Genomic DNA, 57,671 nt, shown 5'->3' with positions numbered 1-57,671 from the left:
TCCCGTCGAACGTCGGATACGCCGCGGCCGAACGGCATTTCACTGCTGCTCGGATGAACCCCGACCTGCTGCTCGTGGACGCGGGGCGGGACTTGCGCAACCCCGCCGACATGATCGTGCTGGACAAGATTGCCCGAGAGTTGATCCGGGTGCCCGGTGTGGCCCGCGTGCAGAGCATCACCCGGCCGCTGGGCCGGCCCATCGCGCACAGCTCGGTGCCGTTCCAGGTGAGCATGCAATCGGTGTCGATGACCGAGAACCTGCAGTTCCTGCGCGAACGCATGGGCGACATGAACACGCTCACCGATGATCTCGGCCGGATGATCGCGATCATGGAGAACATGCTGGGCTTGATGAACCGGATGACGGACATCACCCACGAGCTCACCGCGAGCATGAACGAGATGCAGGCCAGCACCAACGAAATGCGGGATCACATGGCTGATTTCGACGATTTCATGCGGCCGATGCGCAACTATCTGTACTGGGAACCGCACTGCTACGACATCCCGATGTGCCACTCCATGCGATCGCTGTTCGACGGGCTCGACGGCATCGACACCATGACCGAGACCCTCTCGGACTCGGTGAAGAACATGAACGAGATGGATCAGCTGATGCCACAGCTGGTGGCGCAGCTGCCACCGATGATCGCGATCTCGAAGTCCATGCAGGGCACCATGAAAACGATGTTCAGCACGTTCAACGGGCTGGTCGACCAAATCGGCAAGATGACCGATACCGCATCGGTGATGGGCCAGGCGTTCGACGATGCCCGCAACGACGACTCGTTCTACCTACCACCCGAGGCATTCGACAACCCCGACTTCAAACGCGGGCTGGATCTCATGGTGTCACCGGACGGGCAGGCCGCACAGTTCATCATCACCCATGACGTGGATCCGGCTACCACAGAAGGGATTTCGCACGTCGACCCGATCCTGAAGACGGCCCGGGAGGCAATCAAGACCACGCCGCTGGCCGACGCCAAGATCTATCTCGGCGGGACGGCGGCAACCTACAAGGACATTCAGGTCGGCGCCCAGTGGGACCTGCTGATCTCGGCCGTCGGCGCCATCACCCTGATCTTCATCGTGATGCTGGTGATCACCCGGGCGTTGATCGCCTCGTTCGTCATCGTCGGCACCGTGATCCTGTCGCTGGCCGCCTCATTCGGGCTGTCGGTGCTGGTGTGGCAGTATCTGCTGGGCATCGACCTGCACTGGATGACCTTGGCGTTCTCGGTGATCATCCTGCTGGCGGTCGGCTCAGACTACAACCTGCTGGTGGTCTCGCGGATGAAAGAAGAGATCGGCGCAGGCATCAACACCGGGATCATCCGGGCCATGGGCGCCACGGGCGGTGTGGTCACCGCCGCCGGCCTGGTCTTCGCCTTCACGATGGCGTCGATGGCCACCAGCGATCTGATCGCGATCGGGCAGGGCGGTACCACGATCGGCCTGGGCCTGCTGTTCGACACCCTGGTGGTGCGCTCGCTGATGACCCCGACGATCGCCGCGATCCTCGGCCGCTGGTTCTGGTGGCCACTGCCGGTGCGCCAGCGGCCCGCGCGCTTCCTGTCCGACCGGACCGCCCCGATACCGGTGGCCAGACGGTGATCGACGGTTCGCCGGGAGAACGCGTGGCTATCATCTGCGCATGAGCACAGGCGAGCTCTCGGCTACCCAGGCACGCACCCGTGGTGCGATCATCGAGGCCGCCGCAGCCGTTCTGGCCGACGATCGCACGGCAACCCTGCCTGACATAGCCAGGGCGGCCGGGGTCGGCCGCACCACGGTGCACCGCTACTTCCCCGATCGGGAGTGCCTGATCAACGAGACCATCGTCGATTCGGTACGGGTGGTGAGCGAGGCCGTCGCCGCGGCCGCACCCGAGGAGGGATGTCCGGTCGACGCGATGCGCCGGGTGATCAACGCGATGATCTCGGTCGGCAACCGGATTCTGTTCCTGTTCAACGATCCCGCGGTGACACGCGATATGCCACCGGAGGCGTTGCCGGACTCCAAGAGGCTGATCAGCCTGATCGAGCGTGGCCAGGCCGAGGGGGTGTTCGACCCGGAATCGAGTGCGTTGTGGATCGAGCACGCACTCTTCGGCCTGGTCAACTGGGCCTGTCAAGACTCCAAGGAAGGCCTGATGCCACGGCATGCGGCCGCCCCTGCGGTCATCCGGACGTTCGAGCGCGGCATACGGACCCGCGGCTGATCACCGCGTCGCGGCGAAGTCCTCGGCGAGAAACTCCAGCAGCACCCGGTTGAACTCGTCGGTATGACTCATCGGGATGCCGTGGGGTCCGCCTTCGATGACGTGGAGACGGCTGTCGCGCAGTGCGCCGTGGGTGCGCATCCCGGAACCGGCGAACGGCACGGTGGTATCCGCGTCACCGTGGATCACCAGACCGGGCACCGTCACCCGCGGCAGATCTTCGCGGAAGTCGGTGTTGCCGAATGCGGTCAGGCAGGCCAGCGCGGCGTTCTTACTGGCCTGCCGGCACATCGCCACCGCCTGCTGGCGTTGCTCCTCGCTGACCGCCAGTTGTCCGCCTGCGGAGAACACGTCGGTCATCATCTCGTCGTAGAACTCGTCCTGGTTCTTCGTCAGCGACAGTGCCATCTGAGCGGCCTGGGTTTTGCTCAGCGGCCCCTCGGGATTGTCCTTGGTGTGCAGCATGTACGGCGTGACCGACGACGCGAACACCACACTGCGCACGCGGGCGGTGCCTTTGCGTGCGCAGTAGCTGGCGACTTCACCGCCACCCATCGAGAATCCGACCAGCGTCGTATCGCGTAGGTCGAGTTCTTCCATCAGTGCCGACAAGTCGTCGGACAGGCTTTCGTACGTGTAACCCACCAGGGACGTGTCACTGCGCCCGAATCCGCGGCGGTCATAGGTGATGACGCGGTAGCCCGCCGATTGCAGGGCCTGGACTTGCGGAGACCAGGATTCCCCGGTCAGCGGCCAGCCGTGGATCAACACGACCGGCCGTCCCGGGCCGCCGGTGTCCTCGACGTGCAGGTCGATCGAACGAAGCAGACCGCGATAGGCGGTGACCGCCGTCATGAGCAGGATCTCCCTCCGGTCGGCTCAGTGAATGGCGCTGTCCGGATAGATAATTCAGCGGGTTGTGACGGCCGACCAGGGCAGTGCATTACCCGCACGCCGCGTGCCGAAACCTGCCGTCGGGTCGGGACCGGCGCTCATCCCGGGTCTGCCGCACCCGGGTTGTCGGTGTCGACCAGCGCACGATAGGCCGCGGTGAAGGCCGTGGCCCCGCGGAGGAGATCGTCGCGCTCGCTATGTCCGACGACGGCGGTGACCTCGCGAAACAGCGCGACTCGATGTTCGACCAGATCCTGCAAAACGGCTCTTCCCTCGTCGGTCAGGTCCAGGCGGGTGGCGCGCCGGTTCTGCGGGGAGACACCGCGGGTGATCAGTCCGGACTCGGTGAGCCGGTCTGCCAGCCTGCTGGCCGTCGACACCGCAACCTGTAAGGCCTGGGCCAGCTCGCTCACCAGGCAGGGTCCGGTGCGTCCCAGTGACTGCAGTGCCCGCAGGGACGACAGGCCGACGCGCTTCTCGAAATGCTCAAGGGCCATGACGTTGACGGCGAGCAGGCCGCGGGTGGCGCGTTCGAGCTGTACGGCGTACTCGTCGGCGTCGTCCGTCGTACCGCGGTCTGTCAGCAAACGTTCAGCTTTCACGATCCGGCCAGTTTAGTTGCAGTTCGCAAGTTGTGCATTCCGCAGAACTTCCCGGTTTGGACTAATTCTGCCGGGCAACCCTTGCGCTATCCATCCGGCAGATCGTCCGGCAGCACCGAGAACAGAGGGCAATGGCCAGAGTTGTTCGCGACGCGATCGAGGAACCGCATGTCTTGCGGGAGTATGCGCTGCTGGCCGACGGGCAGCGTGGGGCCCTGATCGGTCCGCGTGGCGACGTGTGCTGGATGTGCGTGCCGGGATGGGATGACGACGCGGTGTTCTCCTCCTTGATCGGCGGCCGAAGCGTTTACGCGATCACCCCGGCCGAGCAATTCGTCTGGGGCGGGCATTACGAAGAAGGCAGTCTGATCTGGCGCTCCCGGTGGGTCACCCGCGACAGCATCATCGAATGTCGCGAAGCCCTCGCCTATCCCGGTCACACCCGGCGGGCGGTTCTGCTACGTCGGCTCATGGCAGTCCGCGGGGACGCCCGGGTGGAGGCGGTGTTCTCCCCGGCGGCCGGCTTCGAACGGCGAACCATGACACATCTGGTCCGCGATCACGACGGTCGTTGGCATGCCATGGTCGGCGAATTGCAGATGCGGCTGTCCGGACTGTCGCACGCCACGGTGTCCCGGGACAGCGGTGTCGCACTGTGTGCCGAGCTGCAAGTGCCCGAGGGCGGCTCCCTCGACACCGTGGTCGAGTTTTCGCTGCCTGGTCCTGCCGAACCGCCTCCCGATCCCGATGCGTTGTGGCGGCGTACCGAAAACCGCTGGCGTGCCGACGTTCCCGCGTTCAGTACCAGCATCGCCGCCAGTGACGCGCGGCATTCGTACGCGGTACTCAAGGGCATGACCGCTGCCGGCGGCGGCACCGTGGCCGCGGCCACGATGAGCCTGCCCGAACGCGCCGACGCCGGACGCAATTACGACTACCGGTACGTGTGGATCCGCGATCAGTGCTACATCGGACAGGCCGCCGCTGTCGACGCCGCCCATCCTCTGCTCGACGATGCCGTCGACTTCGTGGTCCAACGGTTGTCCAGCGACGGGCCCGACCTCAAGCCGGTCTACACCGCCAACGGCGGGCCGGTGACCGACGAAAGCTCGTTACGGCTACCCGGATATCCCGGCGGTTCCGACATTCTCGGCAACCGGGCCCAGCACCAGTTCCAGCTCGACGTCTTCGGCGAGGCGCTGCTGTTGTTCGCGGCTTCGGCCCGCCACGGTCACATCGACGCCGAGCTACACCGTGCCGTCCAGACGGCCGTCGGCGCGATCGGATCGCGATGGCAACAGCCGGATGCCGGTGTCTGGGAGACCGAAACGCGGCGGTGGACCCATTCCCGGCTGACGTGCGTGGCCGGGCTACGGGCCATCGCACCGTTCATCCCGTCCCCCGAAGCCGCCGCCGCCGAGTCGCTGGCCGACACCATTCTTGCCAGCACTGCCGACTGTCGGCACCCGAGCGGCCGTTGGCAACGCGCGCCCGACGACCCGCGCGTCGACGCGGCGCTGCTGGTCGCCGCGATCCGCGGCGCCGTCCCTGCCGACGATCCGCTCAGCGTCGGCACCGTGGGCGCCGTCGGCGCCGAGCTCACCGACGACGGCTTCGTCTACCGCTTCCGCCACGACGACCGGCCGCTGGGGGCCGCCGAGGGCGCATTTGTGTTGTGCGGCTTCTGGTCTGCCCTGGCCAACCATCAGCTGGGCAACGAGGTGGCCGCCGTCCGCCACTTCGAGCGAAACCGCGCGGTCGGGGGGCCACCGGCGTTGTTGTGCGAGGAATTCGACGTGGTGGAACGTCAGCTTCGCGGCAACATCCCACAGGCATTCGCCCACGCACTTCTCATCGAAGCCTCACTACGGCTGGCCGACAGGCCGGCCACTCACCGAAAGGAGTCGCCGTGTCCACCAGATCATCTCGATCACCGCGCACCGTCGTAATCACGGGGGCCAGCGGCGGCATCGGACGCGCCGCAGCGCGGGCATTCGGGTCCCGCGGGGATCGTGTCGCACTGCTGGCGCGCGGCGCCGCAGGCCTGGCAGCCGCCGCCGAGGAAGTCCACAAGGCCGGCGGCCAAGCCATTCAGGTGATCACCGATGTCGCCGACCCGGATCAGGTCGACGCGGCCGCCACCGAAGTCGAAGAGACGTTCGGGCCCATCGACGTCTGGGTCAACGACGCGTTCTCTTCGGTGTTCGCGCCGTTCGCCACCATCACTCCCGAGGAGTTCCGGCGAGTCACCGAGGTGACCTACCTGGGTTTCGTATACGGCACCATGGCCGCGCTGGCTCGCATGCGTCCCCGCGACGCAGGCACCATCATTCAGGTCGGCTCGGCTCTGGGTGTTCGGTCGATTCCGCTACAGTCGGCATACTGCGGCGCCAAGCACGCCATCAACGGTTTCACCGAGTCGTTGCGTGTCGAGCTCCTGCACGAAGGCAGCAACGTCCACGTCACGGTGGTGCAGATGCCGGCCGTGAACACCCCGCAGTTCTCCTGGGTGCGCTCGCGACTGCCGCGCCGGCCACAACCGGTTCCGCCCATCTACCAACCCGAGATCGCAGCCAAGGCAATCACTTTCGCTGCCGATCACCCGACCCGGAAGGAGTACTGGGTCGGGCTCAGCACGGCGGCCACGATCCTGGGCCAGCGGTTGATGCCCTCGGTGCTGGACAGATATCTGGCCAGAACCGGTTACGACAGCCAACAGACCGACGAACCCGCCGACGACCAGCGACCGGACAACTTGTTCTCCCCACTGGACGGCGACGCCGGAACCGACCATGGCGCGCACGGAGTCTTCGACGACCGGTCACACCGCCACTCACCGCAACAGTGGCTCCGCCAGCACGCGGCCCCGGTCGGCGCCACGGCAGCCGGCGCGGTCGCGATGGCCGCGGCCGGCTGGAACCTCCGCCACGCCAACGAATCCCAAGATAAGGACCCGTCATGAATCCCGTCAGAGCCGCCGTGCGGGCGATCCGCACCGGACGCTTCGAACGAACGCTGTCGGCACTCACCGCCGCCGGTGCGGCCATCACCACCGCCGAGATCTACCTGTCCCACGATGCCGCCAGCTTCGGCAACCGGATGATGTACTGGCCGGTCGTCATCGTGCCGACCGCCGTTCCCGCCGGGGTGGCGTCGTTCCTCTCCGCCCGCGCCGCACACACCGTGCTCCCCGCCGCCAGTGTGCTGATCATCGCCAACGGCCTGCAGGGGACATATCTGCACCTGCGTGGTGTCCGGCAACGGCCGGGTGGGTTGACGAAATACAACATGGAGTCCGGTCCGCCGACGTTCGCTCCCCTGCTCGCCTCGCTGGTAGGTGGCATGGGCCTGCTGGCCGCGGTGCTGCGCCGCGAGCAATTCCCGGGCGAAGGTGGTTGAGGCTGATGTGGTTTCGTACGACGGAACACCAGGGCGTGACCCCGCAGGGTCGGGGCAGGTTCGCCGGATTCGATGTGTTGGCCCGGGCCGACGACTGGGATCAGGTGACGGCCGGAGCCGTGCTGTCCCGGCTGGCGCTGCCTGCGAGCCTGGCCTTCTTCACCCCGGCGGAGGTCGGGGTGGCCAAACCGATGTTGGATCTGCTGCTGGCCCAGGACGGTGAACCGCGGGTGCCGGTGCTGGCCATGATCGACGCGCGGCTGGCGACCGACGAAACCGACGGCTGGCACTACGACGACATGCCCGAGGACCGGCAGGCCTGGCGCGACAGCCTCGCCGGCCTCGACGCCGACGCCCACATGCGTTATCGGGCCGGTTTCGCCGAACTCGACGACCACCGCCAGGCCTGGCTGCTCCAGGACGTCCAAGATCTGGCCCACCGCGGTGAGACGTGGCACGGCACCTCCGCGGGCCATGTCTGGAGTTTGTGGACCCGATTCGCGTGCACGGCCTTCTACTCACATCCGTGGGCCTGGAACGAGATGGGCTTCCCCGGCCCGGCCTACCCGCGCGGTTATCTCAACCCCGGCATCAACGCCCGCGAACAATTCGAGGTGGGTGACCATCGGCCCGCCGATCCGGTGCCGTTCGCGGTGCGCGTCGAGCGGGCCCGCCGTCTCGACGACGACCTGCCCGACCGGAGTACCGATGGATAGCTTGGCGGCGGTGCGCCGCCGCAACGCCTCGGCGTGGCTGATTCCCAACGACGGGTCGCGCACCAACCACCGGTTGAGGGCCGATATGCGCCGCTACCAGGCGGACGACGAGGTCGATGTGGTGATCGTCGGCGCCGGGGCGGGTGGTGCGACGCTGGGTCAACGCCTGGCCCGCGCCGGATGGTCCGTGGTGCTCATCGACGCGGGCCCGTTCTGGAACCCCGATACCGACTGGGTCAGTGATGAACGCGGGTCGCACGGTCTGTATTGGACCGACCCGCGTCAGATCGGTGGCGCCGACCCGGTTCCGTTGGGATCGAACAACTCTGGCCGTGGCGTGGGTGGATCGATGGTGCACTACGCCGGTTACACGCCCCGGTTCCACCCGTCCGACTTCCACACCCACAGTCTTGACGGAGTCGGCGCCGACTGGCCGATCGACTATGACGACCTGCGCAGCTACTACGAGCAGATCGAGGCGGAATTGCCGGTGGCCGGCCAGGATTGGCCGTGGGGTGACCCCCACAGTTATCCGCACCGCCCGCATCCGGTCAGCGGCAACGGCTTGGTGGCGCTGCGCGGAGCCCGTGCCCTGGGCATCGACATGCGAGTGGGTCCGGTGGCGATTCCCAACGGACGCTTCGGGAACCGGCCACACTGCATCTACCGTGGCTTCTGCATCCAGGGCTGCAAGGTCAACGCCAAGGCCAGCCCGTTGATCACCCATATCCCGGATGCCCTGGCCCACGGTGCCGAGATCCGGCCCGACAGCCATGTCACCCGGATCCTGGTGGACGACCGGCAACGCCGGGCAACCGGCGTGGAATACCTGCACGACGGCACCCGGCACCGGCAGCGCGCCCGGGCGGTGGTGGTCGCCGGCTACGCCATCGAAACTCCTCGGCTGCTGCTGCTTTCGGCGACATCCGGGTACCCCGAGGGGCTGGGCAACGACCACGACCACGTCGGACGCCACGTCATGGTGCAGGGCGCTCCACAGGTGGCCGGACGCTTCGAAGACGAGATCCGGATGTACAAGGCACCGCCGCCGGAAGCCAGCACCGAGCAGTTCTACGAGACCGATCCGACCAAGCCCTACCGCCGCGGGTTCTCCATCCAGAACGTCAGCCCCTTGCCGATAACCTGGTCTGAACATGTGGCCGCACAGGGGCATTGGGGGAAGACGCTGCGCGAGTACATGCGTGACTACGTGCATTGGGCCACCCTGGGCGCGCTGTGCGAGTTGCTACCTCAGCCGGACAACCGGGTGACCCTATCGGATGAGAAAGACCGCCACGACCTTCCGGTGGCGCATTTCAGCTACAGCCAGTGCGACAACGACAAGAAGCTGATCGCCGCGGCATCCGAGGTGATGTCCGACATGCTGCGCGCGGCCGGCGCGGAGGAAGTCATCACCATCGAACGCTATGCCCATCTGGTGGGCGGTGCCCGGATGGCCTCCCGGCCCGAGGACGGCGTCATCGATCCCGAACATCGGGTGTTCGGGGTGGACCGGCTCTACGTCGTGGACGGCAGCGTGATGCCGACGCAGGGGGCGGCCAACCCGGCCCTGACCATCATGGCGTTGGCCGCGCGGGCAGCCGACCTGATGGTCGAGCATGCCGCGCACTCGTGACGAAGAGCTCCAAAAGGCAGGCCCGGCCGGCGCGGTCACCTGCGCCAGAACAGATGATGGGTGACCGCGCCGCCGGGGCTCGAGACCACATCGTGGTGGAACCGGTCGTCGAGTTCATCGGGCGACTCCCACAGTCGCGACCCGCTTCCCAGCTCGACCGGCGACACCGCGACATGCAGGGTGTCGATCAGGTCGGCGTCGAGAAACTCCCGGATGGTGCTCGCTCCCCCACCCAACCGCACGTCCTTGCCCTGCGCGGCGGCCCGAGCCTGCTCCAGCACGGTCGCCGGATCCGCGTCGACGAAATAGAACGTGGTGTCGGACAAGCGCAACGAGGGCCGCTCGTGGTGGGTCAACACGAACACCGGCGTGTGAAACGGCGGCTCCTCGCCCCACCAGCCCTGCCAGTCGGCGTGATTCTCCCACGGCCCACGGTAGGGACTGAACTTGTTGCGGCCCATGATCTCGGCGCCGATGTTGTGGTGAAAGTCCCGGGTCAGATAGTCGTCCAGGCCGCGGCTCCCGCCAGGCTCCGTCCGGTTGGGCCAGCTCGCCGTGGCACCAGCCCAGGCGAACATCTCGCCAGGTTCGGCATGACCGAACGGTCGCTCGAAACTCTGGTTCTCCCCGGCGCCGAACCCGTCGCCGGAGACGTTGAAGTTCTGGACCTTGAGCAGCTGGGCCACGTGTTCTCTCCCGTTCGGTCAACAATGGATGCTGATTGGACCTGGGAGGAGGGTAAAACTCATCGCACCTCCGGAGCGATTACCGCGCGGCCTCGAGTTGGCGACGGACTTCGAGGCGCCGGAGTTTGCCCGACGACGTGCGCGGCAGCGATCCGGGCGACATCAGCACGACGTCTGCCGGCGTGACACCACAGACCGACACGATTCGCCGGATCACGGCACTGCGGGTGATGTCCTGCTCGGTGCCGACGAACTCCGCTACCACCAGCAATCGTGATTGTGCCGCACCGGATTCCGTGCCGACAGCGACGACCGCTCCTTCGCGGACACCGTCCACCTCTCCCGCGATCTGCTCTATCTCGGTGGGGAAGATATTGCGTCCGGCGATGGTGATCATCTCCTTGGAGCGCCCGCAGATCACGAGCGCGCCGTCCACGAGGTATCCGATGTCGCCGGTCGGGAACCACTGACCATTGGTGCCCACGTCGACGGGCGTTTCGCCCAGATAGGTCCTCATCATCGACGACCCCCTGATCTCGACTTCGCCGGTTGCGCCGGTTTCATCGTGCGCCGACGGGACGATGCGGATCTCCATACCCGGCACCGGCCGCCCCAGCAGCGCGAAGCGCCGGTCGGCGGCAGGCGCGTCGATGCGCAGGCCCTCACCAGGCGCGGGAATGGTGACCGCGCAGGTCGCCTCGGCCATCCCATAGCTGGGCGCCATTGCTCTCGCGTCGAAGCCGAACCTGCTCATGCCGATGGCGAATCGATCGACGCCGGCACAGTCGACGGGCTCACCGCCGTTGATCGCGATGCGGACTGCGCCGAGATCGACGTCGGAGACACGGTTGGCGAAGCGCCCGAGCACCGAGTAACCGAAGTTCGGCCCGGCGGTGAACGTCGCCGCCGATTCGGAAAGCCATTCGGCCCACCGCAGCGGGGCCGCGGAGAAGGCACCGGTCGGCGCCAGCCACAGCGGCATCCCGGACATCGTCGAGGCCAACACCATCGCCAGGCCCATGTCGTGGTAGATCGGCAACCAGGAACAGCAGACATCGTTGCGGCTCAGGGACAATCGCTGCGTGACGGCGAGCATGTTGTTGAGCACCGCCTCGGGCGGCAGCACCGCGGTCCGCGGAGTGCCGGTGGACCCGGCAGTGCCCTGCAGGATTGCGACCTCAGCATGATCGGGATACCGCAGCGGTGTCGAAGTGGGAGTGCGTGCGGCATCGGCGATGTCGCATACGGTCAGCGACGAGTCCACGGCCCGCAACAACTCCAGCGTGCCGCCATAACTGAACACCGTAGTCACGCCGATTCCGGCGAACCTGGACAACGTGGCGTGCGCCCATTCGGACGGATCGGCACGCCGCTGCGGTCGCGGGAGGATCGATACCGCCGCACCCGCGAGCCACGAACCCTGAATGGCGGCAATCAATTCCACGGTCGGCTCGCCCACCAGACCGACTGCGCCGGGCTGGTCACGGCCCAACAGGTAGGCCGCAATGTGCTCGGCGAGCCCGTGCACCTCGGGCCAGGGGCGGCGCTGCCAGGTATCGGTGTCGCGATCCAGGACCACGAGATCATGCGGTGACCCGACCATCGCCTCCCGCAATGCACCTGCGAGCGGGTTCATGCCGCGCTCCTCTGGTCGATCACCGACTGCAGATCCCCTACGGTGTTGCAGGTGATGAGGTCCTCCTCGCTGAGCTGCACACCGAACTTCTCCTCGATGGTCACCAGCCCGACCGCGAATGAAACCGAATCCATGCCGAGATCGTCGACGAGACGCGTACCGGCGCTCAGTGTTTGACATGGGAGTTCGAGATCGTCACGCAGAATCGAGACCAGCCCGTCGGATACGGCGGGCGATGTGGATGAATCGGTAGCGGTCATATGTGATACCCCGGCTGGTCGACGTAACCAGCCGCACCTTTCGTTTGCTTCTGTTGTTGGATCGCAACCGGCCGTTTCCGGCCGGGGTGCTCAGGTCATCCATGTCCGGGCGGTGTCCCGGTCGAGTTGGTAGAGCGCCATCCTGCGGTTGGACATCTCGATCAGTTCGGTATCGCTGGCACCTCGAATGCCGCCCGGCGGCAACAAGTGTCGGACCGGCGGCCGCGGAGCGCGCCGCACGGCGTCGGAAACGGCCTTGGGTTCCCGGGGCAGCACCACGTAGTCCGGTGGGTGACCCTCGTACCGTGTCAGCGTTCGAGCCGTGGCGTCCCCGGCCCGCGATGACGAGGTCGTCATACAGCAGGCTGTGTTCGCCAACGTGGATCACCAGTTGTGCTGTGCCGCAGTACTTCATCACACGTCAAATGCCCATCCCCCTATGTCCGGCTTCGAGTCCGGGGAGCCGCTTCGATGTACCCGCTCCGCCCGAACCCGCAGCCTCCTCAGATCAGCGAGGGTGAGACTAATCAAAAGTTTTCCGATGGTGGGACGTCCCTTTCGGCACACCGGCCGAGTTCAGATGAAGCTCAAAGCAACCGTCAATATTCTCGACGGCCTCAAAAAGCCCAGCACAACAGCATTTTTCGCATCGCTCAGGGGCGCTCCCGACCACCGGCGGTGTCGGCTGGCCTTCGTCTCGCAGACAACGGCTGTCGCGTCTTACCCGCGAACACCGCTGCCGAGCGGGTGGGTGGGTTGTGGTCGAGGTTTTCCGGCGGCGGCGCATCTCAGCCAATTCCGCGTCGGCGTCCTCGCACGATGTGGGCTACCCCACACTCAAGACCGTCGACCAGTACCTTGTCGACCACTTTTCGTTCAGGGCATCAAGCCAATACCGCGAGCAGCTAGGCCAATGAACGTTGCGGACGTCCGCTGTATTCGCTGAGTGGCCGGATCAATGCGTTCGATGCGGCCTGCTCCATGATGTGAGCGGTCCAGCCGGTGATGCGGCTCATCACGAACAACGGGGTGAAGCTCGGAATGTCGAAGCCCATCAGGTAGTAGGCCGGACCGGTGGGAAAGTCGAGGTTGGGTTTGATGTTCGTGGCTGCGAACATCGCGCTCTCCAACACGTGGTAGATGTCCAGCCAGCGCCGGCCATCGCGGACCGCCGCCACCTGCTGCAGGGCGGCCCTCATGGTGGGCACCCGGGAATCACCGTTCTTGTACACCCGGTGGCCGAAGCCCATCACCTTTTCCTTGCGGGACAGCTTGCCGTGCAACCACTCCGCGGCGCGCTCGGCCGAGCCGATTTCGAGCATGTCGTGCATCACGGCTTCGTTGGCGCCGCCGTGCAGCGAACCCTTCAAGGCGCCGATGGCGGCCGTGGTGGCGCTGTAGATGTCGGACTGGGTGGAGGTGACCACCCGCGCGGCGAACGTCGAGGCGTTGAAACTGTGTTCGGCATAGAGGATCATCGACTGCTCGAACGCGTTGACGATCACCGGTTCGGGCGTTTCGCCGAAGCACATCGTGAGAAAGTTTTCCGAGTAGCCCATATGACTGTGGGGGGCAATCGGTTCCAGCCCGCGGCGCCTGCGCATGTCGGCAGCGACAATCGTGGGCAGCACGGCGAACATCCGCAACGCCTTGGCGTAATTCGCCGACGGGCTACTGTCGTCTTCCTCCGGATCTTCGGCGCCCAGGTAGCTGATCGCGGTACGCACGACGTCCATCGGATGACAGTTGTCCGGCAGCTTGGCCAGAAGTGACTGCATCGAGCGGTTGATCCGGCGCGACGCGCGCTCGCGCTGGGTGAACATGGCCAGTTCCTGGTCAGTCGGCAGCTCGCCGTGCCACAGCAGGTAGGCCACCTGCTCGAAGCTGCACTGCGCGGCCAGATCCTGCACCGGATAGCCGCGGTAGGTCAACGTGTTGGTCTCGGGCACGACCTTGGAGATTGCGGTGGTGTCGACGACCACGCCGGCCAGGCCTTTGTGGATCTTCTGGGCGTTCTCGGTGACGGTCATCGTGCCGCTCCTTGCAGCGAGAAGTTGAAGATCTCGGTATCGAACTGGTTGTACTCGGCATAGCGCAGTAGCTCATAGAGCCGGCTGCGGTGTTGCATCTGGTCGAGGAGTCCGGATTGTGTTCCTGCCGAGTCGATCTCGTGTAGCCCCATTTCCACTGCGTGCATGGCCAGCCGCAACGTGGTGACGGGATAGATCACCACGTTGTAGCCGATCTCGGCCAACTGCACCGTCGTCAGCAATTCGGACTTGCCGAACTCGGTCATGTTGGCCAGCAGCGGTACATCGACAGCATTTCGGAACTGCTCGAAATCGGCCGGGGTGTGCAGCGCTTCGGTGAAGATCAGATCCGCACCGGCGTCGGCGTAGGCCTTGGCCCGGTCGATCGCCGCGGGAATCCCTTCAACGGCCGCGGCGTCGGTGCGCGCGCAGATGATGAAGTTCGGGTCCCGACGTGCCGCGACGGCGGCCCGCAGCCGTTTGACCATCTCGGAGCTCTCGATGACGTCCTTGCCGTCGAGGTGCCCACAGCGCTTGGGGTTGACCTGGTCTTCGAGGTGCAGGCCGGCCAGACCGGCGTCCTCGAGCACCGTCACGGTGCGGGCCGCACTCATCGGCTCACCGAATCCGGTGTCGGCGTCGACGAACGTGGGAAGGTCAGTGGCCGAGGCGATCTGGGCGCCGCGGCCGGCCACCTCGGTCAGTGTCGTCAAGCCGATGTCGGGCAGGCCCAAGTCGGCAGACAGGACTGCACCCGAAACGTAGACGCCGTCGAAGCCGATCTCGGCGACCAGCTTTGCCACCAGCGGTGAGAACGCCCCAGGAAACCGAAGCAGCCGGCCCGATTCCAGATCGCGGCGGAACTTTCGACGTTTATCCGATGCCGGCGTGGCAGCGGCGAGCAGCCCGCCGCTCATCTCAAGCCCTCTCTCTTCGCGCAAGCGCTCATCGGAAAATCCCCGAGGGCACCGTCGGCGCCTTCTCCAACACCCGCGGGTCGACCCGCACGTTGAGCGCGCCCAGGCCACCGGATTTGGCCGTCGCGATGTTCTCGACCGCGGACAGGAACCGCGTCTGCTCGTCGGCTTTCACGACACCCTCGGCGAGCTCGGCGAACTTGGCGACGTACTGCTCGCGTTCGAACGGCCGCGCTCCGAGCGGATGGGCGTCGGCCACGGCCAACTCGTCGACGATGGTGTCGCCGTTCTTCAACGTGATGACGGCCTTGGCTCCGAATGCCTTCTCCGCCGGATCATCCGAGTGATATCGCCGGGTCCATTCCGCGTCTTCGACCGTGGAGATCTTGTGCCACAGTTCGACGGTGTCGGGCCGGTGTGCGCGCTCGGGCGCATAGGACCGCTCGTGGTGCCAGGCGCCGTCCTGCAGCGCGACGGCGAAGATGTACATCACCGAGTGATCGAGCGTCTCGCGCGAGGCATCGGGATCGAACTTCTGCGGATCGTTGCTACCGGTGCCGATCACCACGTGCGTGTGGTTGCTGGTGTACAGCACGATCGTGGCGATCTGGTCCAGGTCGCCGATACGTTCGCGCATCCGGCGGGCCAGGTCGATCGGTGCCTGGCTCTGGTATTCGGCCGAGTGTTCCTTGGTGTAGGTGTCCAGGATGGCCCGCTTGGGTTCTCCCGGTGCAGGCAGCGGTACGCGGTACGTGTGCTCTGGACCGGCGAGCAGCCAGGCGATCACGCCGTCCTCGCCCTCCCAGATGGGGGCCGGCGACCCCTCGCCGCGCATGGCACGATCGACGGCCTCGATCGCCACCTTGCCCGCCCAGGCCGGCGCGAAGGCTTTCCAACTGGAGATCAGTCCTTTTCGCGATTGCCGGGTCGCGGTGGTGAGGTGCAGCGCCTGGCCGATCGCGGCGTAGATCGTCTCCGGGTCCAGGCGCAGCATGGCGCCCAGACCGGCGGCCACCGACGGTCCCAGGTGGGCGACGTGGTCGATCTTGTGCTGGTGCAGGCAGATTCCCTTCACCAGGTCGACCTGCGCCTCGTAGGCCGTGGCGATGCCGCGGATCAGGTCGGCGCCGTTCACCCCGAGGTGTTGTCCGACTGCGACGAGCGCCGGGATGTTGTCCCCTGGATGGGAGTATTCGGCGGCCAGGAACGTGTCGTGGAAGTCCAACTCGCGGACCGCGACGCCGTTGGCCCACGCCGCCCATTCCGGCGACACCGTGCCCTCGACACCGAACACTCCTGCGCCGCGTGGCGTCTTGTGCGCGAGCGCCTGGGCGCGGGCGACTGTCACCGGCCGGCGGATCACGGATGCGGCCGACACCGCGGCGTTGTCGATGATGCGATTGATCACCATCGCCTCGGTCTCGGCCGGCACCGCCACGGGGTCGGCCGCCATCTCGGCGATCTTCCAGGCCAGGTGTTCGTTGCGCGGGAAGTCCTCGGCGCTGCGCCGGGTGCGTACCTCGTGGATCTCCATGTTCCGCACGGTACGCATCCACGGCGATCACCGAAACCACCGGTAAATGCGTATTTTTGTGTCCTTTGCCGAGCCCTTTTGCGAATGTTGCGAAAGCCGGTCGGAGTAGTGTCACCGGCGGTGAGCAAGACATTCGCCGGCGCCCGCCTCCGGCGGCTACGCGACGAGAAAGGCCTGACGCAGGTCGCACTGGCGCGTGCGCTGGGCCTGTCCACGAGCTACGTCAACCAGCTGGAGAACGATCAGCGCCCGATCACCGTCCCTGTCCTGATGGCCCTGTCCGATCGTTTCGATCTGCCCACCCACTACTTCGCCCCTGACGCCGACGCCAGGTTGGTGTCGGACCTGCGAGAGATCCTGGCCGACGGTCCGGCCACCACCGCGCAGATCGACGAACTCGTCGCGCGCATGCCCGAGGTGGGGCAGGCGATGGTGGCCATGCATCGTCGGTTGCACGATGCCACCGCCGAACTGGAGGCGGTGCACGGCCGGACCAACCTCGATGCTCAGGCCGGTACCCACAAGCCGATGCCGTTCGAAGAGGTCCGCGACTTTTTCTACGACCGGCGCAATTACGTCGACGCGCTCGACCGCGCCGCCGAAGATCTCTTCGTCCGCCACGGGCTGCAGATCGGCGGGCTCGACCGGCAACTGGCCGATCTGCTGGCCGACGAGTTCGGCGTCTCGGTGGTCGTCGACGACCGAGATGCCTTGGGCCCCAACGTGAAACGGCGGTATCGCGCCGAGTCCGCGACTGTGCAGGTGGCGCGCTGGCTGCTACCCGGTCAACGCGCGTTTCAACTCGCCACGCAAATCGCCCTGCTGCGCCATTCCGACCTGATCAGCTCCGTCGTGGCCACCGATGACCAGTTGAGCCCGGAGGCCAGGGGGGTGGCCCGGATCGGGCTGGCCAATTACTTCGCCGGCGCCCTGCTGCTGCCCTACCGCATGTTTCTGTCCGCCGCCGAAGAGTTGCGCTACGACATCGATCAGCTTGCCCGCCGCTTCGAGATGGGTTTCGAGACCGTCTGCCACCGGCTGTCGACGCTACAACGGCCCGAGGCGCGCGGTGTCCCGTTCATCTTCGTCCGCACCGACAGTGCGGGCAACATCTCGAAACGGCAGTCCGCCACGGCTTTCCACTTCTCGCGGGTCGGCGGCAACTGCCCCTTGTGGGTGGTACATCACGCATTCGCCCGTCCCGGCGAATTCCTCACCCAGGTGGCCCAGATGCCCGACGGCCGCAACTATTTCTGGATCGCGAAGACCTCCTTCTCGGCCCCGAGCCGCTACCTGGGGACGGCCAAGAGCTTTGCCATCGGCCTGGGCTGCGATCTCGCCCATGCCGACAAGCTGATCTACTCGGTGGGTATCGATCTCGGCGATCCGGAGGCCGCGGTGCCCATCGGGGCAGGCTGCCGGATCTGTGATCGGCCCGCGTGTCCGCAACGGGCGTTCCCGTATATGGGCCGAGGGGTACACGTCGATCCGCAGACCAGCAGCAATCTGCCCTATCCGCCGTCCCTCTAGCGGATGTGCAATTCGCGAGGCCGATGCGGAACAATGAAGCGGTGGACTGCGTGGTGGCTCGAGAGGCGCTTTCGGCGCGCCTCGACGGTGAACGCGAGCCCGTTCCCTCCGCACGCGTCGACGAACATCTCCGTGACTGCCGGGAGTGCGCCGCCTGGTATGACCAGGCCGGTGCTCTGACACTGAAGCTCCGCGATCTGGCCGACGGCGCCCTCATCGGCGCGGTGAACGCACCGGCGCGGCATAAGGCCAGCGCGCCGGCCCGCCTCGGCCAGTGGTTGAGCAGCCATCTGCTGTCCATCGCCATCGTGGTGATCGGCGTGGTCCAGGTGGGTTTGGCCGTCGCGCAGGCCGTGGGTGTGCACTTCGGCATGGTCGCGGCACACCATGGCTCGGCCAGCGGGGCTCATCTGCTGAACGAGTCCACGGCCTGGTCGGCCGCGCTGGGCATCACCACGATCGCGATGGCGTTCCGCCGCCGGATTGCCCCGGGTCTGGCGGGGGTGCTGGTGGTCTACTGCGGATTCCTTGCCTACTACGTGGTGACAGACGCACTCGCCGGTCAGGTGACCGCGGTTCGTGTACTGAGCCATCTACCGGTGGCACTGGCCGCGATCGTGTCGATCCTGGTGTCACGCACAAGGCCCCCCGGCGATCCCTCACCCACCGCACGCGAACGCGTCGACGGATCGCAATCGGCTGCGCCCGGCGGTCGCCATCTGCGCGCGGCCGATGATCCGGCTGCCTGACGCGTCAGACCATCACACCGAACATGACCGCCATTCCGGCGGCCATCATGGCCCGGCACAGCGTGCCGAAATGGCCGGAGGGCGGCATGCCCGGCTGTTGAGCCGACCGCTGACGGGCCGCGAAATAGCGGTAGAGCCAGACCCCGACCGCGACGACGAACCCGATGATCAGCGTCCAGTTGACGGCGTTGATCCACACCGGCTGCGCTGCACCGTGTTCCATGACGGCCGGGGCGGCCGGGATGGCTTCGGCCGTATGGGCCGCCATGTGCATGGCGTGTCCGCCATGGCCGGCTGTCACGACCGGGTCACCGTGGGGCGCAAGCACGTTGCCGTTCATGACCGCATACATCCAGGCCATCGCCGCCATCATGACGGCGTGGTAGCCGTTGCCGAGACGGCCGCCGGACGTGGCAATTCTCATCATCCCGGTCAGGAACCAGATGGCAGCCGCCAGGAAGAAGAGCATCGGCCCCAGTGTCGGCAACTCCGCACCGCGTGGCCAGGCCATCACCACCATCGCGACCGCCATCGCCAGGTGCAGCAACTGGCTCACCGCGACGCTCGGACGCTCATACGAGCGCGTAAAGGCATAGATGCATTCGGCCGCACTCAGCGCGAACAGCACCGTCACTACCCAGCGGAGCGCAAGATCGGCGATCATGTGACATTCCTTTGTGCGTAGGCGGGCAGTGATGGGTGTGGCCCGTCCTGGAGTTGGTCGGTGCCGGGGTCGCGAAAGTTCCCGCACCGGCCGGCGCTACGACATGTTGTCGTAGACTTTCTGGGCCGCGATGTTTCGATCGTTTCCGCGGCGAAAGGCCGGTTCGACAATGGCGCGTGAGGCAACACCCGGTGCGGGGTGGGCACGGGTGACGCTGTGTGGCGCCGTTCTCGTTTGCGCCGCAGCGCTGTTCATGTGCGCATTGCAGTTGGGGGCGCAACGCCTGGCCGCCGCGGGGATCGCCGATCCCGGTGCGGCCACCAACGCGGCGCGGTTGCTCGGCCACTGGACCGCTTCCCTGGCCGCCGCCGTCTGCCTGGGCGCGCTGGTGTGGATCGTGACGACGGCAACGCCTCGCGACGACGGACGAATCGACGCATCGTCGTTTCCGGTACATCTACTCGTCGAACGCGTCGCCATCGTCTGGGCCTGCGTCGGCACCGCCATGGTGGTGATCTGCGCGGCTGCGGATTCGGGGATCCCCGTCGGCCGGCTTGTCGCCGGTCCAGGTCTCGGCAGCGCCATCGCCGCCTCAGAAGCGGCGCGCGGATGGTGTGTGGCCGCCCTGTGTGCCATCGCGCTGGCCGTCGGGGTGCGGTTCACGCTGCGCTGGATGGGCCACTGTGTGGCGTTGTTGCCGGCCGTCATCGGCGTGATCGCCGTTCCGGTGACCGGCAATGCCGGGCAGGGGCCGGACCATGACCTCGCCACCAGTGCCGTGATCGTGTTCGCCGTGACGGTCGCGGTGTGGGCCGGGACGAAGATCGTCTCCGCCGGACTGCGGGATGACGCGCGTCACCGCCGGATTCCCTTGCTGCAACTGGCCTGCGGGACGATCACGATCATCTACGGCGCGCTTCTGGCGACACTGATGTTGGGCGGATCGTCGCTGCTGGCATCCGGTTACGGGTGGGCCGTGCTCGTCGCCGGCGCATTGTCGGTGCTGGTTTGCCTGGGCGACGGCGTGGCGGTATGGACCGGGCGTTCCCCGTCGCGGTGGGTCGACACGGTGTCTGCGGCCGTGATGATCGTCGTAGCCGCCGCGGTGGCGCTCGCCGCCAACAGCGTCCCGCCCCGGTTCACCACCCACGAATTCACCACGTGGGACATCTTCTTGGGCTACCAACTCGACACGCCCCCAAGTGCGCTCAGCCTGATCACCGAGTGGCGATTCGATCCGCTGATCGGCACGGCGGCCATCGTGCTCGCGCTGGGCTATCTGATCGCGGCGGTGCGGCTGCGTCGTCGCGGGGATCAGTGGCCGGTGGGCCGCACGATCGCCTGGACGCTGGGCTGCATGGCGCTGCTGATCACCACGAGTTCCGGCGTGCGCGCCTACGGATCGGCGATGTTCAGCGTCCACATGGGTGAACACATGGCGCTGAACATGTTCATCCCGGTGCTTCTGGTGCTCGGCGCGCCGGTCACCCTCGCACTTCGCGTACTGCCGACGGCGCCGAACGATCAGACGCCGGGTCCGCGCGAGTGGCTGATGTGGTTCCTGCATTCACCGGTGACGCGGTTCCTGTCGCATCCGGTGACGGCATTCGTCTTGTTCGTCGGGTCGCTGTATCTCGTCTACTTCACCCCTCTGTTCGACACCTTGATCCGGTACCACTGGGGCCACGAGTTCATGAGCGTGCACTTCCTGTTGACCGGTTACCTGTACTACTGGGGGATCATCGGCATCGACCCCGGGCCACGGCGGCTCCCGTTCCTCGGGCGGCTGGGCCTGCTGTTCGCGGTGATGCCGTTCCATGCGTTTTTCGGTATCGCCACCATGACGATGAGTTCGGCGTTGGGTGAGGGCTTCTACCGATCCGTCGATCTGCCCTGGCTGCAGAGCATCACGGACGATCAGCACCTGGGCGGTGCGATCGCGTGGGGCTCAAGCGAGTTGCCGGTGGTCATCGTGGTGGTGGCCCTGGTGGCGCAGTGGGCGCGTCAAGACCGCCGCATGGGCACGCGTCAGGATCGCCACAGCGACCGCGGATACGACGACGATCTCGACGCGTACAACGCGATGTTGCAGGAACTTTCGCGCACCCGGCGCTGAGGGCGAGTGCGCGTCAGCGGGATTCGTCGTCGGGCTCACCGAACATGTTGGCCGTGACGGTGCCGTAGTTGCGCAACCGCAGGCTGTTCGACACAACCAGGAACGACGACACCGCCATTGCCGCACCGGCGATCAACGGGTTGAGCAGGCCGGCCGCGGCGATCGGGATTGCGGCGATGTTGTAGCCGAAAGCCCAGATCATGTTGACCCGGATGGTGCGCATCGTCGCCCGGGCCAGGCCCAATGCCTGAGGTACCGAATCGAGGTTGTCGCGGACGAGGATGATGTCGGCTGCCCCGATGGCCACATCGGTGCCGCGGCCGATGGCCAGGCCGAGGTCGGCACACGCCAACGCCGGACCGTCGTTGATGCCGTCGCCGACCATCGCCACCACGCGGCCCTTGTCGCGCAGCCTGTCGATCGCGCCGACCTTGTCCTCGGGGAGCACCTCGGCGACGACGTCGTCGATGCCCACCGCCGCGCCGATCGCCGCAGCGGTGGCCGCGTTGTCACCGGTCAACAGCATGGTTTTCATGCCCTCGGCATGCAGTTGTGCGATGGCTCCGGCCGCGGAGTCCTTGACGGCGTCGGCGACGCAGATCGCCGCGCACACGGTATCGCCGCAGGCGACGAATACGACTGTCTGGCCTTGCGATTCACCGGTCCGACGGGCTGCGGCGAGGTTCGCCGGCACCACCCGGTCACGGGTCACCCAGGCTGGACGCCCGACCACCACGGCGACACCGCCCACCGAACCGGTCACCCCGTGGCCGGCGAACGCCTGAAAATCCGCCACCTCGGCGATCTCACGGCCGGCGCGGGCGCTGACGATCGCATGCGCGACAGGATGTTCGGACGCCGATTCGACGGCTGCCGCACGGGCGAGGACGTCGTCGGAGTCCCATCCCTCGGTCACGACGATGCTGATGACCTGCGGCTGTCCGGTGGTCAAGGTGCCGGTCTTGTCGAACACCACGGTGTCGACGGCCCGGATCGCCTCCAGCGCACGATGGCCTTTGAGGAAGATGCCCAGCTGCGCGCCGCGCCCAGAGGCCACCATCATCGCGGTCGGCGTCGCCAGACCCAGCGCGCACGGGCAGGCGATCACCAGCACGGCAAGGGCGGCCGACACTGCCCGGTTCACGTCGCCGTCGACCAACAGCCAGCCCGCCGCGGTGACCGCGGCGATCATCAGCACACACGGCACGAACACCGCGGAGATGCGGTCTGCCAACCGCTGCGCGTCGGCCTTCTGCGCCTGCGCCTGTTCAACCAGTCGAACCATTCCGGCGAACCGGGTGTCCGGCCCGACCGCGGCCGCCTCGACGACCAACCGGCCATCGAGGACCACGGTGCCGCCCACGACGCTCGAACCTTCGTGGGTCTGGACCGGTTTCGACTCTCCGGTCATCGCGCTGACGTCGACGGCGGCCGCCCCGCCGACCACCAGGCCGTCGGCCGCGATGGCTTCACCGGGACGCACGACGAATCGCTGCCCCTCCTTGAGTTCGTCTGCGGGCAAGACCAGTTCGCTGCCGTCGGCGAGCAGTACCGTCACCGATTTGGCGCCGAGTGCTGCCAGCGCCCGCAGTGCGCCCCCGGCCCGCGAGCGGGCCCGGGCCTCGAAGTAACGGCCGGCGAGGACGAAAACGGTGACGCCGGCGGCCACTTCGAGATAGATGGCATCGCTGCCGAGCAGTGCCTGCCAGACGCCCCCCGCGTGGTAGGTCTCGTGGTCGAAGAAGATCGTGTACATGGACCAGACGGTGGCCGCGGTGACACCGATGGAGATCAAGGTCTCCATGGTCGAGGTGCCGTGCCGGGCGTTGCGCAGCGCGCTGCGGTGGAACGGCCAGGCGGCCCACGTGACGATCGGTGCGGCCAGCGCCGTCAGTACCCACTGCCACCCGGTGAAACGGGTATCGGGCACGACGGCAAACATCACCGACAGATCGGCGAGGGGGATGAACAGCACGGCGGCCACGGCGAGGCGGCGGAGCAGGCTGCGGGCGTGGTCGGCGTCGGGGTCGACGTCCGTCGTGGCGGTCTCGGTGCGGGGAGCGGCCTGGTAGCCGGCCCGCTCGATGACCGCACACAGTTCGTCGACTCCGACGTCCGGCGAGGCTTCGACGGTGGCGACACGTGTGGCGAAGTTCACCGAGGCGCGGACGCCGTCGATCTTGTTGAGTTTGTTCTCCACGCGGGCAGCGCAGGCCCCGCACGACATCCCGGTGACATCGAGCGCAATGCGCTGGGCCACCTCGTTGTCGAGGGCAGTTGCTGTTGTCACGACCACTCCCATTGCTCACCACCACGCCGGTGGCACATACCTCGCCGTCTGATTGGTCGTCGCGGCCCGATGCGAAGTTCCCGGGCGTCATCGAATAGTGTCGATCGTCGTGACTACCGAATACGGCGAGGACCACGTTACGCGGCTGGCCCTGGCCGCCGGACGCGGCGATTCGGAGGCCCTCGAGCAGTTCATTCGGTCCACGCAGCGCGACGTCTGGCGAACTGTCGCCTACCTCGGCGATGCCGGGTCAGCTGACGACCTGACCCAAGAGACGTTCATCCGCGCGATGTCCGCGCTCCCCCGGTTCGGTGGCCGCTCGTCCGCACGGACGTGGCTGCTGTCGATCGCGCGGCGCGTGGTGGTCGATCAGATCCGGCACAAGCAGAGCCGTCCTCGGACCCAGCACGGGGTGGACGTCGAGCAGGTTCTCGACAGCTACCGCCCGGTGGGTGGGTTCGAGCGGATGGTGGAGATCCGCATGTTGGTGGACGGGCTCGATCCCGACCGGCGGCATGCGCTGCTGCTGACGCAGGTGCTCGGCCTGTCCTACGCGGAGGCCGCCGAGGTGTGCGGTTGCCCGGTGGGCACCATCCGGTCCCGCGTGGCACGTGCCCGCGAAGACCTGATCGCCGCGGCCGAGCGGGACGACCGGACCGGCTAAACCGATCGATCCTGGCGGCGGTGCTGCCGCCATCCGATCACGGCGTCGACGGCGACGAACGCCACCAGGCTCAGCCCCAGCAGCGGCACGAACCAGCCGATGGCGGCCGCTGCGAACACGACGACCACCGCGGCGCCCGGCGGTAAACCGGTGAGCACTCCGCGGCGCGGTGCGGCACCGACGGGCCGTGTGCCGGCCGTCGGGCGGCGCTGCCACCACAGCAGGTATCCGCGCACGATCACAGTGACCAGCGCGACGGCCAGCGCCAGTAACAGCAGTTGGTTGGCCAGGCCGAACAGCAGCCCCATGTGCAGCTGGATGCCCCATGCCGAGAGCTTGGCGGCCACCGGCCAGTCGGCGAACCACGAAGTGTCGGTGATCTTTCCGGATGCTCCGTCGACGGCCACCGCATTGTTCGACATCACCCACGGTTGCCGGGTCTGCGCGACGGTGAACGCCGTATCGGTCGTGGCCGGAATACCGACCTCGACCTTGCCGTCCACGCCGGCCTCGCGCGCGGCGTCGAGCACCCGGTCGATGTCCGCGACGCGCGCAGCGCCCCCGTGGCCGCCGGTGGTCACCGGTTCGCTGTGATGACCGTCGTGGCCGGACATCACAGCGTTCGTCGGGCCGGTGAGCGCGGTCGACACCGACGGTGTCGTCCACGACAACGCGCTGCGCAGGGCTGTGATGTTGTCGCCGGCGAACCGCGACCACGTCAGTCCGGTCGCCGACAGGAATAGCAGACCCACAGCGATCCAGATCCCCACCGCCCCATGCCAGTTCAGCGTCCGCAGCCGGCCGGGGCCCGAGCGGTCGGGCACCAGCAATCTGGCTTCTGGGTCGCCGCGGTGCTTCATGCGCCGGTATCTGCCCCACAGGAACAGCCCGGCCAACGCGATCAGCCACAGCCACGACGCGGCGAGTTCGCTGTACCACCGGCCCGGCTCACCCAGGTGCAGACTGCGGTGCAACTGGTCAATCCAGGTGCGCAGCGGCAGCGCACCGCTGCTGCCGTAGACCGTGAGTTCGCCGTGCGAGGCGCCGGTCACCGGATCGATGAACACGGCATGCCGTTCGGACTCCGCCAGCGATGGGTCGTCGAACATCACCCGCGTCGTCTCCCCGGCGCCGGTGGCCGGCCGGACCGCGGTGACCGGCAGGTCGGGTCGCTCGGCTTGCGCGGAACGCACCTGCGCGGAGACCGGCAGCATGGTTCCGCCGGTCGCGGTTCGCAAATGATCGCGATAGACGAACTGCTCGAGGCTGGGTGCCACGGCGTACAGGCCGCCGCTGAGGGCAGCGATCAGCAGGAACGAACCGACGAAGATTCCGGCGTAGAAGTGCAGGCGCAGCAGGAACGCGCGATACGGTGCCGCACCCCCGCCTCGTCGGGCGGGCGCCCCCGGCAACGGGAGGTTCGCGCTGTCATCTGTCACTGTCGACGGGATCTCGCCCATGGCTCCTCGGTGGTCGAACGGTCCTCGTCAAGAATGGTCGTTCACACCACGGGGTCAGTTCCCGCCAGTTGTCAGACGCCCAGATGCCCGAAGCTCAGCCGGCGCAGCACCCTGACCGCCGTCGAGGACGGTTTGTGCGGCACCTCGGCCGCCGAGTCACCGGTGCGCTCCGCGGCGTGGTACCCGGCCTCCTCCACCGCGGCACAGAGATCCGCGACGCTGACGTCGTGGCGGGCATCGACCGTGGCGATCTTGGTGGCGATGTCGACCGACGCCTGCACGCCATCGATCTTGTTGAGCTTGTTCTGCACGCGGCGCGAGCACGCCCCGCAGGACATGCCCGTCACGTCGAGCAGAACGCGTCGGGTCCCCGATGCCTGGCCACTGTGCGCTGCTGCCTGTGTCACTGCCGTTCCTCACTGTCTGGCGACGTTCTGCTCATTGGTCGTCGTGCCGCCGCATACAGTTCCGGTGATGCCGAGATTCGTGAGCAGATCCGGCATGGGCGGTGCCGTCGCATCGAGTTCACCGACGGATTCGATGCCCAGCGGCATCACCGGGAACCCGGCGAGGTACTCCGAGTAGGTGCGACCACCGAGTGTCATGCCCAGGCTGAACCAGGCGTCGATCACCGACCAGCCACGTGGATTCGCCCTGGCCCAATCACTTTCGTCGAGACGCCGTTTCCACTCGTGCGCGTCGAGTTGCTCGCGCGCCACCACACCGAGCACTTCGCGATACGGCACCGCCTGCCCCCGCACCACATCGATGCCGCGTCCCAACCGGTCCGGACCGCCGAACTCCGGCAACCGTCGCAGGATGCTCTCGGCCGCCGCGCGGCCGGTGGTCACCTCCTCGGTCACCTCGACCGACGGATAGGCCTGCACAGCGCGGCAGGCGTCGATGACGGACACCAGGATGTCGGTGGATCCTCGGATCTGGTCTGGGACGGCCAGCACCCGCGGCAGGCGCACGATCGTGAAGTCCAGGTCCGCAGGTGATCCGGCCACCGCCAGTTCGGCGAGCGCCTTCGATGCGGCGTACGGGTACGGGGCCTGGCGTGGATCGACTACCCGTGGTGCGTGAACCTCGGCATTGACCACAGATGTCGACAGGTGAGCCAGCCGAGCGCCGGAGGCAAGGCACTGCTGCACCATGCCCGACGCCAATTCCACGTTGGCGGACCGGAGTTCGCGGTACGGCACCACCACGTTGGTGCTGCCGATGCAGTTGATCACCGTCGTGGCCGCGGTCCGGCGCATCAACGCCGCCAACTCGGCCGCCCCGAACCCGGCGGTCAACGGCTCGATACGGACACCCGGCGCGGCGCGAAGCTCCGACCAGATACCGTCCGACGGAACCGATCTCATGGCCAGGATCACGTCCGGTCGCGCCCGCCCGGAGGCGGCCTCCTCCCGAATCTTCTCGGCGAACCCGGTACCCAGAATTCCGGATCCGCCGATCACCAGGATCGCGGGCACCCCACGCCGTCGCGCGCGTCCCCGGGGCACCGCGTCCCTGCTGCGCGGAGCTGTCACCACGGCGAAGTCATGGTCGATCTCGGCGGCGGTGGCGGAGTCCATCCAGGTGTGGGCCATCGCTGCGTCGGCCACCAGGTTCAGCGCGGTGTCGGCACCGATGAGATCCAGGATCGAGATCGGCCGGCCGAGAAGCCGGCGCGTCTCGGGCAGGATCCGGACGAGGTCCAGTGAGCCGACACCCTCCTGCAGCAGCGACGCGTCGGGCGTGATCGGCCGCCCGAGCATCCGGCTCCAGAGGTTGGCCAGATGCGTTGCCTGGTCTTGGGATTCGATGTCGACGGGTTCGTCGGGTGGGGTCTCGCCCGATGCCCGCAACGCTGCGGTGTCGACCTTTCCGTTCGGTGTCCGGGGAATGCGTGCGACGCGTGTCACGAAGAACGACGGAACGCGGGCATCCATCAGGATGCTCTTGATCCGTGCCGCCGTCGCGGTGGCCAGGTCTCCGGCGTCGGTCTGACCGGTGGTGAACCACACTCCCAGCCCACCGTCGCGCAGTCCGACGGCCACATCGACGATGGCGGGGTCCGCCGCCACGCGTCGGGTGATCTCGGCGGTGTCGACCCGCTTGCCCGCAACCTTCACGAGCGCGTCCTTACGGCCGGCGAACACTGGATAACCGTTGTCGTCGACAGTAACCCGGTCGGCCGTCGCGAAGGCGCGCCGTCGCACTCCGTCGGCCAACGTGACCGAACCGAAACTCGCACTGTCCGCGCCGAGGTAACCATCGGCCACCATCTGCCCCAGCACTATCACTTCACCGAATGCGACCACCACCGTGTCCGCCACGATCGGACACCCCAGCCGCAGGCGTCCACCCGGTTCGACCACGCGTCCGCCGTCGATGATCGGCAGGTATGTCACCACCACCGTGGCTTCTGTCGGGCCGTAGCTCGACACCAGGGATACATCCGCGGCGGCAACGGCTTTGAGCCATTTGTCGACGGCGGCGGGGCGGATGGGCTCACCCCCGATCACGATCTGGCGTAGTCGCGATCGGGCAACGGCCGCCGTGGCGTCAGGATCGTCACACCACAGATGCCACATCGCGGTCGGTAGGTCGACGACCGTCGCCCCGCTGGTCACCAGATCGTGGGCAAGCGCCTGCAGGTCACCGGCTTTGACCGCGGCCGAGCGAATCAGGGTGGCTCCGCTGAGCGTCGCGCCGAAGATCTCCTCGACGCTGATGTCCGATGTCAGCGGGGCGCATTGAAGGACGATGTCGCCCGGCGCCCAGCCATAGGCGCGGACCTGTGCTGCGCAGAACGCGGCCAGCGAGGAGTGGCTGACCTTCACGAGTTTCGGCTGCCCGGTCGATCCCGAGGTCGGCATCACATAGGCGGTCCTCATGGCCAGAAGCGGATCGGCGGCCACGTCAACGACACGGGCATCCGCCCGCTGCTGGTGTTCCGCGTCGAGGGATGAAACTTCCCGCCGGGCAAGGTCGACGATGTGAGTGGTGATGCCGGCGTGTTCGCTGATTCGCTCAGCCCGCGAAACCACGTGCTCTGCGCTGTCACAGACGCTGAAGCCACAGCCGGCCAGGTGGCACGCGATCATGAGGTCGATTGCCGTGTCTGTGTCGTCATCGGTGAACACCACCACGTCACCCGGCACGGCATCGATGTGCAGCAGCCAGGCGATCCACGGGTCGACACCCGGTCGACGCCGACGGCATTCGGCGGCAAGCTCATCGCGAAGCACGAACCATGCGGGTCCGGCGGGGCCGTCGTCGGGCGGCTGCGCCGTCGACAGCGCCCCGTTCTCGCCGATCCCGCACCATTCGTCGACGATCATCGCGAACGGCGAATGCCACATCGCGGCCATCGATTTCAGTGCTGTTGCAATCCGGTGCACCGCGGTGGTGGCGTGCCCGGGTTGCGTGTCAGCTCGGTTCCAGAGTTCGAGGGTGAGGGTGCGCTGACGCTCGTCGAGGACGGCCGCCACCGCCATCCCCTCGACCGGACCGATTTCGGTGGTCACCGGCACGTCGGACAGCAACGGCCGCAGTTCGGGTGCACACGGCCGGCGCAGGAAGTTCAGCGTCACCGTCTCCACGGAGGTTGTGCGGTGTGTCGCCAGATACATTCGGCGGTACTGCTCTTCGCGTAGCCACCGGCGTCGGCCGGCTGCGACGTAGCCACGATCCACGGTTCGCACCACGTCGGCCACCGACGCGTACGACGGGAACCGGACGGGTTGCGCGATCGAGTTGACCAGGCACGTCGCGACGTCGAGGTCCGGCTCACCAAAGCGGTTGTCCACCGCGTGCACCAGCAGGGCCTCGGTTGTCTGCCGGGCACTTGCCTGCGCGGCGACGGCCGCCGCGGCCACCAGTACGTTGAGCGGCACGCTTTCCCGGTCGGCCAGGACCGCCAACTCGTCGTACTCGGCACCGGCGAGCGTCACGGACGCCATACGAATCCCTTTGGCCGCCACGGTGACACCGTGCACCGAGCTGCCCAATGCGGTGTCGTCGCCGAGTTCCCTGAACGCAGAGGTGGTGAGCCGGTCACGTGTTCCGTCGATGCGGCACCCTTCGCGGTGATGTGCCGCAGCCACCGCCGCCAAGCCTCCACTGCAGATGTCGAGGCCGCCGCCGCCGAGCGCGCGTCCGAGGTCGGCTTCGATGATCCCGATCGCGCCACCGTCGAGCAGGATGTGGTGCGCACGGACGTCAAGCCCATGTACCAGACCGGTATCGTCGACGTCGACGCGGTAGCGCACCAGGGGCTGGTCGAGAATTCCGGAGGACCACAGCCGATCCGACCCTTCGTCGCGGGTCACGTACACGAGGTCATCCACCGCGAGCCGTGGCACGAATTCCGGATAGCCGCCGGTACCCGACGGCGGTACCAACACGCACAGCTGGATCGGGTGAGCCAGGATCGTGTTCTGCAGCGAAGCGAAAAATTTCGCCTGCGGGATCGGGTGGAATCGGTAACGCCGGCCGATCAGGTACAGATCCGGGTCGGCATCCTGCAGGACACCGGTGTAGATGTTCTGCTGTGCCCTGCTCAACGGGATGCGCCGTACCTCCACGCCTTCCGAGCGGCTCACCGCCTTCGCTCCAACTCCCCGACCCAGCCGCTGATCGTCAGATGCTCGGCCAGCCGCCGTGGGACCTCAGACTCCCGGTCGATGCCAAGGTGTTTCATCAGCAGCACAAACCGCACCGAGTCGAGCCCGAGGTCTCGCAGGTCGGTGTCGTCACCGTCACTGAGATCTGTTTCGTCGACGTACAGCACCTCGGCGAGCGCAGCGAGGATGCGACCCCGCACGAGGAGTTCAGCCACACGTGGCCGCCGCGCTGTCATCGGCCGCTGCCGCCAGCGATGTTCGGATGATCTTGCCGGACGCGGTCCGCGGGATCTCCTGCACCGCAACAATCGTCGACGGTCTCGCCATCGGCTCGCACTCCTGCCGAAACCGCGCCGCGATGGCCTGTTTGAGCTTCCTGACGCCGGCCTCGTCGAGGTCCGTGTCCGGGACGACGGCCAGGCCCACCAATGCGCCGAACTCGTCGTCGGGGATCTCGTAGCTGGCGGCGGCATTGACCCCGGCGACGGCCTCGGCGATCCGATCGACCTCGTCGGGGGCGATGTTCACGCCTCCCGAGATGATCATCTCCGAGGACCGTCCCTTGATGAAGAAGAAGCCGTCCTCACCACGGTCGAGAATGTCTCCGGTGTTCACCCAGCCGTCGACAAGCACCTCGGCCGTCCGGTCGGAGTTGTTCCAGTACCCGAGCATGTTCGCCGGCGACTTGATCCACAGCGTGCCGGAGGATGCTGACACGGTGCCGGACCGGGTGGGTGGACCGCTGCCGTCGGAATCCAGATGGACGTGTACGCCGGGATAGGGTCGCCCGACGGCACCGGCCTCGATCCGCCCGATCGACCCGGGCTCGGTGGGCAGGCACAGTGCGGTACAACCGGTTTCACTGAGCCCGTAGACTTGCGCAGTCCGTGCTCCGGCATCCTCGACGAATCGGACATCGGCGGCAATCGCCCGGGACCCGCCGTACCCGATCATCCGGAGGGACGGCGGCACCGGGGTGCCCGTCGACCGCAGTTCGGCCACCAACCGGGTCAGCAGGGTGGGGACCAGACACGTGGTCGCGACCGCGTTGGCGGAGAGGATCTCCAGGAGCGACGGGGTGTTCTCGCCCCCGGTGATGCACAACCCGCCCTGCATCAGACAGTTCAGGATCCACCACAGTCCACCGATATGCGTGGCCGGCAACGGGGAATAGGTGGTCTCACCAGCCACCCAGTCGACCCAGTTCAACTGCTCGCGTCGCAGAATGTCGGCAACGGAGTAGAAGGTGCGGTGAGGCAACAGCACGGCCTTCGGGGTACCGGTCGTGCCGCTGGTGAAGATCATCGCCAGCGGATCGTCACCGCTCAGATCCTCGGTGCCGAGCTTCGGGCCTGTGCCGCCGCGCGCAGCCGCGCCGGTGGCGAGATCGACATCGAACGCGGGAATCGACCGTAGCGACCCCGAGAGACCCGAGGCATCGAGCCGGCTCCCGCGGTCGATGAGAACCGCGGCGGGCGTGGTGATCTCGGCGAAGCGATCGAGGGTGGCCGGCGGCAGCGCACTGTCCACCATGACCGCGATGGCGCCCATGCGCGCACAGGCCAGTACCGACAGGTATGTCTCCGGACCATTGTCGGAAAGGACGAACACCCGGTCCCCGCGGGTGATACCGCGGTATGCCAGAACCTGTGCCCATGCGTCGATTCCGGCGACGAGGTCTCGATACGTGACTGCACTGCTGCCGTCGCAGCGGCGCAAGGCGACCGTCTCGGGGCGCTGCCGTGCCTGCTCACGGATGCGTTCGGTCACCGTGGTGGGGTGTTCCATGACCAATGCCACTTTCGGATGTCAGGGGATGTTGAGGGCCGCCAGTTCGACCTCGCCGGATGCCGCGCCGCCGTCCTCGTCCCAAAATCCGACCGCACACGCGATCTTGAGATAGCGGATGGTTCGATCGACGACCTCGAAGTCGTTGCACAACAGCCGTGCCGAGAACTTCTGCGATCGGATCGGCCGCTTGAAGCGTGAGGCTGTGGACTTGATCAACATGCTGGGGAGTTGATAGTTGAAGTAGTCCTCGATCGACCAGCCCCGGAATTCCGGTATCTGCTCGTTGAGAATTGCCGGTGCGAATGCACTGTAGGCGAGCTGGTTGAAACACAACACCCATTCGGCGGCGTTGAAGTGTCCGGTGTCGCGGATGTACGCGGGCTCTTTGATGCTGAAGTTGCCGATGGCGAACACCGAGGTCGCGGTGGCCTCGTACTCCGCGTCGAGCAGATAGCGACATCCCTTGTAGGAATAGGGTTCGAGCACTTTGACCAGTAGCTCTTCGGGGATCGGGGCCGTGCGGGTGAACGCGGTTTCACCCGATGCGACAGGTAACGTCTCGGCGGTGCTCATGGTCATACTCCATATCCGGGTGTCGTGAGGCCATCCAGCATGGTCAGCCGATGGGTGGTCAAAGTGCCTGCGGTGCTGCCGTGTTTGGCCCGATGCATCAGAACCCGGTTGTCCCACAACACGACATCACCGACTTCGTAGTGCTGGGTATGGATGAATGGTGAGGTGAACCCGGGATCGAGTTGTCCGGTGGCCGTCATCAACTCGTGCAATACGGAGGGGTCCAGGACAGTCCCCTGGGCATCCTCGATCTTCGTGGTCCCCGAGGCGCAGATGTAGAGGATTTCCTGACCGGTCTTCGGGTGTCTGATCACCGTCGGCCATGTGATCGGCGGCGTCGTCTTCGTGATCTCGTCCCAGACCTCACCGATCGGCTTGTAGACATCGTGCGGGCGAATCTTGATGTGGCGCCGCGGATCATGTGTGGCGAATGTGCCGCGCACGGGTCGACGGGCCGACTCGGGAAGGGACTCCCAAACCTTGTTGAGGTCGATGAAGTACGTCCCGCGATCGGTTCCCGGCACGGCCAGCGGCACCACCATGGAAAATGCGAACGGTTCGGGCATGAACATGTAGTCGATGTGCCAGAACGCGCCGGTCCTGGGGACGCCATGACCTTCCTCCGTCGAGGAGACGAAGATCTCCGGATGGTCCTGGTGGTGATAGATCGGCTCGTAGTACGTGACGACGTCGCCGACGATACGGCCGAGTTCGAGGAACTCTTCCGGCGTCGGGTGAACATCTTTCAGAACGACCAACTTGTTCTGATAGACGATCTCGCGGATTTCGTCGGTCGTGACGGTGTCGAGGTTCTTGGGGTCGATTCCCGTGACCTGCGCCCCGAGCCCCTCCCCTTTGACGTTCAGCGTCATTCCTTCTCCTCGTCGGCCACACAGCGTGGTGCTCGATTGGTCGCGTGAAACCCGGTGAGAGTTCCCGCTATTCGCAAGGCTTGTCCGGTAGCCCGGGCCAGGTGGCCGGAACCATCGGCACGACGGTCCCACCGGTGTCCGCCTCATGCCGGACCAACCCCGCGGCCCGGGTCCGCGTCGCGGCCGGAAGGGTCCCGGCGAAGCCGATGTCTGTCGTGCCCTGCGCGCCGGCCGTCGGTCGGTCATCCCGAATCCGACCGTGAGCTTCACCGATCGGCTCTTCGGCACCGGTGGCATCGAGAAACTCGTAGCGGTGAGCGCGTGCCGGTTCCCGTCTGCGGCCCGGTTGCCTTCTGCGGCGGCGGCCGACGTCCGAGAGTCGCGCCGCAGTGATGGCTGCAACCGTATCAGCCATGTTTCCACGGGTTTTCGAGCCGGATTTCGGTCCGACTGCCACTGCCGGCGGGTCGAGGCCGGGCACCGCATAACTCACCGCCGGAGCAGCCGCCGAACCACCAGCCCCGGCTGTGGTGGGCGGGCCCGCCGGGGAAGCGGCGGACCCTGCCACGCCCACAGAGATCCCCGACGGCACCATCACCGCCGGCGAATCGAGACGTGTGCCGCCGGGCTGAGCACCGTCGATCCCTGCAGAGACCGGCAGCGATCCGACCGGTGGCACCGGCTTCGGGATGAAGGCCAGGGCGCTCAATGCACTCAGGGCACTGAGAGCGGGGGCCAAGAACGGCAGGAGCAGCAGGGAGTATGAGGCGTAGTAGGGGTACCAGAGCATGTCGTACAACACCAGCGCGATAGCGGCGAGAATGGCGGCTTCGGCCGGGTTGAACCCCAACTGTCCGAAGAGCTGTTGGAAGGTCTCCAGTAATTGTTGGGGGTTGCCGGCACCCGAGATCAACTGGGAGATCAGCTGCCAGAGGTCGTTGGGCGGCCCGCCTGGTGGCGATGACCCCGAACTGTGCTCGCCACCCGCGTCACCTCCCGGTGCCAGGATCGACGGGGCCGGTTGGGCCGACGGCACTGCCGAGTACGCGCTGGTCGCCACCGCCTCATAGGTCGTCATCACCTCTGCGGCCTGCAGCCACATCCGCACGTAGTCGGCCTCGTTGACGGCAATCGGGATCGTGTTGACGCCGAAGAAGTTCGTCATCACGAGCACACCGTGGGCGACATGGTTCGCTGCAAGTTCGGCCGGGGTGGGCATGGCCGCCAGCGCAGCGCTGTACGCGGCCGCGACAGTGCCGTGCTGTGCGGCGGTGACGGCGGTGTCGGCCGAGGACTGCTCCAGCCAGGCCAGATACGGGCCATGAGCCGCCACGTACTGCGCCGCACTCGGCCCTTCCCAGCTACTGGCTTGGACCCCCGCCAGTATCTGCGTGAGTTCGGCTGCCGCGGCACTGTATTGAGCGCTCAACGACTCCCACTCGGCAGCCGCTGCGAGCAACGATCCGGGCCCCGGACCCGCGGTCAACAAGGCCGAGTGCACCTCCGGGGGCGTGGCGAACCACAGCGGTGCGCTCACCTCATCGCCTCCTCGCCAAGCCTCGGACCGATGCGCGAGCGGACGCGCATTCGCGTTGTCTTTCAGCTAGTCGAGCAGCCTCGCCGAAAAGTTCCCGCGGTAACGGAGATGACCGGGAGATGACCGGTCAACCGGGGCAAGCTCTTCCGGCGGGTACGGTCGTCGCGTGCCAGTCATCGACGCCCGTCATCTCACCGCGGTATCAGAAACCGCACTCCTGACGCTTCATCAGCGGGCCACCGAAGCCGCCCGCGCCGACGGTGTCATCGACGACCCGATGGCGATCGCGCTGCGCGACAGCCTCGGGTACGACTATCACCACTTCGGCCGGACGCACCAGGCCACCGCGCTGCGGGCGTCGGCCTTCGATACTGTCTGCCGTCAGTACCTGACGGCGCACCGCCGTGCCACGGTGGTAGCGCTGGCCGAGGGATTGCAGACCAGCTTCTGGCGCGTGGACAACGGTGAATTAAACTGGCTGTCAGTCGATCTGGAGCCGATCGTCCAACTGCGTCAGGCACTGCTCCCGGCGTCTGACCGGCTTCGCCACCTGGCCCAGTCGGTGCTCGATCACTCGTGGATGGATCATGTCGAAGCCACCCACGGCGTACTCGTCACCGCCGAGGGGCTGTTCCAGTACCTACCGCGCGATGAAGTGTTCAGCCTCATCGCGGCCTGCGCCACGCGGTTTCCCGGAGGCCGGTTGGTCTTCGACAGCGTGCCGCGATACCTGAGTTGGTACTCGCAATGGCACGGCATCAGGCTGACCAAGCACTACACCGCACCACCGATGCCGTTCTCGTTCACTGCCGAGCAGTACGGCGAGCTTCGGGCCCTTCCCGGCGTCTGCGCGGTATACGAGGCGCCGATGCCTGCGGGCCGCGGAAAGATACTTTCGCGCGCAGGAGCATTCGTCTACCGATCCCCTCGGCTGCAGCGGTTCCGGGCACCCAACAACGTCATCGAGTTCGGGTGACGGCCTGCCGATCAGGCTCTGACGCCCGAACGCAGGCCGTCACCGGCTGATCGGCTACCCGGCCCGGACCTGGGCCGCCGCAGCGACCAGATGCTTGAGCGACTCGAACACCTCATCGGTGCTACGAGTCTTCAACCCACAGTCGGGGTTGACCCAGAGCCGCTCGGCGGGAACAGCTTTGAGTGCCTCGCGCAGCGAGGTGACGATTTCCTGCTCACCGGGTACCCGTGGTGAGTGGATGTCGTAGACGCCCGGGCCGACGCTGTTGGAGAAGCCGGCCGCATTGAGGTCGCCCAGTACCTCCATGTGCGATCGGGCCGCCTCGATCGACGTCACGTCGGCATCCAGCTCCGCGATCGCCCCGATCACCTCACCGAACTCCGAGTAGCACAGGTGCGTGTGGATCTGCGTGGAGTCGGCGACACCCGAGGTCGACAACCGGAACGCCGCCACCGCCCAGTTAAGGTAGGCCGGTTTGTCCGCGGACCGCAGCGGCAGGAGTTCGCGCAGTGCCGGCTCATCGACCTGGATGATCGCGATCCCGGCCGCCTGCAGATCGGCCGTCTCGTCACGGATGGCCAGCGCAACCTGAAAAGCCGTGTCGGCCAACGGCTGATCGTCCCGGACGAACGACCACGCCAGGATGGTCACCGGGCCGGTCAGCATGCCCTTGACCGGCTTGGTGGTCAAGGACTGCGCGTAGGTGATCCATTCGACGGTCATCGGATCGGGCCGGGCCACATCGCCATACAGGATCGGCGGACGCACACACCGGCTGCCGTAGGACTGTACCCAGCCGTTCTGCGTGGCGAAGAAACCGTCGAGTTGCTCGGCGAAGTACTGGACCATGTCATTGCGCTCAGGCTCACCGTGGACCAGTACGTCGAGACCCAGCTGCTCCTGAAGCCGAATCACCTCGGCGATCTCGGCCCTCATCCGCCGCTCGTAGGACGCGGCGTCGATCTTGCCCGATCGAAGCTCCGCACGGGCGACCCGGATCGCCGAGGTCTGCGGATAGGAACCGATGGTGGTGGTGGGCAGCGCCGGCAGCTTGAGCCGGTCCTGCTGAGCCGCGCGGCGCTGCGCGGCGGGCCCACGCGTGGTCCCGGACGCCACGATCGTCGAGATGCGGGAGCGCACTTGGGCGTTGTGGAGGCGAGGATCCGCCTGGCGCGACGCGATGGCCGCGTCGGATGCAGCGATTTCGGCTGCGACGGCGTCGCGACCATTGTTGAACCCACGCGCCAGCGCCACCACCTCGCCGACCTTCTCGAACCCGAAGGCCAGCCGGCTGCGCAACTCCGCGTCGAGGTCGTCCTCGGCGTCGAGGGTGTAGGGCACGTGCAGTGTCGAGCACGACGTGGACACCGCGATCGCCGCTGCGGCGTCGCGCAATCCGACCAGCGTGTCGAGTGCGGCCTGCAGATCGGTGCGCCAGACGTTGCGACCATCGACCACACCGGCGACCAGCAGCTTGTCGGCCAACTCGCTCACCGCGGTGACGGCGGCGGAGTTCCCGGCCACCAGGTCAATTCCGATCGCCTCGACCGCGGTACGGGCCAGTGCAGGCAGCGCATCTGCCAGTGCACCGAAGTAGGTGGCCACGAACAGTGCGGGCCGCTCGGTCAGCCCACCGAGCCTGGAGTACGTCTGCTCGGCGAGCTCGGCGGCATTCTCGAGAAGGTCGGTCACCAGTACCGGTTCGTCGAACTGAACCCACTCAACACCCGTGGCGGCCATCATCCCCAGCAGTTCGGCGTAGACGCCGACGAGCTCGTCGAGTCGAGTAATCGGCGTGTCCGCACCGTCAACGGCCTTCGACAGCGCCAGGAAAGTGATCGGTCCGACGATCACCGGGCGGGCCGGAACCCCTTGGGCTCGCGCTTCTTTCAGCTCACCGAAAACCTTGGCCGGGTTGAGCCGGAACGTGGTGTCCGGCCCGATCTCGGGGACGATGTAGTGGTAGTTGGTGTCGAACCACTTGGTCATCTCGAGCGGAGCGATCTCGTCGTTCCCGCGGGCCGCGGCGAAATACCGGTCCAGGTCGTCGGTGACACCGGCTACCCGCGCGGGCAGCGCACCGACCATCACCGCGGTGTCGAGCATCTGGTCGTAGTAGGAGAACGTGTTGACCGGCACCGAGTCCAGCCCGGCCGCCAGCAGCGACTCCCAGGTGTCGCGGCGCAAATCGGCCGCGACGCTCTCCAGTTCGCTGCGGTCGATGCGGCCGGCCCAGTACTTTTCGACGGCGCGTTTGAGTTCGCGGTTCGGGCCGATCCGAGGTGAGCCGAGGGTGGTGGCGGTGAAAGGTACTGCAACGGTGGTGCTCATGACGTGGTCCTCATGGCGTGTCCTTCGAGGTGCAGACGGGAATGGCCACCGCCAGGGGACACCGCACCGAACACAGCCGCCCACCACGAGCGCACCGCTTCGGCCACTGCCCATTCCGCGAGGCGATGAACCACCGAACGCGGCGCGCCCGGTACGGCTGGCAGGTCTTCGGACTCACAGGCACGCACGAAAATCGTGCACCTACTGGCCGTCGCTTCCCAGCCCGTCGGGCCAGTGCTGATGACGGTGGTCGTTCCTGCATACCGCTGCGGGACAGTCCCGGATTCTCACCGGGTTCCCTCTCACGTCGCACCCGTACCGGCATGCGGCGCTCGATGTCGCCCCAGCCGAAGCCGGACCGACAAACCAACTGCGTCGCCCACGATACCCGCGTGACTCTCGCGGTCACGAACACGCCGGGTTTAGGCTGAGCCCGTGCCGGATTCAGTGTTGGTCAGCGTCGACGATCACGTCGCCGTCATCACCGTCAACGACCCCGATCGCCGCAATGCGGTGACCTTCGAGATGTCGGCGGCCCTGCGCGCCGCGGTCGAGGCCGCCGAGGCCGACCCCGATGTCCATGCGGTGATCGTGACCGGGGCGGGCAAGGCGTTCTGCGCCGGCGCCGACCTCACGGCGCTCGGCGCTGCCACCGAAGACGGTCTGCGCAAGATCTATGACGGGTTTCTGGCGGTCGCCAACTGCACGTTGCCGACGATCGCCGCAGTCAACGGCGCCGCGGTGGGCGCAGGGCTGAACCTGGCCCTGGCCGCCGACGTGCGCATCGCCGGCCCCGCGGCCCTGTTCGATCCGCGGTTCCAGAAACTGGGCATCCATCCCGGTGGTGGCGCCACGTGGATGTTGCAACGGGGCGTCGGCCCGCAGGTGGCACGGGCCGCGCTGCTGTTCGGAATGCGGTTCGACGCCGAATCTGCGGTACGCCACGGGTTGGCACTGTCGATCGCCGAGGATCCGGTGGACGCGGCCCGCATGCTCGCGGCGGGCCCGGCCGGTGCGCCGCGCGACGTGGTCATCGCGACCAAGGCCTCGATGCGGGCCACCGCCAACCCTGGAGTGGTCGACCTCGACCAGCATCGCATCGCCGTCGACACCGAACTGGGCCCACAGGCCCGCTCCATCGAATCTCCTGAGTTCGCCGAGCGTTTGGCTGCCGCCAAGCGCCGATAGCCGCTACAGGTCCAACAGCGCCAACTCAGGCGCCTCGATGAGTGAGCGCAGATCGCCCAGGAAGGCCGCCGCCTGCGCCCCGTCGACGATTCGGTGGTCGAATACGCACGTCAGGGACATGGTGGGGCGGGCCACCACGGCATCGTCGATCACGACCGGGCGCGCCTTGATCGACCCCATGCCGAGGATCGCCGCCTCCGGATAGTTGATCACCGGGACACCGTCGTCGATGCCGAGCGCACCGAAGTTCGACACCGTGAATGTCGAGCCGGACAACTCGGCCGGGCTCAGCGTGCCGGCCCGGGCCGCGTCGACAAGGCGAGCAACCACACCGGCCAACTGCCGGGTGGTCATCGTCTGCGCGTCCCGCACCACCGGAACCAGCAAGCCGCGCGGCGCCGCCACCCCGAAGCCCAGGTGCACGGCCGGATGTCGGTGGATCTGGGGACCGTCACTGGTCACCAGCCAGGTGGAGTTCAACAGCGGATGCCGTTCGAGTGCCGACACCAGCAGCCGCAGCACCAACACGAACGGTGTCACCGCGAGTTCACTGTCGGCCGCCGCGATCCGCTCCCGCAGCCGCAGCAGCGCGGTGCAGTCGACGTCGACGCGGGCATGGGCGTCGGGAATCTCCTGGTGCGACAAGGACATCCGCCGCGCCATCACCGCCTGCACGCCGCCGACGTCGAGGACCTCCGAACTGCTCGCGGCGGCCAGCACATCGTCGCGGGTGACGATGCCCTCGGGCCCGGAACCCGGCGTCAGGGCATCGAGGTCCACGTGCAGTTCCGCGGCCAGTTTGCGGACCGGTGGTTTGGCGCGCGCGCGGCCGCGCAGACTGTCGGTCGTCGGCCGACGTCTGCTGGCGTCCATGGTGTCGTCGGTGCCGTAACCGACCAGCACCGACTTTCGAGGTGCTGCACCGCTTTTCACCGCTTCAGTGGGCGCTTCGGCCGGTTCGGCCGGTTCCTCTGTGGCGATCCGCGCCAACAGTGATCCGACCGTCAGCGTGTCACCGGCCGCGCCGCCGAGTTCGAGTACCTGGCCGGCGAACGGACTGGGAATCTCCACCTCGGCCTTGTTGGTCTCGACGGTGCACAGCGTCTGATTGAGCTCGACGGAGTCCCCTACCCCGACACTCCAACTGGTGATGGTGGCATCCTGCAGTCCCTCACCGAGATCTGGGACCAGGAACTCCCGGTTCACGGTTGCCCCATCGCACGCTCGACACAGTCGAGTAGCCGATCAACGCCGGGCAGCCACACCTTCTCGAGACGAGCGGGCGGATACGGCGTGTCGAATCCGGTGGCCCGCAACACCGGTGCTTCCAAGTCGTAGAAACACTCTTCGGAGATGCGGGCGGCCAGTTCCGCACCGAACCCCAGGGTGCGGGGCCCTTCGTGCATCACCACTGCACGGCCGGTGCGTCGCACGGACGCCGCGACAGTGTCGAAGTCCAGCGGGTTGAGCGAGCGCAGGTCGACGACTTCCAGGTCCCAGGCCCGTTCGGCGGCCAGGTCGGCCGCATTGAGCGCGGTTGCCACCAACCCGCCGTAGGTGATCACGGTGACATCGGTTCCGGTGCGGCGCACCGCGGCCCGGCCGATCGGCGGGGCTGGGGTACTGGTGTCGACGGGTTCGCGGGCCCAATAGCGCCGCTTGGGCTCCAGGAAGATCACCGGATCCCGACTACTGATCGAATAGCGCAGCAGCCAGTACGCATCTGACGCGCCGGACGGGACGACCACCTTAAGCCCGGCTGTGTGCAGCCAGTAGGACTCGGTGGATTCCGAATGGTGTTCGACCGCACCGATGCCGCCGAAGGATGGAATCCGCACCGTCACACCCATGTCGACGTCACCGTGGGTACGCATCCGGTACTTCGCCAGGTGGCTGGCGATCTGGTCGAAGGCCGGATAGCTGAAGCCGTCGAACTGGATCTCGGGTACCGGGGTGAAGCCGCGGATCGCCAGACCGACGGCCACGCCGATGATCGCCGATTCGGCCAGCGGAGTGTCGAAACACCGTCCTTCGCCGAACGTTTCGGACAAACCCTCGGTGACACGGAAAACCCCGCCCAGAGTCGCGACGTCCTGGCCGAAGACCAGCACACGTTCGTCGGCGGCCATCGCGTCATGCAACGCCCGGTTGATGGCGGCGACCATGGTCAGCTCGGTGGCCGGTGTCATGGGTTTCAGCACGGGCGCCCACGGCTCCGGCGAATCACCCTGGGACGCAGGCCGATCGATGATCTGAGTCATTTTGCTCCTCGCGTCCGCACCGTCATTTTGCTCACGCCTCCTTCGCCAGTTCCGCCGACAACGCATCACGTTGGCGGGCCAGATCAGGGGTGATCTCGGCATACACGGAGTCGAAAAGCTCGGTCGGATCGGCGTCGGGCGCCCCGACGATGGTGTCACGCAACTCGCTACACAACCGGCGGGCCCGCGCGGCGACGCGTTGCTCCAGCCGCTCGTCGAGCACGCCGAGGGTGTGCAGGTACATGCGATACCGGGCGATCGGGTCGCGACGTAGCCACTCCTCGACCTCGTCGGCCGCCCGGTAACGAGTCGGGTCGTCGGACGTGGTGTGCGGACCCATCCGGTAGGTGATCGCCTCGATGAGCGTCGGGCCGCCACCGGCGCGGGCGCGTTCGGCGGCTTCGGCCATCACCGCGTAACAGGCCAGGACATCGTTGCCGTCGACGCGAATGCCGGGCATGCCGTAGCCGATCGCGCGGTGTGCGATCGAGGGCCCGGCCTGCTGCTTGTGCACCGGCACCGAGATCGCCCACTGGTTGTTCTGGACGAAGAACACACACGGCGCGGCGAACACCGCGGCCAGGTTCAGCGCCTCGTGCGCGTCGCCCTCGCTGGTGGCGCCGTCACCGAGGAACGCCACGGTCACGGAATCCTCGTCGAGGCGTTGGGCCGCCATGGCCGCACCCACCGCGTGGAGGCCGTGGGTGCCGATCGGGATCGAGATCGGCGCGACGCACTTAGCGGTGAAATCCTGCCCGCCGTGCCACTTGCCCCGCCACACCGTGCCCATCTGGGCCGGGGTGATGCCGCGCAGTAGAAACGCGCCGATCTCCCGGTACTGCGGGAACAACCAGTCAGTTTTGCGCAGGCAGGCCGTCGCGCCGACCTGCGCGGCCTCCTGACCTCGACACGAGGCGTACAGCGCCAGCTCACCCTGACGCTGCAGGTTGACGAACTCGGTGTCCAGTTCACGGGTGACGACCATGGACTCGTAGAGCCAGCCCAACGTCTCGTCGGGCAGATCGCGGCGGTACCGCGTCTCATCGGTGGGTGATCCGTCGGCATCGACCAGACGCACCGGATCGAGATCGACGCTCGGTACCTCGGTAACCGGCGCCGCATATGACTCAGCCATACCGCCTCCTTCTCGGGTGGCGGCATGTTGCGCCGCCAGTCCATGAGGTGCTCAGCGCAGCGGCGGCACGTGCAAAACCCCTGGTGAGAGGCCTCCGGCTAGGTGCCTGGGTGTGGCGCTAGCTGGACGATCCGCTCGGCCCGTCGCAGCACTGGGGCATCCACCATTATGCCCTCGAACGCGAAAGCACCACGCTGATCCGCCGCGGCGGCCAACACGTGTCGTGCCCACTGCACCTGCTCGTCCGAGGGTGCATAGCCGTCCCGGATCACCGCGACTTGAGTGGGATGCAGGGCCACCTTGATGTCGAAACCGACCGCTACGGCGTCGTCGACCTCGCGGCGCAGGCCGTCGAGGTCCTTGATGTCGATGTACACCGAATCGAGCGCGAGCTTGCCGTAGGCCTTCGCAGCCAACAGCGACTGCGACCGGACATGCTGGGCGACCTCGCGGTAGCTGCCGTCGGGGTAGCGGTTGGCGGTGCCACCGAGGAACCCGAACAGATCCTCGGCGCCCCAGAACACGCCGACGGTGTTGGCCGCCGCCGCGCACTCGGCGATCTTGAGCGCACCCAACGGACTCTCCACGATGAACACCACCTCCAGCGGCGCCAGGGCGGTGATCTGTTCGGCCGATTCGCATTTGGGCAGCATCACGGTCGTGTATGGGGTGCGTTGCAGCGCTTCGAGGTCCAGCTTCTGCTCCGCGGTGTCACCCGGGTTGATCCGGATGACGGTGCGGTTGGGGTCGAGCGGGGTGTTGACGATCGCCTCCCGCGCCGCGGGCTTGTCCCCGGCCCCGTCCTCCAAATCCAGGATGACGATATCGGCTGCCGCGGCGGCCTTTTCGAACCGTTCCGGTCGGTCGGCCGGGCAGAAGATCCAGGCCGGGCCGGCGTTGTCCAAGGGCACTTAGCTCTCCTCGCTGGGCTTCTTGCGCATCATCGCCTTGCGGGTGGCGGTGGCGACGACATCACCGTGCTGGTTGCGTCCGGTGTGCACGAACGTCACGATCCCCTCGCCTGGGCGGCTCTTGGATTCGCGCTTCTCGGTGACGACGGTTTCGGCGTACAGCGTGTCGCCGTGGAACATCGGCTTGGGGAACGCGATATCGGAGAAGCCGAGATTGCCCACGGTGGTGCCCTGGGTCATCTGGGTGACCGAAAGGCCGACCAGGGTGGCCAGGGTGAACATCGAATTGACCAGACGGGCGTTGAACGGCGGCTGCTCGTCCGACCAAGCGGCGTCGAGGTGCAGTGCCTGGGTGTTCATGGTGGCGGTGGTGAACAGCACATTGTCGGCCTCGGTGATGGTCCGGCCGGGGGCGTGCACGTAGCGCACGCCGGGCTCCAGTTCCTCGTACCACAACCCGCGCTGGCGGATGACTTTCTCGGCCCCTTCTCCCCCGGGCGCGCTCACAGGCCTGCCTCCCGCGCGATCAGCATCAGCTGCACTTCCGTTGTCCCCTCACCGATTTCGAGAATCTTGCTGTCCCGGTAATGACGTGCCACCGGGTACTCGTTCATGAATCCGTAGCCACCGAAGATCTGGGTGGCATCGCGGGCGTTGTCCATGGCGGCCTCGCTGGAGACCAGCTTGGCCACCGACGCGGCCTTCTTGAACGGCTTGCCGGACAGCATCAATGCCGCCGCGTCGTAGTAGGCGGCGCGGGCGGTGTGGGCCCGGGCCTCCATCCGGGCGATCTTGAAGGCGATGGCCTGGTAGGTGCCGATCGCTGCGCCGAATGCCTGACGTTCCTTGGCGTACTTGACACATTCGTCGACACAGCCCTGAGCCACGCCTACGGACAGCGCGGCGATGGCGATGCGGCCCTCGTCGAGGATGCGCAGGAAGTTGGCGTAGCCGCGGCCCCGCTCGCCGAGCAGGTTCTCGGCCGGCACGCGGACGTCGTCGAAGCTCAGGGGGTGAGTGTCCGAGGCGTTCCAGCCGACCTTGTTGTACGCCGGCTCGGCGGTGAAGCCCTCGGTGGGCACCGGCACCAGGATCGAGGAGATCTCCTTTTTGCCGCCGTCGCGTTCCCCGGTCACCGCCGTGACGGTGACGAGTTTGGTGATGTCGGTGCCGGAGTTGGTGATGAACTGCTTGGAGCCGTTGATCACCCAAGTGTCGCCGTCGAGTTTCGCCGTCGTCTTGGTGGCCCCGGCGTCGCTGCCACCGCCGGCCTCGGTCAGGCCGAACGCGCCCAGTGCCTTACCGGAAGCCAGCAGCGGCAACCATTCCTGCTTCTGCGCATCGTTGCCGAAGCGGTAGACCGGCATCGCACCCAGCGAGACCCCGGCCTCCAGCGTGATGGCCACGCTCTGGTCGACCTTGCCGAGCTCTTCCAGGGCCAGGCACAGCGCGAAGTAGTCGCCGCCCATGCCGCCGTACTCTTCGGGGAACGGCAGACCGAACAGTCCCATGTCGGCCATCCCGGCGACGACCTCGTACGGAAACGAATGTTCCTCGTCGTGTTTCGCGGCCACCGGGGCCACCACACTCTGGGCGAAATCGCGGACGGTCTTGGCCAGCTCCGCATAGTGGCCCGGCAGGGTGCCGGTCGACAAGAAGTCACTCATGATTGCTCGTTCTCCTGTGTTGCAGCGGTAATCCGGGCCAGCGGCTGACCCACCTTGACCTGGTCGCCGACGGCGACGAGTAGTTCGGCCACACCATCGGTGGGTGCGGTCAGGGCATGCTCCATCTTCATGGCCTCGACGGTGACCACCATCGTCCCGGCGGACACCTGCGCGCCGTTCTCCACACCCACGGCGACAACGGATCCGGGCATCGGGCTGACGAGTTCGGCGTCGCCGCTGTGCGCGTCCTCGGGGCGCACCGGCGCCTCTCGGACCTCCTCGATGACGAAGCTTCGCCCGCCACCGGCGAGCCAGAGCTGCCCGACCCCGCCACTGAGTTGCGTGGCGACCAGATACTCGGTACGCAGGCCGTCGAGGGTGACGGTGAACTGGCCGTCGACGAAAGCGGCGCTCACGGTGTGGGTTTCACCGTTCTCGACCGTGGCGGTGGCCTGCCCCGGGGTACCGGCGAGATACACGTGGTCGGTGCGATCGCCGGCCCGCAGCCGGAAGGCGGCCGGGGCACGTTCGCCGACCCGCCAGCCGGTCGGCCGGGCCCACAGGTCATCGCCGGCTTGGGACCAGTCGTTGATCCACTGGTAGGCCGCTGCGGCGATCAGCTCGGCATCGCCGAGGGCTTCCGGGGCGAAATCCGGTGCGCGACGGTCCAACAGGCCGGTGTCCAACCGGCCCGCCGCCACGTCGGGGTCGGCCAACAGGAATCGGAGGAACCCGGTGTTGGTGGTCAGGCCCAGTACCGCGGTGTCAGCCAACGCACGGTCCAGCGTGTGCAACGCGGCAGTCCGATCGGAGCCGTGGGCGATGACCTTCGAGAGCATCGGGTCGTAGTCGCTGCCGACCACGGTTCCGGCGGCCAGACCCGAATCGACCCGCACCCCCGGTCCCGACGGCTCCCGCAGCCCGAGCACCGGCCCGCCGGTGGGCAGGAAGCCGTTGGCCGGGTCCTCCGCGTACACCCGAGCTTCCACGGCGTGCCCGGTCATCACGATGTCGTCCTGAGCGAAGGCCAGCTTCTCACCGGCCGCGATCCGGATCTGCTGCTCCACCAGGTCGACTCCGGTGACCATTTCGGTCACCGGGTGTTCGACCTGGAGTCGGGTGTTCATCTCCATGAAGAAGAACTCGTCGGGCGCATCGGCGGACACGATGAACTCCACCGTGCCGGCACCGGTGTAATCGACACTACGCGCGGTGTCACATGCGGCCGCACCGATGCGCGCGCGGGTGGCCGGATCCAGCAGCGGCGAGGGAGCCTCCTCGATCACCTTCTGATGGCGGCGCTGCAAGCTGCACTCCCGCTCCCCCAGATGGATCACGTTGCCGTGCCCGTCGGCGAGCACCTGCACCTCGATATGCCGGGGCCGCAACACGAATCGTTCCAGGAACAACGTGTCGTCACCGAACGCCGCCGCGGCCTCACGCCGAGCACTCGCCAGTGCGGCCGGAAGATCGGCAGCCTGTTCGACCACCCGCATACCCTTGCCGCCACCGCCTGCCGACGGCTTGACCAGCACCGGGAACCCGACCTCGGGCGCCCCTGCGATCAGGTCCTCGTCGGTCAGGCCCGGACGCGAGATGCCCGGCACCACAGGAACACCGAACGCTGAGACTGCAGCCTTGGCCGCGATCTTGTCGCCCATGGTGGCGATCGCGGAGGCGGGCGGCCCGATGAACACGATGCCCGCGGACTGCAGGGCCGCAGCGAACTCGGCGTTCTCGGAAAGGAATCCGTAGCCGGGATGCACCGCCTGGGCCCCGGTGCGCTGCGCTGCCGAGACGACAGCGTCGATGTTCAAGTAACTCTGTCGCGCCGCGGCGGGCCCCAGGCGGACCGCCACATCGGCTTCGGTGACGTGCCGGGCCTGCGCGTCGGCGTCGCTGAACACCGCCACCGACCGGATACCCATGGCCCGCAGGGTGCGGATGACCCGCACCGCGATTTCGCCACGATTGGCGACGAGGACTGTGTGGAACAACGAGGTTGAAGTCATCATCACATCCGGAAAACGCCGTAGGAGACCGGCTCCAGCGGAGCCTGGCCGACAACCGAAAGGGCAAGGCCGAGCACAGTTCTGGTGTCCGCGGGGTCGATCACCCCGTCGTCCCAGAGCCGGGCGGTCGAGTAGTACGGGTTGCCCTGGTGCTCGTACTGGGCGCGGATCGGCGCCTTGAACTGTTCTTCCTCGTCGGCGCTCATGTCGCCGCGCACGGTGGCCAGCACCGACGCCGCCTGTTCACCACCCATCACGGAGATACGCGCGTTCGGCCACATCCACAGGAAGCGCGGGGAATACGCCCGCCCGCACATCGAGTAGTTGCCCGCCCCGTAGGAGCCGCCGATCACCACGGTCAACTTCGGCACCCGGGCGCAGGCCACCGCGGTGACCATCTTGGCGCCGTGCTTGGCAATACCGGAGGCCTCGTAGTCGCGGCCGACCATGAACCCGGCGATGTTCTGCAGGAACAGCAACGGGACCTTGCGTTTGTCGCACAGCTCGATGAAATGTGCTCCCTTGAGCGCAGATTCGCCGAACAGCACGCCGTTGTTGGCGACGATGCCGACCGGATGACCGTGGATGCGGGCGAACCCGGTAACCAGCGTGGTGCCGTACTCGGCTTTGAACTCGTTGAACTCGCCGCCGTCGACGATGCGGGTGATCACCTCGTGCGCGTCGTAGGGCACGCGGGCATCGACCGGGACCACGTCGTAGAGCTCGGTCTGATCGGCCATGGCGTCCACGGTGGGCGCCACCGCCCACGGCGGCGCGTCGGCCGGCCCCAGGGTGGCCACGATGTTGCGCACGATCCGCAAGGCGTCGCGGTCGTCATGGGCCAGGTGGTCGGTGACGCCGGAGGTCTTGGAGTGCAGGTCTCCGCCGCCGAGTTCCTCGGCGCTGACGACCTCACCGGTGGCGGCCTTCACCAGCGGCGGGCCGCCCAGGAAGATCGTGCCCTGGTTACGCACGATGACGGCCTCGTCGCTCATCGCGGGCACATAGGCCCCGCCGGCGGTGCACGAGCCGAGCACCGCGGCGATCTGCGCGATGCCTTGTGCGCTCATCGTGGCCTGGTTGTAGAAGATCCGGCCGAAGTGCTCGCGGTCGGGGAAGACCTCGTCCTGACGCGGCAGGAACGCGCCGCCGGAATCGACCAGGTAGATGCAGGGCAGCTTGTTCTGCAGCGCGATCTCCTGGGCGCGCAGGTGCTTCTTGACCGTGATCGGGTAGTACGTGCCGCCCTTGACCGTCGCGTCATTGGCCACGATCAGGCACTCCCGGCCCGACACCCGGCCGATGCCGGTGATCATTCCGGCGCCGGGACATTCGTCGTCGTACATCCCGTCGGCCGCCAGTGCGGCGATCTCCAAAAACGGGCTGCCCGAGTCCAGCAGGCCGTCGACGCGATCTCGGGGAAGCAGCTTGCCCCGATCGACGTGGCGTTGGCGGGCCCGTTCCGGGCCGCCGAGTGCGGCGGTGGCGAGCTTGGTGCGCAGTTGCTCGACCAGCGCCAGGTGCTCGTCGCGGTGCGATGACAAGGCAGCTCCCATTTCGGTTAATGACAACTAACTCGTGATAGGTTAGTTTTCATTAACTGAGTTGTCTACCCCCGGAGGCGCCATGTCCGAGCGCGCCGTCACCCGTCGCAGTCGCGCCAAGTCCGATCGTCGCGACCAGTTGATCGCCGCCGCCGAACGGCTCATGGCTGAGCGCGGCTATCTCGCGGTGCGACTGGAGGACATCGGCGCGGCCGTCGGTATCAGCGGGCCGGCCATCTACCGGCACTTCCCCAACAAGGAAGCGCTGTTGGTCGAACTGCTGGTGGGCATCAGTACCCGGCTGCTCGCCGGGGCACAGGAAGTGACCGCCACAATCGACGACCCCGCGGAGTCACTGGACAGCCTGGTGGACTTCCACCTCGACTTCGTCTTCGGCGAGTCCGACCTGATCCGCATCCAGGATCGCGATCTGGCGCATCTGCCCGACACCGCCAGGCGACAGGTGCGCCGGGCTCAGCGGCAGTACGTGGAGATCTGGGTGACGGTGCTGACACGGCTGCACCCGGAGCTGGCCGAAGAGGATGCCCGGGTGATGGCCCACGCCGCGTTCGGATTGCTGAACTCCACCCCGTACAGCGTGAGACCCGCTGTGTCCAAGACACATTCCCGCGCGGTACTGCGCCGCATGACACTGGGGGCGCTGACCGCGGCCGGCTAGACGCCGAACGCCTTGGACAGCCAGCGGGTCGCGGTGTCGACCAGCACCGCACGGTTTTCCCGCTTGACGATCTCGTGCCCGTCATCGTCGAAGATCAACAGTTCGACGGTGCGTCCCAGTGCCACCAGCGCGTCGTACATCTGCCGGGATTCGTCGGGCAACACGTTGGTGTCGTTGCCGCCGTGCACCAGAAGCAGCGGAGCGATGATCTTGTCCGCCTTCGGCAACGGCGAAAGTCGTTCCAGCAGATCCCGATCCGCCACCGGGTGGCCGTATTCGGGATAGGAGGCCGCCGCGATCCACGGTTCGGTGGTGCGGTAGAAGGTGTTCAGATCGCTCATCCCGCAGATACTGATGCCGGCCACGAACAGCTCCGGGTGGAACGCCAGCACCGCCTGGGTCAGATAACCGCCGTAAGACCAACCGGTGCAGGCCAACTTGTCGGCGGGGGCGATACCGCGGTCGACCAGATAGCGCGCACAGTCGGCGACGTCATCGATTGCGGCGAACCGCAATTCCTTGTCGTCGGCGTGCACGAACGCCCGGCCGAACCCGCCCGAGCCGCGCACGTTCGGCGTCAACACCGCGAATCCGGCGTCCAGCAGCGCCGGGAAGATCTCGTTGTATTCGGGGCGTGCCTGCCCCTCGGGGCCGCCGTGCAGAAACATCACCGCACCGACCGTCTCGGTCTGCGGCCGATACAGCCACGCGGTGAGCTCGAGGCCGTCCCGCGCGGAGATCCGTTCCAGCGTCGGTGCCTCGGTGAGCGGTCCGCGACTCGGTTCCCGGTCGATCCGCTCCCACTCCAGCGACCGCGGATCGACGAGTTCGACGGTGCGCGGCAACGACGGCCCCTGCACGGTGACGGCCACCATGGATCCGCCGGCACTGATACTCAGCTCTCCGGCCACCGGGCCAGGCAGGGGTATCGGCGCCGACAAGGTCTCATCGAAGTATTCCAGAATCTGTAACTCACTGCGGCCGTTGATGTTCCACAGCAGCGCGACGGTGGACAGGTCGTCACTGACCACGAACTCGTCGAGGTCATAGCCCGGACGTTCGGCCACCACGTGATAGGACACGCCCTCGGCGGTGACGGTCACCTCGAGCAGACGGGCGTAGCCGGCGCCGTTGTCACTGCGGATCAACGCCCGCACAAAGCCTTCCGTGCTGTCCGGGCCGTAGGTGCTGGCCGGATGGTACAACCCGGTCTCCCCGTCGATGCCGCTGCGCAACCGGCGTGGCGTGTGATCGTCGAGGATCACTCCGAAATCGGTGACCGAGCCGGGATCGGCCGGCAACAGCGCGATTTCGGTGTGCCCCCACAGCAGGATGAGTTCCTGGTAGCCACGCGGGCCGACGCGGACCAGCGAGGCACCGGCCCAGGCGTCGACCAACCGGCCGCCGGAACGACGGTCGAGCACCACGGTGTCCCCGGTGGCCGGATCGATCAGGCAGGAACTACCGACGCCGTCCTCACCGGTGAGGATCGCCGCCACCTGGGTGCCGTCCCACCCGATCAGCTCCGCGGTGCCCTCGCCGACCTCGGCCGGCCAGTAATCGATCCGGCGCGCGTCGCGGTCGTCGGGGTCGGTGGTCACCACCCAGATCTGGCTACGGGTGCCGCCTTCCGGGGCCACCTGGCACGCCAGCCAGTGCCCATCCGCCGAATGGATGACCTTCGTCACGGGCCCGATGACGGGCAGTTCCACATCACGCGAAGAGCTGGCCCGCCACCCGCGCAGGAACCGCTGCACCGCGCGCGGGTATCCCCCGTCGTCGACCAGGTGGGCAAATGCCGTCGCATCCGGGGACAACGACGCGCCATAGTTCACCCGCACGTGTTGGTCTGCGACCACCTCGCGCCCTCCTGTCTTCATTCGCCGAGCACCCACCATCTTCCCGCCACCGCACGGGTGACCTCGGTCTCGGCACACTGAGCATCCGCACAGGTACCCTCGCAGCCATGAGGTGGGCATGACCGATTCACCACGCCGCGACGGGTCTGACCCGACCCAACCGTTCGGTAGCGGCTCTCCCGTTGACTATCCAGATCCGGCGTATGCGAACCAGCCGCCGTATCAGGGTGCGTACCCGAATCCCACCCAGCAGCTGCCGTCCTACCCTCCCTACGGGTACGACGCAGGCGCAACCGGTCAGTACGGAGCCGGTTCGCCGCCGCCGAGCGCCCCCACCCCTACCGAGCCCGACGGCCATGAGCCCCGGCTGTGGCTGTGGATCCTGGCCGCCATCGCGATCCTGGTCCTGGTGGGTCTGGTCGTCGCGCTGGTGATCACCAACGGTTCCCGTCAAGAGACGGTGGTCGCACCACCGCAACCGATCACTCCCGCGCCCGGCTTCAGCACGTCGCCGACGACACCCACCACGACCTCACGGGCACCCCGCCCGGTCCCCGCACCGACCATCGCGCCGCCGACGACCACCGCAACCGGTCCGACGGAGACCGTCACCTACGAGGTCACCGGCGAGGGCCGGGCCATCAACATCACGTACCTGGACACGGGCAACATGCTGCAGACCGAGTTCAACGTCCCGCTGCCCTGGACCAAGCAGGTGGAGCTGGCTCAACCGGCGACCGAAACGGCCAGCGTCAGCGTGGTCAACTTCGGCCCCGAGGTGGCCTGCACGGTGACCGTCAACGGGGTCCAGACCCAGCACCGCACCGGTTCGGGCATCACGATCTGCGTGGGGACACGCTGAGCCGCGCGGGCACCCGCACCGCCAGCATCCCGGCCAACCCCAGCACCATCACCAGACACAGTCCGCCCATGCCGGCCCGGTCGGTGCCGAACAGATCGATGAAGGTGAAGAACAGCCACGGCGCCAGGAATGACGCCGCGCGACCGACGGTGGTGTAGAGCCCGAAGGCCACGCCCTCCTTGCCGTCGGCGGTCAGCCTCAGCATCAAAGTGCGCGCCGAGGACAGCGTCGGGCCGATGAACAGGCACAGCAGCAGCCCGCACACCCAGAAGGCCACCGGACCGGACAGAACCAGCAGGGACAACCCGACCACGATCAGGCTGACCAGCGATCCGACGATGACAGGTTTGGATCCCAGCCGGTCATCGAGCTGCCCGCCGACCACGGCGCCCACCGCGGCGATCACACACGCACTCATGCCGAACAGCAACACGTCCGCCTCGGAGATGCCATAGACGTTGACGCCCAGCACAGCGCCGAACGCGAACACTCCGGCCAGACCGTCGCGGAACACCGCGCTCGCCAACAGGTAGTAGACGACGTTGTGGTCGCGGCGCCACTCGCCGCGGATCTCGGCCCACAGTCGCCGGTAGGCACCGAACAGGCCGACGCGTTCGGTCGGGCCGGTGGCGGTCACCTTCGGTACGACGATGAACACCGGCAGCGCGAACAACATGAACCAGACCGCGGTCAGCAGCATCACCGCCCGCACGTTCTGACCGTCTGCCGCCGGGATGCCCAGCAGACCGCGGGTCTCGCCGTCACCGGCGATGAACCCGACATAAGCCACAAGCAGCAACACGACGCTGCCCGCGTAGCCCAGGGCCAGACCCAGCCCAGAGATGCGTCCGGAGGTCTCCGGTGTCGACAGCTGCCGCAGCATGGCGTTATAGGGCACCGTGGCCAGCTCGTTGCACGCCGCTGTGCAGGCCAGCAAGATCAGGCCGGGCAATAGATAGCGGTGGTCGTCGTGGATCAGGCTCATCGCCGACGTCAGCGCCACGGCCGCCCCGGTCATCACCGCGAGCACCCGACGGCGTCGCTCCGGGGCGTCCACCCAGATACCGGTCACCGGGGCCAGGACGGCCACCGCGAGTCCGGCGACGGTCATCGCGCGGCCCAACCAGCTGGCCGGGGTGGTGTCCCCAGGAAGATCAGAGCCGACCGCGCCGGTCAGATAAACCGAGAACACAAAGGTGACGGCGATTGCGTTGAGGCCCGTCGCACCGCAGTCCCACAACGCCCACGCGAGCACCCTCGCCCGCCCGGGGTTAGTCATGACCGACACCCTATGGGTTTTGGCTCCTTCTAGGATTGGCGCCATGCCCGTACCCGCACCCAGTCCGGATGCCCGTGCCGTCGTCACCGGCGCCTCACAGAACATCGGTGAGGCGCTGGCCACCGAGCTCGCCGCCCGCGGCCATCACCTGATCATCACCGCCCGGCGGGAGGACGTGCTGACGTCCCTGGCGCAGCGGCTCACCGAGCGCTACGGCGTGACCGTGGAGGTGCGTGCCGTCGACCTCACCGACCCGGCGGCCCGCGACGGCCTGTGCGACGAACTGGCCCAGCGCGAGATCTCGATCCTGTGCGCCAACGCAGGCACCGCGACCTTCGGGCCGGTGATCGACCTGGATCCCGCCGGCGAGAAGGCCCAGGTGCAGCTCAACGTGCTCGGCGTGCACGACCTGGTGCTGGCGGTCCTGCCGGGCATGGTCAAGCGCGGCTCCGGCGGCATCCTGATCTCGGGATCGGCGGCCGGCAACTCCCCCATCCCCAACAACGCCACCTACGCCGCGTCCAAGGCCTTCGCCAACACATTCAGCGAGTCACTACGCGGCGAGCTCAAGGGCGCCGGCGTACACGTCACCGTGTTGGCGCCGGGCCCGGTGCGCACCGAGCTGCCCGACGCGGCCGAGCAGTCACTCGTCGAGCGGCTGATCCCCGACTTCCTGTGGATCTCAACGGAATACACCGCCAAGCTGTCGTTGGACGCCTTGGAGAAGAACAAGATGCGGGTGGTGCCGGGGGTGACCTCCAAGGCCATGTCGATGGCCAGCGGCTACGCCCCACGGGCGATCGTCACCCCGATCGTCGGCGCGGTCTACAAGAAGCTCGGCGGCGGTTAGTTTTCGCCTGTCTTTGCGCCGATTTCTACCTCTGGGTTGTTGATCGGCTCAGATCACGACCCCTGGGTAGAAATCGGCGCGAGCTTCAGCGGCTGTAGCCCGATTCGCCGCTCAGCGGCGGCGGCGCCCCGTGCCGAAAATACTTCGGGTGATCTCCCGGCCAATCACCGTGCCCGCCGAGCGCATCGCACTCTTGAACGCCGAGCTCTTGAGCACCTGCTCGAGCACGCCTGGTTCTTGGGGCTGCGCCGGGGCGGGCATCGGTTCGATGTCGCCGGACGCCTCGACCCCGGCGAAGCCACCCGGATCCTCGGGCGAGGGCGGCGGGGCCAGCTTGGCGGCCAGCCGCTCGTATGCCGAATCCCGGTCGACCGTCTGGCCATAGGTGGCCTGCAGCGGGCTGGCCTTCGCGGCCGCGGTGATCTCCTCGGGCCCGATGGTGTCCATCAACGACCGCGGGGCGCGCATCCGAGTCCACGCCACCGGCGTCGGCGCCCCGGTCTCTGAGAGCACCGTGACGATCGCCTCGCCGATCCCCAACGACGTCAACGCCTTCTCCAGGTCGTAGACATCCGTCTTCGGGTAGGTGCGAACCGTCTTCGACAGCGCCTTCTGGTCATCAGGAGTGAAGGCGCGCAACGCGTGCTGCACCCGGGCGCCCAGTTGGGACAACACGTCATTGGGTACATCGGTGGGCAGTTGGGTGCAGAAGAATACGCCGACGCCTTTGGACCGGATCAGCTTGACGGTCTGCTCGACCTGCTCCAGGAACGCCTTGGACGCGTCGTTGAACAGCAGATGCGCCTCATCGAAGATGAAGACCAACTTGGGCTTGTCGACGTCGCCGACCTCGGGCAGCGTCGTGAACAGATCGGCCAGCACCCACATCAAGAACGTCGAGAACATCACCGGCCGGGCAGCCTGAGCGCCCAACTCCAACAGGGTGATGATGCCGCGACCCTGCGGATCCGTGCGCAGCAGGTCCTTGGGCTCCAGTTCGGGCTCACCGAAGAACGAGTCGGCCCCCTCGGCCTCCAAATTGACCAGGGCCCGCAGGATGACACCGGCAGTCGTCGTCGACACCGCACCCAAAGCCTTGAGTTCGGGCTTGCCCTCGTCGCTGGTGAGGAACTGGATCACCGAGCGCAGATCCTTGATGTCCAGCAGGGGCAGCCCCTTCTGATCGGCCCAATGGAAGATCAGGCCGAGGGTCGACTCCTGAGTGGTGTTGAGCCCCAAGACTTTCGACAGCAGGATCGGACCGAAGCTGGTGATAGTGGCGCGCACCGGAACCCCGACGCCCTCGGTGCCCAACGACAGGAACTCCACGGGGAACGCCGTCGGCGTCCAGGCATCGCCGGTGTCCTTGCCGCGCTGGTCGACCTTGTCGTTGGTCTCTCCCGGCTTGGCCAACCCGGACAGGTCGCCTTTGACGTCGGCCATCATCACCGGAACGCCGGCTGCCGACAGCTGCTCGGCGATCACCTGCAGCGTCTTCGTCTTACCGGTACCGGTGGCACCGGCGATCAGCCCGTGCCGGTTGACCGTGGCCAATGGGATGCGCACCTGGGCGGCCGGGTCGACGACGCCGTCCACCAGGACCGTTCCCAATTCCAGCGCTTGGCCTTCGACGGCGTAGCCGGCAGCGATCTGCTGCGCAGGGGTGGCTGTCGATTCCGTGGTCATGCGGCGGTCCTCCCGGCCAGGTACGAAGTGTGCGCGAACGAGCCAATCGGGCTCTGACACTACTTGCCGGACGCCACGCGCGGTGGGTGTGGCGGTTCTACAGCAAGCTATGGGAATACTGTGGATCTTTGTGCGAGACGAACTGGTATGGATCGACTGCGAGATGACCGGCCTGGACCTGAAGTCCGATCGCCTGATCGAGATCGCGGTTCTGGTCACCGACGCTGACCTGAACATCCTCGGCGACGGCCTTGACGTGGTGATTCACGCTGACGACGCGGCGCTGTCGTCGATGGTCGATGTGGTCAAACAGATGCACGCCCGATCCGGCCTGACCGAGGAGGTGCGGCGGTCCACCGTCGACCTCGCCACCGCCGAAGAGATGGTGCTCGATTACATCCGCGGCCACGTCAAGCAGGCCAAGGCCGCTCCCCTGGCCGGCAACTCGATTGCCACCGACCGCGGCTTCATCGCCCGCGACATGCCGAAACTGGACGACTACCTGCACTACCGGATGATCGACGTCAGCTCGATCAAGGAACTGTGCCGGCGCTGGTACCCACGCATCTACTTCGGTCAGCCCGAGAAGGGCCTCGCACACCGCGCGCTGGCCGACATCCACGAGTCGATCCGCGAACTCAAGTACTACCGCTCGACCGCGTTCGTTGCCCAGCCCGGGCCGTCTACCAGCGATATCGCCGCTGTCGCCGCCGAGCTCGGGCCGCCCAAGGACGACGCGCCCGAAACCGATTCGGCGGTAGGACACCCGAGCAGTTAGTATCTACGAGCCGCATACGCCGAAAGGCAGCGCGGCGATGGTGGCTGTAGTTCAGTTGGTAGAGCACCAGGTTGTGATCCTGGCTGTCGCGGGTTCGAGTCCCGTCAGCCACCCCGACTGGTAACGATGCCCCACCCGCGATTAAGCGGGTGGGGCATCGTTGGTTTTCGGGTCCGGGTTAATGGCCAAAATGTGTGTACGGCTGTCGGTGTGTCGTGGCGGTTAGGGTGTTGATCTGCCGGCCCAGCCGTG

At 66.9% G+C, this 57,671-nt stretch carries 47 protein-coding genes, 1 tRNA gene, 1 pseudogene and 1 riboswitch (1 of these 50 running past the window's edge); of the genes and pseudogenes, 18 read left to right on the top strand and 31 right to left on the bottom strand.

Translation table 11 applies throughout. The features are described from left to right. Both A5733_RS21735 and A5733_RS21730 read left to right on the top strand, forming a co-directional pair. Positions 1 to 1,619, top strand: the 3' portion of a protein-coding gene (locus tag A5733_RS21735) for an RND family transporter (protein ID WP_076241632.1). The gene continues 1,237 nt to the left of window position 1, outside the view; 1,619 of the gene's 2,856 nt are visible here — the last part of the coding sequence; the start codon falls outside the window, past its left edge; the stop codon is at positions 1,617 to 1,619. A 40-nt stretch (positions 1,620 to 1,659) separates the two neighbouring features. Next, positions 1,660 to 2,226 carry a TetR/AcrR family transcriptional regulator gene (locus A5733_RS21730; RefSeq protein ID WP_076241631.1) on the top strand — a complete coding sequence of 189 codons (567 nt, stop codon included), beginning with the start codon at positions 1,660 to 1,662 and terminating at the stop codon, positions 2,224 to 2,226. On the opposite strand, the gene A5733_RS21725 is transcribed toward A5733_RS21730, so the two are convergent. Both A5733_RS21725 and A5733_RS21720 read right to left on the bottom strand, forming a co-directional pair. Continuing rightward, positions 2,227 to 3,081 carry an alpha/beta fold hydrolase gene (locus A5733_RS21725; RefSeq protein WP_067767268.1) on the bottom strand — a complete coding sequence of 285 codons (855 nt, stop codon included), beginning with the start codon at positions 3,079 to 3,081 and terminating at the stop codon, positions 2,227 to 2,229. A 137-nt stretch (positions 3,082 to 3,218) separates the two neighbouring features. Then, entirely contained in the window at positions 3,219 to 3,722 is a 504-nt protein-coding gene (locus tag A5733_RS21720; RefSeq protein ID WP_231965629.1) for a MarR family winged helix-turn-helix transcriptional regulator, read from the bottom strand. A 131-nt stretch (positions 3,723 to 3,853) separates the two neighbouring features. Here A5733_RS21720 and A5733_RS21715 point away from each other — a divergent pair, with 131 nt between their 5' ends. The 5 genes from A5733_RS21715 (at position 3,854) to A5733_RS21695 (ending at position 9,473) form a co-directional block, all read left to right on the top strand. Beyond that, complete coding sequence (locus A5733_RS21715; protein WP_076241630.1) at positions 3,854 to 5,671, top strand: glycoside hydrolase family 15 protein; 1,818 nt, start codon at positions 3,854 to 3,856, stop codon at positions 5,669 to 5,671. Next, positions 5,632 to 6,684 carry an SDR family oxidoreductase gene (locus tag A5733_RS21710; protein WP_076241629.1) on the top strand — a complete coding sequence of 351 codons (1,053 nt, stop codon included), beginning with the start codon at positions 5,632 to 5,634 and terminating at the stop codon, positions 6,682 to 6,684. Before A5733_RS21715 ends, A5733_RS21710 begins: the two co-directional genes overlap by 40 nt. Next, positions 6,681 to 7,121, top strand: coding sequence for a hypothetical protein (locus A5733_RS21705; protein ID WP_076241628.1), 441 nt, complete (start codon positions 6,681 to 6,683; stop codon positions 7,119 to 7,121). The genes A5733_RS21710 and A5733_RS21705 overlap by 4 nt, the downstream gene beginning before the upstream one ends. Positions 7,122 to 7,126: 5 nt before the next feature. Continuing rightward, the gene (locus tag A5733_RS21700; RefSeq protein ID WP_076241627.1) at positions 7,127 to 7,837 is read left to right on the top strand and encodes a gluconate 2-dehydrogenase subunit 3 family protein; all 711 of its coding nucleotides are present in this window, start codon (positions 7,127 to 7,129) and stop codon (positions 7,835 to 7,837) included. An 85-nt stretch (positions 7,838 to 7,922) separates the two neighbouring features. After that, positions 7,923 to 9,473, top strand: coding sequence for a GMC family oxidoreductase (locus A5733_RS21695; protein WP_231965636.1), 1,551 nt, complete (start codon positions 7,923 to 7,925; stop codon positions 9,471 to 9,473). A gap of 35 nt (positions 9,474 to 9,508) precedes the next feature. Here the strand turns inward: A5733_RS21695 and A5733_RS21690 are convergent, their stop codons facing one another. From A5733_RS21690 to prpD, 7 genes and pseudogenes are all read right to left on the bottom strand, one after another. Then, positions 9,509 to 10,159, bottom strand: coding sequence for a dihydrofolate reductase family protein (locus tag A5733_RS21690; protein WP_076241626.1), 651 nt, complete (start codon positions 10,157 to 10,159; stop codon positions 9,509 to 9,511). Positions 10,160 to 10,238: 79 nt separating this feature from the next. Continuing rightward, positions 10,239 to 11,795 carry a long-chain-fatty acid--ACP ligase MbtM gene (mbtM, locus tag A5733_RS21685; protein ID WP_076241625.1) on the bottom strand — a complete coding sequence of 519 codons (1,557 nt, stop codon included), beginning with the start codon at positions 11,793 to 11,795 and terminating at the stop codon, positions 10,239 to 10,241. After that, positions 11,792 to 12,064, bottom strand: a pseudogene (locus A5733_RS21680) (acyl carrier protein); the annotation flags it as partial. The pseudogene A5733_RS21680 and the gene mbtM, both read right to left, overlap by 4 nt. 81 nt (positions 12,065 to 12,145) lie before the next feature. Further along, positions 12,146 to 12,412: a hypothetical protein gene (locus tag A5733_RS21675; RefSeq protein ID WP_076241623.1), complete on the bottom strand. Its 267-nt coding sequence runs from the start codon at positions 12,410 to 12,412 to the stop codon at positions 12,146 to 12,148. A 548-nt stretch (positions 12,413 to 12,960) separates the two neighbouring features. Beyond that, on the bottom strand, positions 12,961 to 14,085 hold the full coding sequence (locus tag A5733_RS21670) for a bifunctional 2-methylcitrate synthase/citrate synthase (RefSeq protein WP_076241622.1): 1,125 nt from the start codon (positions 14,083 to 14,085) through the stop codon (positions 12,961 to 12,963). Then, positions 14,082 to 15,002, bottom strand: a complete 921-nt coding sequence (gene prpB / locus A5733_RS21665; RefSeq protein WP_076241621.1) for a methylisocitrate lyase — start codon at positions 15,000 to 15,002, stop codon at positions 14,082 to 14,084. The genes A5733_RS21670 and prpB overlap by 4 nt, the downstream gene beginning before the upstream one ends. A gap of 28 nt (positions 15,003 to 15,030) precedes the next feature. Further along, a complete protein-coding gene (prpD, locus tag A5733_RS21660) occupies positions 15,031 to 16,536 on the bottom strand; it encodes a 2-methylcitrate dehydratase PrpD (RefSeq protein ID WP_076241654.1) in 1,506 nt (501 codons plus the stop codon). Between the two features lie 84 nt (positions 16,537 to 16,620). Between prpD and A5733_RS21655 the strand changes: the two genes are divergently transcribed. Continuing rightward, a complete protein-coding gene (locus A5733_RS21655) occupies positions 16,621 to 18,066 on the top strand; it encodes a short-chain fatty acyl-CoA regulator family protein (protein WP_076241620.1) in 1,446 nt (481 codons plus the stop codon). 23 nt (positions 18,067 to 18,089) lie between these two features. Continuing rightward, positions 18,090 to 18,815: a DUF2275 domain-containing protein gene (locus A5733_RS21650; protein WP_076241619.1), complete on the top strand. Its 726-nt coding sequence runs from the start codon at positions 18,090 to 18,092 to the stop codon at positions 18,813 to 18,815. Between the two features lie 4 nt (positions 18,816 to 18,819). Here the strand turns inward: A5733_RS21650 and A5733_RS21645 are convergent, their stop codons facing one another. Continuing rightward, complete coding sequence (locus A5733_RS21645; RefSeq protein ID WP_076241618.1) at positions 18,820 to 19,479, bottom strand: DUF5134 domain-containing protein; 660 nt, start codon at positions 19,477 to 19,479, stop codon at positions 18,820 to 18,822. A gap of 169 nt (positions 19,480 to 19,648) precedes the next feature. On the opposite strand from A5733_RS21645, the gene A5733_RS21640 reads away from it, so the two are divergent. Further along, positions 19,649 to 21,595, top strand: a complete 1,947-nt coding sequence (locus A5733_RS21640) for a cytochrome c oxidase assembly protein (RefSeq protein ID WP_083666369.1) — start codon at positions 19,649 to 19,651, stop codon at positions 21,593 to 21,595. A 13-nt stretch (positions 21,596 to 21,608) separates the two neighbouring features. Here A5733_RS21640 and A5733_RS21635 read toward each other — a convergent pair whose 3' ends face one another. Further along, complete coding sequence (locus tag A5733_RS21635; protein WP_076241617.1) at positions 21,609 to 23,897, bottom strand: cation-translocating P-type ATPase; 2,289 nt, start codon at positions 23,895 to 23,897, stop codon at positions 21,609 to 21,611. A 97-nt stretch (positions 23,898 to 23,994) separates the two neighbouring features. Between A5733_RS21635 and sigC the strand changes: the two genes are divergently transcribed. Continuing rightward, positions 23,995 to 24,549, top strand: a complete 555-nt coding sequence (sigC, locus tag A5733_RS21630) for an RNA polymerase sigma factor SigC (protein WP_076241652.1) — start codon at positions 23,995 to 23,997, stop codon at positions 24,547 to 24,549. Here the strand turns inward: sigC and A5733_RS21625 are convergent. The 8 genes from A5733_RS21625 to A5733_RS21590 all read right to left on the bottom strand — a co-directional run bounded on the left by A5733_RS21625 (position 24,546) and on the right by A5733_RS21590 (position 35,401). Continuing rightward, the gene (locus A5733_RS21625; protein ID WP_076241616.1) at positions 24,546 to 26,009 is read right to left on the bottom strand and encodes a PepSY domain-containing protein; all 1,464 of its coding nucleotides are present in this window, start codon (positions 26,007 to 26,009) and stop codon (positions 24,546 to 24,548) included. The genes sigC and A5733_RS21625 overlap by 4 nt on opposite strands. Before the next feature lie 71 nt (positions 26,010 to 26,080). Then, entirely contained in the window at positions 26,081 to 26,416 is a 336-nt protein-coding gene (locus A5733_RS21620) for a heavy-metal-associated domain-containing protein (protein WP_233152757.1), read from the bottom strand. 9 nt (positions 26,417 to 26,425) lie between these two features. Further along, positions 26,426 to 30,607: an AMP-binding protein gene (locus tag A5733_RS21615; protein ID WP_076241614.1), complete on the bottom strand. Its 4,182-nt coding sequence runs from the start codon at positions 30,605 to 30,607 to the stop codon at positions 26,426 to 26,428. After that, on the bottom strand, positions 30,604 to 30,828 hold the full coding sequence (locus tag A5733_RS21610; RefSeq protein ID WP_076241651.1) for an acyl carrier protein: 225 nt from the start codon (positions 30,826 to 30,828) through the stop codon (positions 30,604 to 30,606). Before A5733_RS21610 ends, A5733_RS21615 begins: the two co-directional genes overlap by 4 nt. A gap of 7 nt (positions 30,829 to 30,835) precedes the next feature. After that, positions 30,836 to 32,416 (bottom strand): fatty acid--CoA ligase FadD10, encoded by a 1,581-nt coding sequence (gene fadD10, locus A5733_RS21605; RefSeq protein ID WP_076241613.1) that lies wholly within the window; start codon positions 32,414 to 32,416, stop codon positions 30,836 to 30,838. Positions 32,417 to 32,437: 21 nt separating this feature from the next. After that, complete coding sequence (locus A5733_RS21600; protein WP_076241612.1) at positions 32,438 to 32,992, bottom strand: FcoT family thioesterase; 555 nt, start codon at positions 32,990 to 32,992, stop codon at positions 32,438 to 32,440. A 2-nt stretch (positions 32,993 to 32,994) separates the two neighbouring features. After that, a complete protein-coding gene (locus A5733_RS21595; RefSeq protein ID WP_076241611.1) occupies positions 32,995 to 33,864 on the bottom strand; it encodes a TauD/TfdA family dioxygenase in 870 nt (289 codons plus the stop codon). A gap of 67 nt (positions 33,865 to 33,931) precedes the next feature. After that, positions 33,932 to 35,401 (bottom strand): PPE domain-containing protein, encoded by a 1,470-nt coding sequence (locus A5733_RS21590; protein ID WP_076241610.1) that lies wholly within the window; start codon positions 35,399 to 35,401, stop codon positions 33,932 to 33,934. Between the two features lie 166 nt (positions 35,402 to 35,567). Here A5733_RS21590 and A5733_RS21585 point away from each other — a divergent pair, with 166 nt between their 5' ends. Further along, positions 35,568 to 36,377 carry a class I SAM-dependent methyltransferase gene (locus A5733_RS21585; RefSeq protein ID WP_076241609.1) on the top strand — a complete coding sequence of 270 codons (810 nt, stop codon included), beginning with the start codon at positions 35,568 to 35,570 and terminating at the stop codon, positions 36,375 to 36,377. Between the two features lie 54 nt (positions 36,378 to 36,431). On the opposite strand, the gene metE is transcribed toward A5733_RS21585, so the two are convergent. Beyond that, entirely contained in the window at positions 36,432 to 38,708 is a 2,277-nt protein-coding gene (gene metE, locus A5733_RS21580; protein WP_076241608.1) for a 5-methyltetrahydropteroyltriglutamate--homocysteine S-methyltransferase, read from the bottom strand. A gap of 141 nt (positions 38,709 to 38,849) precedes the next feature. Beyond that, positions 38,850 to 39,046, bottom strand: a riboswitch (cobalamin riboswitch). 97 nt (positions 39,047 to 39,143) lie between these two features. Between metE and A5733_RS21575 the strand changes: the two genes are divergently transcribed. Continuing rightward, on the top strand, positions 39,144 to 39,896 hold the full coding sequence (locus A5733_RS21575; protein ID WP_076241607.1) for an enoyl-CoA hydratase: 753 nt from the start codon (positions 39,144 to 39,146) through the stop codon (positions 39,894 to 39,896). 3 nt (positions 39,897 to 39,899) lie between these two features. Here A5733_RS21575 and A5733_RS21570 read toward each other — a convergent pair whose 3' ends face one another. The 8 genes from A5733_RS21570 to A5733_RS21535 all read right to left on the bottom strand — a co-directional run bounded on the left by A5733_RS21570 (position 39,900) and on the right by A5733_RS21535 (position 49,438). After that, positions 39,900 to 41,102 (bottom strand): dihydrolipoamide acetyltransferase family protein, encoded by a 1,203-nt coding sequence (locus A5733_RS21570; protein ID WP_076241606.1) that lies wholly within the window; start codon positions 41,100 to 41,102, stop codon positions 39,900 to 39,902. Beyond that, entirely contained in the window at positions 41,099 to 42,157 is a 1,059-nt protein-coding gene (locus tag A5733_RS21565; protein WP_076241605.1) for an alpha-ketoacid dehydrogenase subunit beta, read from the bottom strand. Before A5733_RS21565 ends, A5733_RS21570 begins: the two co-directional genes overlap by 4 nt. A gap of 31 nt (positions 42,158 to 42,188) precedes the next feature. Further along, positions 42,189 to 43,292: a pyruvate dehydrogenase (acetyl-transferring) E1 component subunit alpha gene (gene pdhA, locus A5733_RS21560; RefSeq protein ID WP_076241604.1), complete on the bottom strand. Its 1,104-nt coding sequence runs from the start codon at positions 43,290 to 43,292 to the stop codon at positions 42,189 to 42,191. Between the two features lie 98 nt (positions 43,293 to 43,390). After that, positions 43,391 to 44,203: a CoA ester lyase gene (locus A5733_RS21555; RefSeq protein WP_076241603.1), complete on the bottom strand. Its 813-nt coding sequence runs from the start codon at positions 44,201 to 44,203 to the stop codon at positions 43,391 to 43,393. Continuing rightward, positions 44,204 to 44,710, bottom strand: coding sequence for a MaoC family dehydratase (locus A5733_RS21550; RefSeq protein ID WP_076241602.1), 507 nt, complete (start codon positions 44,708 to 44,710; stop codon positions 44,204 to 44,206). Further along, on the bottom strand, positions 44,707 to 45,870 hold the full coding sequence (locus tag A5733_RS21545; RefSeq protein ID WP_076241601.1) for an acyl-CoA dehydrogenase family protein: 1,164 nt from the start codon (positions 45,868 to 45,870) through the stop codon (positions 44,707 to 44,709). Before A5733_RS21545 ends, A5733_RS21550 begins: the two co-directional genes overlap by 4 nt. Beyond that, positions 45,867 to 47,867, bottom strand: coding sequence for an acetyl-CoA carboxylase biotin carboxylase subunit (locus A5733_RS21540; protein WP_369830961.1), 2,001 nt, complete (start codon positions 47,865 to 47,867; stop codon positions 45,867 to 45,869). Before A5733_RS21540 ends, A5733_RS21545 begins: the two co-directional genes overlap by 4 nt. Positions 47,868 to 47,884: 17 nt before the next feature. After that, positions 47,885 to 49,438 carry a carboxyl transferase domain-containing protein gene (locus A5733_RS21535; RefSeq protein ID WP_076241600.1) on the bottom strand — a complete coding sequence of 518 codons (1,554 nt, stop codon included), beginning with the start codon at positions 49,436 to 49,438 and terminating at the stop codon, positions 47,885 to 47,887. Positions 49,439 to 49,508: 70 nt separating this feature from the next. Between A5733_RS21535 and A5733_RS21530 the strand changes: the two genes are divergently transcribed. Then, positions 49,509 to 50,105, top strand: coding sequence for a TetR/AcrR family transcriptional regulator (locus tag A5733_RS21530; protein ID WP_076241599.1), 597 nt, complete (start codon positions 49,509 to 49,511; stop codon positions 50,103 to 50,105). Here the strand turns inward: A5733_RS21530 and A5733_RS21525 are convergent. Then, on the bottom strand, positions 50,102 to 51,985 hold the full coding sequence (locus A5733_RS21525; RefSeq protein ID WP_076241598.1) for a S9 family peptidase: 1,884 nt from the start codon (positions 51,983 to 51,985) through the stop codon (positions 50,102 to 50,104). The genes A5733_RS21530 and A5733_RS21525 overlap by 4 nt on opposite strands. A 97-nt stretch (positions 51,986 to 52,082) precedes the next feature. Here A5733_RS21525 and A5733_RS27260 point away from each other — a divergent pair, with 97 nt between their 5' ends. After that, on the top strand, positions 52,083 to 52,826 hold the full coding sequence (locus A5733_RS27260) for an MmpS family transport accessory protein (protein ID WP_076241597.1): 744 nt from the start codon (positions 52,083 to 52,085) through the stop codon (positions 52,824 to 52,826). Here the strand turns inward: A5733_RS27260 and A5733_RS21515 are convergent. Continuing rightward, positions 52,801 to 54,105 (bottom strand): MFS transporter, encoded by a 1,305-nt coding sequence (locus tag A5733_RS21515; protein ID WP_076241596.1) that lies wholly within the window; start codon positions 54,103 to 54,105, stop codon positions 52,801 to 52,803. The genes A5733_RS27260 and A5733_RS21515 overlap by 26 nt on opposite strands. Positions 54,106 to 54,148: 43 nt before the next feature. Here A5733_RS21515 and cmrA point away from each other — a divergent pair, with 43 nt between their 5' ends. Continuing rightward, a complete protein-coding gene (gene cmrA / locus A5733_RS21510; RefSeq protein WP_067767109.1) occupies positions 54,149 to 54,955 on the top strand; it encodes a mycolate reductase in 807 nt (268 codons plus the stop codon). A 111-nt stretch (positions 54,956 to 55,066) separates the two neighbouring features. Here cmrA and A5733_RS21505 read toward each other — a convergent pair whose 3' ends face one another. After that, positions 55,067 to 56,641, bottom strand: coding sequence for a helicase HerA-like domain-containing protein (locus tag A5733_RS21505; protein WP_076241595.1), 1,575 nt, complete (start codon positions 56,639 to 56,641; stop codon positions 55,067 to 55,069). A 130-nt stretch (positions 56,642 to 56,771) separates the two neighbouring features. Between A5733_RS21505 and orn the strand changes: the two genes are divergently transcribed. Beyond that, positions 56,772 to 57,419, top strand: coding sequence for an oligoribonuclease (gene orn, locus A5733_RS21500; RefSeq protein ID WP_067767450.1), 648 nt, complete (start codon positions 56,772 to 56,774; stop codon positions 57,417 to 57,419). A gap of 40 nt (positions 57,420 to 57,459) precedes the next feature. Continuing rightward, positions 57,460 to 57,532, top strand: a tRNA-His gene (locus A5733_RS21495). Positions 57,533 to 57,671 lie beyond the last annotated feature (139 nt).

Origin of the sequence: Mycobacterium sp. NS-7484, assembly GCF_001953975.1 — a bacterium.
GTDB lineage: Bacteria > Actinomycetota > Actinomycetes > Mycobacteriales > Mycobacteriaceae > Mycobacterium.
This window is presented reverse-complemented; position numbering and strand designations above follow the sequence as displayed.

Excerpts from the sequence above, each read along its gene's own strand:
- A5733_RS21730 (WP_076241631.1), top strand. The coding sequence starts at position 1,660 with ATGAGCACAGGCGAGCTCTCGGCTACCCAGGCACGCACCCGTGGTGCG.
- A5733_RS21725 (WP_067767268.1), bottom strand. The coding sequence starts at position 3,081 with ATGACGGCGGTCACCGCCTATCGCGGTCTGCTTCGTTCGATCGACCTG.
- A5733_RS21715 (WP_076241630.1), top strand. The coding sequence starts at position 3,854 with ATGGCCAGAGTTGTTCGCGACGCGATCGAGGAACCGCATGTCTTGCGG.
- A5733_RS21705 (WP_076241628.1), top strand. The coding sequence starts at position 6,681 with ATGAATCCCGTCAGAGCCGCCGTGCGGGCGATCCGCACCGGACGCTTC.
- A5733_RS21700 (WP_076241627.1), top strand. The coding sequence starts at position 7,127 with ATGTGGTTTCGTACGACGGAACACCAGGGCGTGACCCCGCAGGGTCGG.
- A5733_RS21695 (WP_231965636.1), top strand. The coding sequence starts at position 7,923 with ATGCGCCGCTACCAGGCGGACGACGAGGTCGATGTGGTGATCGTCGGC.
- mbtM (WP_076241625.1), bottom strand. The coding sequence starts at position 11,795 with ATGAACCCGCTCGCAGGTGCATTGCGGGAGGCGATGGTCGGGTCACCG.
- A5733_RS21675 (WP_076241623.1), bottom strand. The coding sequence starts at position 12,412 with ATGACGACCTCGTCATCGCGGGCCGGGGACGCCACGGCTCGAACGCTG.
- A5733_RS21670 (WP_076241622.1), bottom strand. The coding sequence starts at position 14,085 with ATGACCGTCACCGAGAACGCCCAGAAGATCCACAAAGGCCTGGCCGGC.
- prpB (WP_076241621.1), bottom strand. The coding sequence starts at position 15,002 with ATGAGCGGCGGGCTGCTCGCCGCTGCCACGCCGGCATCGGATAAACGT.
- prpD (WP_076241654.1), bottom strand. The coding sequence starts at position 16,536 with ATGGAGATCCACGAGGTACGCACCCGGCGCAGCGCCGAGGACTTCCCG.
- A5733_RS21655 (WP_076241620.1), top strand. The coding sequence starts at position 16,621 with ATGTTGCGAAAGCCGGTCGGAGTAGTGTCACCGGCGGTGAGCAAGACA.
- A5733_RS21650 (WP_076241619.1), top strand. The coding sequence starts at position 18,090 with ATGCGGAACAATGAAGCGGTGGACTGCGTGGTGGCTCGAGAGGCGCTT.
- A5733_RS21645 (WP_076241618.1), bottom strand. The coding sequence starts at position 19,479 with ATGATCGCCGATCTTGCGCTCCGCTGGGTAGTGACGGTGCTGTTCGCG.
- A5733_RS21640 (WP_083666369.1), top strand. The coding sequence starts at position 19,649 with ATGGCGCGTGAGGCAACACCCGGTGCGGGGTGGGCACGGGTGACGCTG.
- A5733_RS21635 (WP_076241617.1), bottom strand. The coding sequence starts at position 23,897 with ATGGGAGTGGTCGTGACAACAGCAACTGCCCTCGACAACGAGGTGGCC.
- A5733_RS21625 (WP_076241616.1), bottom strand. The coding sequence starts at position 26,009 with ATGGGCGAGATCCCGTCGACAGTGACAGATGACAGCGCGAACCTCCCG.
- fadD10 (WP_076241613.1), bottom strand. The coding sequence starts at position 32,416 with ATGGAACACCCCACCACGGTGACCGAACGCATCCGTGAGCAGGCACGG.
- A5733_RS21600 (WP_076241612.1), bottom strand. The coding sequence starts at position 32,992 with ATGAGCACCGCCGAGACGTTACCTGTCGCATCGGGTGAAACCGCGTTC.
- A5733_RS21595 (WP_076241611.1), bottom strand. The coding sequence starts at position 33,864 with ATGACGCTGAACGTCAAAGGGGAGGGGCTCGGGGCGCAGGTCACGGGA.
- metE (WP_076241608.1), bottom strand. The coding sequence starts at position 38,708 with ATGAGCACCACCGTTGCAGTACCTTTCACCGCCACCACCCTCGGCTCA.
- A5733_RS21565 (WP_076241605.1), bottom strand. The coding sequence starts at position 42,157 with ATGACTCAGATCATCGATCGGCCTGCGTCCCAGGGTGATTCGCCGGAG.
- pdhA (WP_076241604.1), bottom strand. The coding sequence starts at position 43,292 with ATGGCTGAGTCATATGCGGCGCCGGTTACCGAGGTACCGAGCGTCGAT.
- A5733_RS21545 (WP_076241601.1), bottom strand. The coding sequence starts at position 45,870 with ATGAGTGACTTCTTGTCGACCGGCACCCTGCCGGGCCACTATGCGGAG.
- A5733_RS21535 (WP_076241600.1), bottom strand. The coding sequence starts at position 49,438 with ATGGGAGCTGCCTTGTCATCGCACCGCGACGAGCACCTGGCGCTGGTC.
- A5733_RS21530 (WP_076241599.1), top strand. The coding sequence starts at position 49,509 with ATGTCCGAGCGCGCCGTCACCCGTCGCAGTCGCGCCAAGTCCGATCGT.
- A5733_RS21525 (WP_076241598.1), bottom strand. The coding sequence starts at position 51,985 with ATGAAGACAGGAGGGCGCGAGGTGGTCGCAGACCAACACGTGCGGGTG.
- A5733_RS27260 (WP_076241597.1), top strand. The coding sequence starts at position 52,083 with ATGACCGATTCACCACGCCGCGACGGGTCTGACCCGACCCAACCGTTC.
- A5733_RS21515 (WP_076241596.1), bottom strand. The coding sequence starts at position 54,105 with ATGACTAACCCCGGGCGGGCGAGGGTGCTCGCGTGGGCGTTGTGGGAC.
- cmrA (WP_067767109.1), top strand. The coding sequence starts at position 54,149 with ATGCCCGTACCCGCACCCAGTCCGGATGCCCGTGCCGTCGTCACCGGC.
- A5733_RS21505 (WP_076241595.1), bottom strand. The coding sequence starts at position 56,641 with ATGACCACGGAATCGACAGCCACCCCTGCGCAGCAGATCGCTGCCGGC.